Here is a 57,671-nt window from a genome sequence, read left to right as displayed (position 1 = left end):
GTTCCATCACGTCGGCGTACTGGCTGTCGGCTTCCATCTCCAGCATCCGGCGCGCAAACATCATCAGGCCAATCGATGCGCAGCTTTCGGCATAAACCGTATCATTCGGCAGATCGTAATCGCTGCTGAAGGCTTCGCCGCTGCTCTGGGAGCCAATCCCGCCGGTGATATAGAGCTGACGCTGCACCATGTTGTTCCACAGACGCAGGCAGTCCTGACGTTTGCTTTCGTCATTGCTGAGCCGCGCAAGGTGCGCCACGCCGGTCATCAGATAGACAAAGCGCACCGCGTGGCCGATGGCGGTTTGCTGCTCAGTGAGCGGCTGATGCGCCTGGCTGTAGGCTTTATCTTTGACCATCCAGGCCGGGCCGTAGTTATGCCAGTGCGAGGTTTTGCCGCGTTTTTCATATTCGATATCGTAAAAATGTGGCTGCGCACCGCGCTCTTCGACGAAATACTTCACCAGCGTCAGATAGCGTGACTCCTGCGTGACGTCATAAAGGCGCATCAATGCCAGCTCGATTTCGGGATGGCCTGGATAACCGTGTAGCTGATTTTCACCCGCGCCAAATACGCTGTCGATATGATCCGCCAACTTGCACACCACGTCTAACAACGCGCGTTTCCCGGTGCCCTGGAAATATGCGACGCCTGCTTCAATCATATGCCCGGCGCAGTAGAGTTCATGGCATTCGGCGAGGTTAGTCCAGCGTTCCCCCGGCGCTTTCACCGTGAAGTACGTATTCAGATAGCCATCGTCGCATTGGGCGGCGGCCACCAGGTCAATCACGTCGTCAGCGGTTTTTTCAAGCTCAGGATCGGGTTTCTGACACAGGGACCACGCCACGGCTTCGAGCCACTTAGCGACATCACTGTCCTGGAAAACCATGCCGTAAAACTCTCCGTGCTCCAGTCCAGCTGCGATACGAAAGTTGGTGATGGCGTGGCTCGGTTCTGCTTCGGCAATGCGATCGTTGAGCGCATCCCACTGATAGGGAATGACCACATTACGCACCAGCTGTTGATACTGGCCGAGAAACGGATCGTTAATTTTGAGCTTATGCAGGTCGGGTTCCATGATCGACATATTGTTCTCCTCAGGATTGCACGTGACGCTGACGCAGGTCGGTGGAAATGCGCGACATCATTGGATTATTGAGTCTGCACCAGCGAATCGAGATGGCCAGCAGCAGATGGAAAAGGGCAGGCAGCAGCGTTTCCATAGTGGTGATGCCTGAAAGCGAAGCCGGTGTCTGATTGTCCGCGCCGGGCTGATAGGCGACATAAATAAACACCATGCTGATGATTCCGGCGCTGGAGGCCCAGGCTAACTTGATGAAAAACAGATTAAAGGCGAAGTTCATCCCAGATGAGCGCACGCCGTTTTTCCATTCGCCGTAGTCGTCGGCAAAGGCCATTAAGGAAAAGTGCAGTGGTAGCGTAAAGCCGAGGATCACCCCGTTGCCCAAAATCGTCACCAGCCATAAGGTTTGATAGGCCGGGCCGGTCGGCAGGAACCACATGGCTAACGCCAATGCGGCCAGCACCAGATTGGTGATGTAATAAAGCTTCACCGTATCAATACGACGCGTAAGCGGGCTGACGATTACCGCGCCGAGAATGGCGGCAAAGGTCACCATCGTGAAGAACAGCGAGGTATATGCAGTGCTGCCTTGCAGTACGTAGGTGATGAAGTACATGTACCCGCCGCCACGGATGTTAAAGACGTTGATCAGCAGGAAAGACATCACCAGCATCAATAAAAGCTGATCGTTATTACGCAACCCGGCCAGATGTTCGCGCAGGGTAAAGCGGCCCATCAATGCCAGCGGCACGCGTTCGCGCACCCAGAAGAAGCAGCACAGAAACATCACTACGGCGACAGCGCACAACACACCGACGCCCAGTTGATAGCCCTGCGCCACATTCCCTTGTCCCAGCGCCGCAACCAGCCACGGCAGGCCGACGGAGACCAAAAAGCCCGCCACGCCGCACAGTACAAAGCGCCAGGATTGGCAGGAAATCACTTCACTGTGGCGGGTGGTCATGGTGTTGATCAGCGCGCAATAAGGTACGTTGATCGCGGTATAACCGACGGAAAGCAGCAGATAGGTTCCGAACGCCCAGGCGATTTTGACTCCCATACTGGCGTCGGGCACGGTGAAGGTGAGTACGCCGATAATGCCGATCGGCAATGCTATCCAAAGCTGCCAGGGGCGGAATCGCCCCCAACGGCTCTGCGTGCGGTCGGCGATCACGCCCATTATCGGGTCGGAAACCGCGTCAAATACGCGTAAGGCAATAAACAACGTGCCGACCAGAGCGGGCGTCAGACCAAACACATCGGTGTAGAAAAAGGTGAGAAAGTTCATGATAAGGCAGGTGATTACTGTCCCGCCTGCATCACCCAGGCCGTAGCCTATCTTCTCGCGTACCGACAGGCGGTCGTCAACGGCCTGCTGTACGACATCGGATTGTGTAATCGGAGTGGAAGTCATTCGATAACTCCTCGTGAATTGGATTTTATTATGTTCTGTAAGGTACCCGATTAATTCTGCACTGAAAGTCAGCGCCAACAAGGGAAGGGGAAAGTATAAAAAGAGGACAATTCCGACCTGTTCGTAGAATTGTGATTTCGATCGGGCGATGTTTCAATTATTCATTAATAATCAATGCTAAAAGGCAATTTCCAGGTTATTTAAAGTGAGAAAGTGAATGCCGACGCTCGAATTATCCATAGCACTTCCGATTAAAGTTCAAAACGGCGGATTATTTATTTCCCGTGGCGTTGGCCGTCACCCGGCTCGCAAATTAACCTCGTGGGAAATTATCTTTGTTGAAAAAGGAACATTAACGATTCAGGAGGAGAATTCGATTTTTGAAGTGCGCGCAGGTGAAAGCCTCCTGCTGTGGCCGAACCGCCGTCACGTAGGAACGGAGGATTTCCCTGCCGATCTGCGGTTTTACTGGCTCCATTTTGAACTAGAAACCGAACAGCTTGAACAAGCCGGAATAGCGCAGATTGGGCTTGAGCAATATTGCCGCGTCCAGGATGCATCTTATGTGGTATCGCTATTTCGCCAGTTTCTGACCGAGCAGGAAAAATTACAGCGAAGCGTTGCGTTGGAATTAATACTCCTGCTGATTTTGCAGCAAATTTCGCTCTCGAACGGGAGTGAGGAACATCAGGATGAAGCGGGCACGTCGATTGCGTGGAGGGCCAAACAAATTATCCGCACACAATTTCATTGCCCGCTTTCCACGTCGCAGCTGGCAAAAGAGCTGCACTGTAATGCGGATTATCTCGGGCGTGTTTTTCGCCGCACCTTCCATTTGACGTTGACCGAGGCGATTCAGCGCCAGCGTGTGCGCTCAGCGGAGAAACTGCTGCTCACCGATACCTCCTCACTCACTGAAGTAGCAAGCCGCTGCGGTTTTAATGATGTCGGTTACTTCCGCCAGATATTTCGCAAACATACCGGGCTGACGCCCGCCGTCTGGAAACGGCGGTACTGTAAGGAACACATCAATTCCGGCTGATTACTGGCCGTAATACGCATTCGCCCCGTGCTTGCGCAGATAATGTTTATCCAGCAATTCCTGCTGCATGGTTGGCAACTGCGGTGCGAGCTGGTGCGAGAACAGGCCCATATAGGCGCACTCTTCCAGCACTACGGCATTGTGGACCGCATCGGCAGCGTCTTTGCCCCAGGCGAAAGGACCATGAGAATTGACCAGCACGGCGGGGATCTGCATCGGGCTTAGGTCGCGCTCCTCGAAGGTTTTGATGATCACTTCCCCGGTCTGATACTCGTACTCCCCGGCTATTTCTGCGTGGGTCATTAGCCGCGTGCAGGGAATGTCACCATAGAAATAGTCGGCGTGCGTCGTGCCCCACGCCGGTAAATCCAGCCCGGCCTGTGACCAGATGGTCGCGTGACGAGAGTGAGTGTGGACGATGCCGCCAATCTCCGGATAGCGGCGATACAGCGCCAGATGGGTAGGCGTATCGGAGGACGGTTTTTTCGCGCCTTCGACCACTGTGCCGGTGGCAATTTCCACCACCACCATATCTTCAGCGGTCATTACGTCATACTCCACGCCGGACGGTTTGATGACCATCAGACCGCTTTCGCGATCCACCGCGCTGACGTTGCCCCAGGTAAATGTCACAAGCTGGTGGGCGGGAAGGGCCAGGTTTGCTGCCAGGACCTCCGCTTTGAGTTGCTCTAGCATGTCATGCCTCCTTCCTGCATACGGGCTTCAATCCAGCGCCGCGCTTCGATAATTTCCAGTACCGGCTCTTTGGCTTTTTCGGTCCACATTTCAATGAGAAATGCGCCACGATAGTTGAGCTGATTCAGTGCTTTAAACACGCCGACAAAATCGACGCAGCCTTCGCCGAACGGCACGTCACGAAATTGCCCTGGGCTTTGTTCGGTCACTGGTTGGGTGTCTTTCAGGTGGATAGCGGCGATCCGGTCGATGCCCAGCGTCAGTTCGGCGGTGACGTCGTTGCCCCACGCGCTCAGGTTGCCGACGTCTGGATAGACGCTAAACCAGGGTGACGCGAGCATGTCGTCCCACTTTTTCCATTTGCTGATCGAGTTCATGAACGCGGTATCCATGATCTCCACAGCCAGCATCACCTGCGCGGCGGCGGCCTGCTCCACCGCCCATGCCAGTCCTTCGGCAAAGCGTTGCTGAGTGCCCGCGTCATGCTCTTCGTAATAGACGTCGTAACCCGCCAGTTGGATGGTGCGAATGCCCAAATCGCGCGCCAGTTTGATCGCCTTGGTCATGATTTCGCGCGCGCGTTCGCGCACGGATTCATCGCGGCTGCCAAACGGAAAACGTCGGTGTGCTGACAGGCACATAGAGGGAATGGCGACGCCCGTTTCCAGCATCGCTTCGACTAGCGACGCGCGCTGCGTGGTACTCCACTCCAGCCTGGATAAGCGCTCGTCGGTTTCGTCCACCGACATTTCGACGAAATCAAAACCGCAGCTTTTGGCTAACACCAGGCGCTCCGGCCAGGAGAGATCTTTCGACAGCGCTTTTTCGTAAATCCCTAACGGATGCTGACGCATGGTTATTCTCCCCAGATTTCGCGGATTTGCGTGTGGAACTCATGGGCGACCTGCGGCGGATTGGCAGCGCCTGCCAGCGCCCGTCCGGCGATAAAGGCTTTGACGTTAATCTCGCGGAACAACGGTAAATCCGCCGGGGTGATGCCGCCGGTGATCGACAACTGCAGGCCGATGTCAGACAGAGCTTTCATTCTGGCGAGATCCACTTCCCCCCACTGCTGGCCGCTGGCCTGCGCGTCACGGCCACGATGATAAATCGCCTGTTTCACGCCTGCGCGATGCCACGCGCGGGCATCGTCCAGCGTCCAGTTACCGAACAGTTCCATCTGGATTTCGCACCCGCGCGCGGCGGCGACCGCGTGGCCTTTCTCAACCGTGGCGAGCGGTGCAGCGCAAATAATCGTCATCCAGTTAGCGCCTGCATCAAAGGCCTGCTGTGCCAGCGTTTCGCCTGCATCGGCCACTTTCCAGTCGGCAACAATGATTTTGTCTGGGCACTGCTGGCGCAAAGCGCGCACTGCCGAAAGGCCTTCGGTGAGGCACAGAATGGTGCCCGCTTCGACGATATCGACGCTTTCCTGCAACAGCGCCACATCGCGCTGCGCGGCCTGAAGAGAGGTATGGTCGAGCGCCAGCTGTAGTAATGGTCGGCTCATAGGTCGTACTCCTTAATGCGGGCGTGAAAACCCTGCAATGCTGAAATCAGTATCTGGTAGCGGTGATATTTGCGCTGGTAGGCGGCGTGCGCCTGCATATCGGGCTCAATGACGCGAATATCATGTTTGAGGTTTTGCTGTGCGGTGTGAAAGTCGGGGAAGATCCCGGTGCCGACAAGGGCAGCCAGCGCCGCGCCGGAGCAGCCGGTTTCTTCGACCTGCGGCAGTTCGATAGCCAGCCCACTGACGTCTGCCAGCATCTGCATCCACACCCTGGAATGGGTCGGGCCGCCGGTGACGCGCAGGGCGTGGACATCGGTAAAGCGCTCCAGCATGCGGTTGAGATGGGTCATGTGGCTGAACACCACCCCTTCATAAACGGCTTGCAACAGATGGGCACGGGTGTGCAGCGCCTGCATGCCGTAGAAGCCGCTCGTCATCTCCAGCCCGGCGTTGCTGCCGTAGAGAAACGGCAGGAAGAACACGCCGCTTTCCGCTTTGGGCAGGCTGGCAACGGCTTGGTTGATCTCGTCAAAAGAGATTTCACCCCACTGTGACGTGAGCCACTCAAGATTCCCGGAGGATGTCGGGCTAGCTTCGTGAACGATGTACTGCTGCGGATGAACGTAGCGGCCATAAACGTACGGGAAGGGTTCGTTATTGCCAATGCCGTTGGCAATCCCGCTGGTGACGGCCCAGGTTCCCATCACTGCGTTAAGCGTATGCTCGTCGTGCAGTCCGGCGCAGATCGCGGTGGAAACCACATCAAACAAGCCACCCACGACGGGCGTACCCGCCGCAAGACCGGTCAAGGTGGCTGCCTGAGCGGTGATTTCCCCGCAAATTTCTGCTGAACCGACGATGGGCGGCAAAGCGCTGTCGATTTCGCTGATGCCCAGCCAGCGCGTCAGCTGCGGGTCGTAGTCGCCCGTGTTCATGTTGTAGAGATTGGACTCGGAAATGTTGCTCTCTTCGCAGCCCTTTTTGCCCGTTAAACACCAGCGCAGATAGTCATGGGCCATCATCACGCAGCCGATCTGCTGGTAGCGCGGGTGGTCGTGCTCTTTGACCCAGCGCAACAGCGAAGCGGGATGCCCGGTCCACAGGGTTTGTCGCGTATGGGGGCAGAGTTTTTCTGGGATCTCGTCCTGCTGCCAGCGCTGGACGATTTCCAGCGCCCGGCGGTCGGAAGAGAGGATGGCGTTGCCTAAAGGGCGATCCTGTTTATCCAGCAGGAATAGACCTTTGCCCTGGGCGGAAATGCCGATACCTTTGATTTGGGAGCCACTAATGCCGGTATGTTTGAGCAGCGCGGCGACCGTCTCGTGGCAGCGCTGCCAGAGCAAATGCATGTCGCGCTCGGCATAGCCCGGACGCGGGCTGAGCGTCGTAACTGCGCAGCGTTCGATGCTGTGTTCTTTACCCTGGCTGTTGTACAGACCGGCTTTCAGATAAGTACCGCCACAATCGATACCCAGCCAGAAGGGTTCTTTTTCACTCATCTTTGCGATTCTCGGTTCGGTGGTTGCTGTTGCCGGGTGGCGCTTCGCTTACCCGGCCTACGTTCGTGGTTGTTGTTGCCGGGTGGCGCTGTGCTGACCCGGCCTACGGTGTCTCTTTTCACCCTCTCCCTGTGGGAGAGGGCTGGGGTGAGGGCATCAGGCCGCACGCTTGTGCGAATTCACCGACGGATTGGGCTGTGCACCTGCGTCGCATTTCGCGGGCAACAGCAGCGCCAACAGCGAAGCCAGTGCCAGGGAGATCGCCAGGCAGTACACCCCCGCATCTTTGCTGTACAACGTAATCAGCACGCCCACTGCATAAGGGCCGCAGAAGCCACCGAGGTTGCCGAGGGCGTTAATCACGCCGCGCGCGCCGCCTGCCATTTCTGCGCTGAACAGACGCGCCGGAATGGTCCAGAACACGCCCGCCGCCGACTGCAGGAAGAAGCCGCAGCCGACCAGCGCGGCATACGCCAGCCAGATGTTTTCCTTTAATGCAACGGAGAGGAACATGCACAGCGCAAAGCCGATCAGCGGCAGAGAGACGAACAGTTTGCGTTTGCCGGTACGGTCAGAGAGGGAAGAGAACAGGAACATTCCGGCAATTGCGCCAACATAGGGCAGAATGGCGAGCATCCCGACCTGTCCCATCGTGGAGTGCGTCAGTTCTTTCAAAATGGTCGGCAGCCACAGGGTGTAACCGTAAATCCCGGTCTGATAGAAGAAGTTCAGGGCGATCAGCTGCCACATGGTTTTGTCCGACAGCACCGCGCTCAGGGAGGCATTTTTCACCTCTTTGCCCGCGATGGCGCGTTGCTCGGCGGCTAACGTCTCAACCAGATACTTTTTCTCGGCGTCGGAAATCCATTTCGCCTCCTGCGGTCGGTCGTAGATGGTCTGCGTCCACAGCACCAGCACCACCAGCGACAGCAGCCCTTCGATGATAAACAGCCAGCGCCAGTCGAGGGCGGTAATAATCCAGCCGGAAAGAGGCGCAGTGATAATCCCGGCAATTGGCACGAACATGATCACTATTGCGTTAGCGCGACCGCGCTCGGCGTCCGGGAACCAGTTGCTGATCATGGTGAGCACCACTGGCAGCATTCCGCCTTCTGCCACGCCAAGTAAAAAGCGCAGGGCCAGCAGCTGATACTGATTAGTGACAACCCCCGTCAGAACGGAGATTACCGCCCAGGCGACTAGCGACCAGCCGATGAATTTTTTACCGCTGCCGTGTACGGCGATTTTGCCGCCGGGAACTTGCAGAAACAGATAACCGATAAAGAATATCCCGCCCGCTAAACCCGCCATCGTGGCGGTGATGCCTAACTCTTCATCCATACCGCCTGGCATCGCGAAGGCGATATTCACGCGGTCCATATAAGAAATAATGCAGGCGATAAGAATAGGGGGGATTATTCTCAACCAGCGTTGGCGCGGAATATCCGCCTGTAGAGCATGAGAAGAAATAGTCATAATTAATGTCTCATTAAGGTAATCGGCTCGGTAATAAGGTTTTTTATTTTTATTGTGCTGCTTTTTTTAGAACGCTAATACCGTCGCGCAAAATAGCGATGCGATGGCTGACGTCAGCATTAGCATTTATTTCCAGTAATTTGATACCGGAGAATTTCAATGTTGCAGCGCTTGCCGCAGTAAATAATTCATTAACATGTTCAGACGACATTAAACTTTCGGCGCAGAACGAAGAAAACGGCGCGTGAAGATCCTGCCAGTCGCCATACTCGCCCGTCGCCGTGGTGCCTGAAAACATCAGTGCGCCGAGCTTGCCCGCCTTCAATGCGGCCTGTACATGCGCAAGTGGCAGGCTGGTATTGCGCCCTTCAATGGCTGAGCGCGCCCAGTTGATACATACGCTGATATCAGTCCCGCGCAGCACGTCCAGAACGTTTTCGAGCGGTAAAAAACCTTTGCGCGGCGCGGTTCCGGTCATGGCGTCACAGTGTTCGAGCACCAGATCGCACGGCCAGTCCCAGTTGGCAATTTCGGCGATTGAGCGGGAAAAGGCGTCGGTGGCCTGTTCCACAGAGCCATTACCGGACTGCGGTGCGGCCTGCATTTCCAGGGCGGTTACTTTGCCGGGGAAGCGCGCGTTGACCGCGACAATCTTCTCTAACAGATGACGATAAAACGCCACGCTTTCGCGACGCTGCGTTTCGTCGGCAGACGCGAGGCCGAATCCGCCGTTGACGCCGCGACGACGCATGGTTTCCATCACTGCCGTGACCACGATTTCCCAGTCGCCCGGCGTATGGCGGAACAGCCACGCGTCCCCGAGCGGGTGCAGGTTTTCCAGACAGGGTTGTTCAAGGCCGCGAATGTCCGGCGTATCAGCAAGCTGACGCCAGAATTCACGCTCTTCCATTTCCCCTTTCTGATGAAACGAGGGTGCGCAGGGGTACGCACCAATAATAAAACCGGTGTTTGTCATTTCGCTTTCCTGTTTAATTCAAATAATTAAATCAATTCGCTGACAGCCACTTTAACGACAATTTTCCGAATGGCCGATTCCTTGTGCTGATGACATTGCGGGCGATGCACATCCTGCGGGAAAAAAATGGCGTAAATGCCCGGGATCATTTCAATAAACGATTCGTTTTCCATCTGGTGATAAAAAACAATGTCTCTTTGTTCCAGTAATGATTCACTTATTTCATTATTTCCAGTGTCGATCGCAAAACCTATTTTCTCTTCACCCCACGCCAGAAATTGAATATCCAGATAGCGGCGATGTACTTCCGGGCGGTTTTCGTGGTGCTCTTTGGTGGTGAGATCGAGGATCTGCGCGAAGATATTACGCCCGTCGATCTCCACCACTCCGGGTTCCAGCGCCGTGAAATCAGTGGTACGTAGAAATTCGAGCGCCCGTTCAATCGCCTGCGGCAAACGGCACGGGTTTGGCTGCGAAATATGTCCGAATATCATACGTCACTCCTTACAGCGACTGGATCTTCGCCCACACGCTGTCATCAATGGTGATGCCATTGCGACGGTTCTCTTCCAGCAAGCGGGTGAATTCATGCCCCGGCAGGCGCACGGCGACATCCTCGTCTGAACGTTCGGCAGTGGTGATGAAATCCATGATGCGCTGCAACTTGGCATCTCGGGTTGGGCCGTCGATCAGCTTGTCCACTTCGATGGCAATAAAGATCTGCGACACACCGTACTCGTCGCTGTTGTCCTGAGTGACTTCCGCCACGGACGATCCGTTGGAAAGGAGAGTGGCAATCATGTCGAGCACGATAGACAGGCCGGAACCTTTCCAGTAGCCCATCGGTAAAATGCGGCGGTTTTTCTCGATAACGCCCGGCTCTTTGGTCAGATTGCCTTCATCGTCAAACCCGCCATCGACCGGCAATTCGCGCCCGGCGAGGCGGTTCACTTCGAGCATGCCGTAAGAGAACATCGACATCGACATATCCACCATTGTGATAGGTGTGGAAGGAATGGCGACGATCAGCGGGTTGGTGCCGATGCGGCACTCCTTTGCGCCCCACGGTGGCATCACGGCGATGGAGTTGGTCCAGCAAATTCCGATATAGCCTTTCTCGGCGGCCTGCCAGCCGTAGCTCCCGCCGCGCATCCAGTGGTTGGCGTTGCGCAGCGCCACTAACCCAATCCCGTGATCCGAGGCCAGCTCGGTGGCGCGATCCATCATCTTTTTGGCGGTCAGGTTGCCGATGGAGCGCTGGGCGTCCCACTGCTCAATGGCACCCAGCGTGGTGGTGCGCTTCGGCTGCGCGTCGGGGATGATATCCCCGTTATCTAGCTGCTGAATGAAACGTGGGAAACGGTTCACGCCGTGTGAATAGACGCCGGATTCGGTGGTCCGCGCAAACATCTCTGCGCAGGCATCGGCGGTGTCGGCCTTAATGCCACGGTTGAGCAGTACCCGATTGAAGGCTGCTTTCAACTCGTCAAAGGTCACTTTCATCCCTGTTCTCCTGTTCGTGTGAGGGGCGCTTGTGAGTGCTTTTTTATCTCTAAATTCCACATTGCGAAATCTGATTTCAAATATAGCGATCAAAATTTGTTAGATCAACGACATTCATGTTTTTCAAAAACGAGTAAAATCAATGGATTGTGTTTTTTATGCTGAGATCGTGAACTGAACCACACTTTGCGCTACCATCAGGACGCGATTAACGGAGAGCCATTTGATGAGCATGAAAGAGAGCGAAATGACGCCAGAAAAAGAGAGGCCAGCAGGCAGCCAGAGTTTGTTTCGCGGCCTGATGCTGATTGAAATTCTGAGTAACTATCCGAATGGGTGTCCGCTGGCGCATTTATCGGAACTTGCCGGACTCAATAAAAGCACCGTGCATCGGTTGTTGCAGGGTTTGCAGTCGTGCGGGTACGTCACTCCCGCGCCAGCGGCGGGCAGTTATCGCCTGACCACTAAATTTATCGCCGTTGGGCAAAAAGCCCTGTCGTCGCTGAACATCATCCACGTGGCGGCGCCACATCTTGAAAATCTGAATATCGTGACGGGTGAGACGGTGAATTTCTCCAGCCGGGAAGATGACCACGCGATCCTGATCTACAAGCTGGAACCGACAACCGGCATGCTGCGCACACGCGCTTATATCGGCCAGCACATGCCGCTCTACTGTTCTGCGATGGGTAAGATTTACATGGCGTTTGGCCATCAGGATTACGTGGCGAGCTACTGGCAGAGTCATCAGGAGCAGATTCAGCCCCTGACCCGCAACACGATTACTGAGCTGAGTGCCATGTATGACGAGCTGGCGGAGATCCGTACCCGCAGCATGGCGATGGACAAAGAAGAGAACGAGCTGGGCGTGTCTTGCATCGCGGTGCCGGTATTTGATATTCACGGGCGCGTGCCGTATGCCATCTCCATTTCCCTGTCGACGTCGCGCATGAAGCAGGTGGGCGAAAAGAACCTGCTGAAACCGTTGCGTGAAACAGCAGAGGCGATTTCCCAGGAGCTGGGCTTTACCGTTCGCGGCTAAGTTCTGAAAAAAAAGGCCAGATGTCAAAATCTGGCCTTTTTCGTTACCCTGCCGGTGAGCCGTTAGCGGCTGCCTTCACTCCATGCCAGTTCAATCTCTTCGGCCAAAATTTTCACTCCGGCTTCGATTTTCTCTGGCTCCGGCACATAGTTCATGCGCATGCACTGATGCGTATGCGGCCACGGCTTATCCAGCCCTGGGAAGAAGTAATCTCCCGGCACCATCAGCACGCCGCGTTTTTTCAGGCGCTGATAGAGCAGCTCGGTAGTGATCGGCAAGTCTTTAAACCACAGCCACAGGAAAATCGCCCCTTCAGGTTTATGAATCAGGCAGCGATCTTCGGGTAAATAGCGGCGAATGGTGGCGATCGTTTCTTGCACACGCTGAAAGTAAAACGGCTTTATCACCTCATTCGACAGGCGCAGCAGATCGTTGCGCTTAATCATTTCGCTCATCATCGCTGGGCCGATTCCGCCAGGCGCAAGGCTGATTATGCCGTTCATATTGGTGATGGCACTGATGATTTTTTCGTTGGCGATAATAATGCCGCAGCGGCTGCCCGGCAGGCCGAGCTTCGAGAGGCTCATGCACAGGACGATATTTGGGTTCCACAGCGGGCGGGCTTCGCTAAAGATAATGCCGGGGAACGGCACGCCGTAGGCGTTATCGATAACCAGCGGAATACCGTGTTGATTGGCCAGGGCGTCTAATTTCAGCAGCTCTTCGTCGGTGATGACGTTACCCGTCGGGTTGGTTGGCCGCGAGACGCAAATCATGCCGGTCTCTTCGCCGACGTGCAGATGTTCAAAATCGACGTGATATTTGAACTGGCCTTCTGGCAGCAACTCAATGTTTGGCCGCGCCGAGACAAACAGGTCCTCTTCCAGCCCGGAGTCAGCGTAACCGATGTATTCTGGTGTCAGCGGGAACAGCACCTTTTTGGTGGTGCCATCGGCGCTGCGCCCTGCAAACAGGTTAAACAAGTAGAAAAATGCGCTCTGGCTGCCGTTTGTCAGTGCAATATTCTGTGGCTCGATATCCCAACCCAGTTCATCGCGCAGCATATCGGCCAGCAGTGCCAGCAGCTCGGTTTTGCCCTGCGGGCCGTCGTAATTGCACAGCGCATCAGTGGCTTTGCCGTTTTGCAGCATCTCCGCCAGCAGGTTGTGGAAGTAGTCGTTCATGGCCGGGATTTGGGCCGGATTCCCCCCGCCGAGCATGATGGCGCCCGGTGTGCGCAGCCCATCGTTGAGATCCTCCATCAGGCGGGTGATGCCTGAATGGCGGGTGAATTTGTCGCCGAAAAGTGAAAAAGTCATAGCAGGTGATCTGGCATTCTTATAATGAAAGTGGGTAACCATAACGCTAGCATCGTGCGGGTGCAAATCGAGGGAAGAGGGCTGGATCGTGGTTTTGTTTCGCTGATTTGTATTTGTGTGGTGAATTATTCTGATAAAAGCGGTCCTCGTCGGATTGACGGAGACCACGCGGAGATTACCGATTTCCGGCCCAGACCACCATCACGCTATCGCCCTGATGCTGGCGCACGAAACCGTAGCCTTGCTTGAGGGAAAGCGTGGTTTGCGTGCCTTCGCCAATGGCCGGATGGCGCGCCCGGAACTGTCCGAGAATTTGCCAGTGCTTAACGGTCGCCGCCTGATTGCCTGCGACATCCTGCCAGTTCATATCCGAGCGTGTTCCCTGGAGCGGATCGGAGCCGGTTGGGCCGAATGGGCGTTCAGATTCATCGCCGTAATAAATCTGCACTGAACCGGGGGAGAGCAACAGGAGTTCCGCCGCACGCGGGCCACCGTCGCGGAACAGGCGCGTGTCGTGGGAGGAGAGATAGCTCAGGACGTTGAATCCCTGTAATTTTTCTGCCATTTGCTGCCAGGTCATATCCATATCGGCCAGGCAATCCACCGCTTTGGCGGCCTGCTCCTGATAGTCAAAGTTGATCATCGCGTCGAATCCGTGGCGGTAGTACTCGCTTTGCATCACGCCATGCCCCCAGGATTCTCCCGTCATCCAGAACGGAGTGTCATCGAGTGTTTTATCCGGGTTAGCCTGTTTCCACTCTTTGAGCGCCTGCGTCGATTGCGCCTTCAGCGCTTGCCAGGCGGGTAGCTCGACGTGTTTGGCGGTATCGACGCGGAAACCGTCGATGCCGTAGTCGCGTACCCATTGGCTGAGCCAGTGGGTGAGATAATCACGCGGTGTATATCCGGCGATTTCTTTGGCGTGGGTGTCCGGTTTATGGCGATAGAAATTGGGCAAACCGGATGGCGTGGTGGATTCGGTTTTGAGATCCGGTAAAAAGGCCAGTGACATGGTCAGATCGTCGAAGCCGGGGTTGTCGTAATCGCCAATATCGGTGCGGACCCAGTTTTTGCCCCACCACTTTTCCCACCCGGCTTTGTCGCTGAAATTGATGTAGTCGTTAAAGCTGTGCCAGCTCTGCCCGGCGGCAGGTTTCCAGTCGGTCCAGCGTTCGCCCAGCGTCTTTTTCAGCTCGTCACCCTGCAAATACAGCGCGCCGAACTGGAACTCCTGCATATCAGCAAGCGTAGCGTAGCCAGTGTGGTTCATCACGACGTCAAAGAGAATGCGTATGCCGCGTTTGTGTGCCTCATCGACCAGATGGCGCAGATCGTCTTCGTTGCCCATATTGGCGTCGAGTTTAGTCCAGTCCTGCGTGTAGTAGCCGTGATAGGCGTAGTGCGGGAAATCGCCTTTCGTGCCGCCGCCAACCCAACCGTGAATTTGCTCCAGCGGTGAGCTTATCCACAGCGCGTTAACGCCAAGTTGTTGCAGGTAATCAAGCTTGCTGGCGAGCCCTTTGAGATCGCCGCCGTGGAAGGTGCCAATCTCCTGCATGCCGTCTTTATGGCGGCCATAGCTGTTATCGTTTGAGGGATCGCCGTTTACGAAGCGGTCCGTCAGCACAAAGTAGACGGTGGCGTTTTGCCAGCTGAATGGCGCGGCTTTGTCGGTTTCTGCACGCTCAAGCAGCAGCAGACCGTTACTGTTCGCGGCGGGTTGCAGGGTGATTTTCCCTTGTTGCACCGTGGCCGTCTGCTGACTGTAGAAATCCCGGACGACGGAGCCTTCCGGGAAAGTGTCTTTAACCTCGATAGTGAGCGGTTTTCCGTCCCATCTCGGGCACTGGCGAGTGATATCCGCAACAGGTTTTTCTGCGGCGCTTTGCACTGTCAGCATGAGCGTCGGCGTGCCTGAGCGCGTATCAATGCGCATCTGATAATCGCCCTCGCGGAACAAACGCCACTGTGGCGGCGTTCCTTCACAAGGTTTTAGCGACATCATCTCATTGAGTTTAATCGGGTTTGTCGGCTGCCAGCACACGTTGTCAAAACTCAACGTCAGCGGGCGAGTACCCTTCGCAAACTTCGCGTGGCTGGTGAATACCCCAGCCGCCTCGGCATTGAACGCGGAGAAGCCAGGAGATGACCAGTCTGCATTTGCCATCGCGGGTAAAAGCAAAAGGGCTAAAGCTGAGCGTTTCATTCCATTTTCCTGTCGCGGCAATTTTAACCAGTGTGCCATCAGGATTATAGCGAGGACTCCTCCCTCTGAGCTTTATGCCAGGAGGAGCCGAAAGGGTGAGTGATCTCGCGCAAAATTAGGCGGTTATCTGCGATATCGCACACATATTTGCAGAAATGATGGTTAAGTGAGCAAGTTTCAGGTGACATAGTTTCGGAATTGGACTATTTCTTTGGATGCTCTGGAAGACTATTTTTGATATGATTTGAGATTCCGCTCTCAATTTTGTGAAAAAAATAAGGTGTTGGAATGTTTATATCCGACCAGGAGACCTAATGATATCGACTCCCATACGACGATTTGGGGCTACGATACTCATGTTGCTCACCGTGATATTTTCAGGTGAGGTGCTTGCGAAGACGCACACGGATACAACGAGTAAAAAAGCCCACGTCATAAAGACGACCAGCAGTAGCAGTAAGATTAAGGTTAGCAGTAAACAAGAGTATTCTCGCAATAGTGTAAAGAGCAGTTCACTTCCTGATTTGCGAAAATACCCTTCCGGGACACCAAGGAAAAAAGCGTTTCTCCGGACGGTAATGCCTTATATTACAAGCCAAAATTCTGCGATTACCGCAGACCGTAACTGGCTGGTTTCAAAACAGTACGAAAGCCGCTGGTCACCAAGCGAACGCGCACGTCTGAAAGACATCGCGGCGCGCTACAAAGTGAGCTGGAACGGTAATACCCGCCGCGTGCCGTGGAACTCACTGCTTGAGCGCGTGGATATTATCCCGGGCAGCATGGTCGCGACAATGGCGGCTGCAGAGAGTGGTTGGGGCACGTCAAAACTGGCGCGTAACAACAACAATCTCTTCGGCATGAAATGCGCCAAAGGCCGTTGTAACAATGTGCCTGGCAAAGTGAAAGGCTATTCGCAGTTTGAATCGGTGAAAGATTCGGTGAATGCCTACGTCGTGAACCTGAACACGCATCCGGCGTATTCTTCGTTCCGTAAGTCACGCGCCCAACTGCGTAAAGCAGACCAGGAAGTGACCGCGAGCACCATGATTCACAAGCTGAAAGGTTATTCGACGCAGGGTCAGAGCTACAACAACTACCTGTTTGCGATGTACCAGGATAACCAGCGCTTAATTGCCGCCCACATGTAACACTCTCCAAAAAAACGCCTTCCACTGGAAGGCGTTTTTCGTTGTCACATCAATGCTATATCAGCACTTCGCTGTACCGCTCCCGATACTCTTTCGGCGTAGTGTCATAATCTTTTTTAAACACAGAATAGAAATACTGCAGTGACGGATAGCCGCACATCTGCGAAATTTCATTGATCGACAGTGACGTTGAGATCAGCAAACTGCGGGCTTTCTCCAGCTTCTCGGCATGAATAACCGCGTGGATTGTTTCTCCGACTTCTTCCTTAAAGCGTTTTTCCAGATTCGAGCGCGAAATCCCCACTGCATCCAGTACCTGATCGACCTTAATGCCTTTACAGGCGTGATTGCGAATGTAGTGCATAGCCTGAATAACCGCAGGGTCGTTCAGTGAGCGATAGTCCGTCGAGCGGCGTTCCACCACGCGAACGGGGGGAACGAGCAAGCGTTGCAGAGGAAGGGTTTCGTTATCCAGCAGGCGATGGAGTAACTTTGCCGCCTGATATCCCATCTGCCGCGTACCCTGTGCTACCGACGACAGCGCTACGCGTGACAGATAACGCGTCAGCTCTTCGTTATCAATGCCAATGACGCACAGCTTTTCAGGAACCGGAATGTGCAAATGATCGCAAACCTGCAAAACGTGGCGTGCGCGGGCATCGGTCACGGCAATAATGCCCGTTTGTGGCGGCAGCGTTTGCAGCCAGTCAGCCAGCCGGTTTTGCGCGTGCTGCCAGTTTTCAGGAGCAGTTTCCAGCCCCTGATAGACCACGCCACGGTATTTCTCATGGGCGACAATCTCGCTGAAAGCATATTCGCGCTCCATCGCCCAGCCTTTGCCGCTGGAGGCTGGAAGGCCGTAAAAAGCAAAGCGGTGAACGCCTTTTTCTTTTAAATGCAAGAATGCGCTCTCGACCAGGGCGTGATTATCGGTCGCGATATAATGGACCGGAGGATATTTTTCTGGCGAGTGGTACGAGCCGCCGACACCCACAATTGGAACGTCGACGTCGGTGAGCAACTGCTCGATCACTGGATCGTCATAATCGGCGATAACGCCATCGCCCAGCCAGTCTTTGATGTTTTCAATGCGGGTGCGGAAGTCTTCTTCAATGAAAATATCCCACTCCGATTGCGACGCCTGCAAATATTCACCCACGCCCTCGACAACCTGACGGTCATAGGCTTTGTTGGCGTTGAATAACAACGTAATGCGGTGACGCTTCTCAAACATGGCTTATCTTTCCCAAATCAGTGACAACGGGGCTTATGCCCGTCGTTTGGTCGCGGAGTCCATCCAGACTGCCAGCAATAAAATGGCGCCTTTAACGATATACTGCCAGAAGGTCGGTACGTCCATCATACTCATTCCGTTATCCAGCGACGCCATAATAAATGCACCCATCACGGCCCCTGCAACACTGCCAATGCCGCCTGCGAGGCTGGTTCCACCGATGACACACGCAGCGATAGCATCCAGCTCGGCAATATTCCCGGCGGAAGGTGAACCCGCGCCCAGTCGCGAGCTCAAAATCAGCCCGGCGATCGCCACCATCAGGCCATTTATCGCGAAAACAGCAAGCTTGGTGCGCTCTACATTAATACCCGACAGTCGTGCGGCTTCGATGTTGCCGCCGATGGCGTAAATACGCCGACCAAAGGCGGTGCGGGTCGCCATAAACATGCCTGCCAGCAGCAGTAGTGTCAGAAGCAACACGGGCGTTGGTACGCCACGGTAGTCATTCAGCAGCCAAATCGCACCTAGCACAATAACGGCGGTCAGCGCCTGACGTCCAACCATAGACGTAGAGGGAGTTGCAGCCAGCCCCAGCGCCTCACGGCGCATTCTGGCGCGCCATTGCCAGGCAATAAACGCCATTAGGCCAATCGCGCCAAAGGTAAAACCGACACCATCAGAGAGATAGCTTTGACCAATTTGCGACATTGATGCGCTGGTCGGTGAAACGGTAGTGCCATTGGTGATGCCGATCAGGATGCCGCGAAAGGCGAGCATCCCCGCGAGGGTGACGATAAACGAGGGCACTTTGCGATACGCCACCCACCAGCCGTTCCAGGTGCCGAGCAGCAGGCCGAGCACCAGCGTGACCGCGACAGTCAATGGCAGCGGCCAGCCGAGCCAGACGTCGAAAATCGCAGCGACACCGCCGAGTAACCCCATCATCGAGCCGACCGACAGGTCGATTTCCGCCGAAATAATCACGAACACCATTCCGACGGCCAGAATGCCGGTGATAGCTGTCTGGCGCAGAAGATTAGAGATGTTACGCGCGCTCAAATAGGAGCCGTCGGTCATCCAGGTGAAGAACAGCATGATGACGATAATGGCGGCGATCATGACGAAAACCTGCAGGTTTAACGCTTTAAATCCCGAGAACAGACCTGGCACAGACGCAGGGGCTTTGATTTCAGACGGGTTACTTTTCGACATGGCGTTCGCTCCTCAGGGCAGCTTCCATCACCTGTTCCTGGGTCAGGTTTTGGTTTTTCAGATTAGCTTTCAGTTTGCCTTCGTGCATCACCAGGACGCGATCGCTCAGGCCGAGTACTTCGGGCAGTTCAGATGAGATAACAATGACGGCGATACCCTGCTGCACCAGCTGGTTTATGAGTTTGTAGATTTCATATTTTGCGCCGATGTCGATCCCGCGCGTTGGCTCATCCAGGATCAGAATGCGCGGATTGAGAAGCAGGCAGCGCGCCAGAATGGCCTTCTGCTGATTGCCGCCGCTCAGCCGTCCGATAGCCAGCTCCGGTGAGGAGGTTTTGACTTTCAGGCGCGCTAAAGACTGGAGAATGCACTGTTGTTCTGCAGCATCGTCCAGGCTGCTCAGCGCACCTGAAAACTGGTCGAGTGCAGCCAGGGTGATGTTTTTACCCACCGCCATGACCGGCACAATTCCGTCTTTTTTTCGGTCTTCAGGGACCATAGCAATACCCTGCGCGATCGCCTGCTGACAGCTGCGGATTTGCACAGGTCGCCCGTCGATAGAGATGTTGCCTTCCCAGCGCCCAGGCCAAACGCCAAACAGACACTGAACGGCTTCGGTTCGCCCTGCACCGACTAAGCCCGCAATACCGAGGATTTCCCCGCGTTTAAGCGAGAAGGAGATATTGTTGACGCGTTTGATATGGCGGTTAACCGGATGCCAGGCGGTTAGATTCTCGACACGGAGGATTTCGTCCCCGGTGGCGTGCGGTTCGCTCGGGTAGAGCGCGGTCAGTTCGCGGCCCACCATCATGGTGATGATGTCGTCTTCACTCATCCCGGCGGCTTCTCGTGTGCCAATATGCTGCCCGTCGCGGATCACGCAGATGGTGTCTGAAATCGCCTTCACTTCGTTGAGTTTGTGAGAAATATAAATGCAGGCGATACCGTGATGCTGTAGGTCGCGGATGATATCCAGCAAGACCGCTGTTTCTTGCTCCGTCAGGGATGCAGTGGGTTCGTCGAGGATTAGCAACCGCACCTGTTTGTTCAGCGCTTTGGCAATTTCGACCAGTTGTTGCTGGCCTAAGCCCAAATCACCGACGCGCGTGTTCGGTGAGATGTTAAGACTCACCTGAGCGAGCAACTTCTCACAGCGCAGGGTCATGGTGTCGTAGTCCAACACGCCGAAATTCGAGATCTCCGCGCCGAGAAAAATATTCTCCAGCACGGTGAGATGCTTCACCAGCGCCAGCTCCTGGTGAATGATGGCGATACCTTTGCGCTCCGTATCGCGAATATGCGTGGCTTGCAGCGTTTCCCCGGCAAAGACGATTTCACCGTCGTAACTGCCGTGAGGGTAGATGCCGCACAGCACTTTCATCAGCGTAGATTTACCTGAGCCATTTTCGCCGCAAAGAGAGACTATCTCGCCGGGGTTTAATCTTAGGCTCACGTTGTCGACAGCTTTCACCGCGCCAAAGGCTTTGGTGATACTTTTCATTTCAAGTAAATAAGGCATAACTGCTCCACATAATCCGAAGGAATACCCGGACAAATCGACGAGCCCCTGCACGCAGGGGCGATGCGGGATTACAGTTCGCTCTTCTTGTGGAAACCGTCTTTCACAACGGTGGAGTCAATGTTTTCTTTGGTGACTTCAATTGGCGTCAACAGACGGGCTGGGACATCTTTCAGGCCGTTATTTAATGAGGAATCCGCTTTAGGCTGCTGATCGTTGCCCAATTCAACGGCAATTTCAGCGGCGGTATTGGCGAGTTCAGTGATCGGTTTGTAGACCGTCATGGTCTGCGTGCCGGCAATAATGCGTTTCACACCCGCGAGGTCGGCATCCTGTCCAGAAATTGCCACTTTCCCCGCCAGACCCTGCGCACTCAGTGCCTGAATGGCACCGCCAGCTGTGGCATCGTTTGAGGCGACAACGGCGTCGATTTTGTTATTGTTTGCCGTTAGCGCATTTTCCATAATCTTCAGTGCGTTTTCAGGCAGCCAGCCATCGGCCCATTGATCGCCAACCACTTTAATTTTGCCGTCGTCGATGTAAGGCTTAAGCACTTTCATCTGTCCTTCACGGAATAATTTGGCGTTGTTATCAACCGGGGAACCGCCCATCAGGAAATAATTCCCCTGGGGCACTTTGTCGACGAGGCTCTGTGCCTGTATTTCACCGACTTTTTCATTGTCGAAGGAAATATAAAAATCGATATCGGCGTTATTAATCATACGGTCATAGGCTAAAACTTTAATTCCCTCTTGTTTTGCCTCTTTTATCACATTACTCAGCACCTGACCGTTGTAAGGAATAATGACCAAGACATCTACGCCACGGTTAATCATATTTTCGATTTGCGACATCTGCGTTTCTTCATTGCCATTGGCTGATTGAACAAACACTTTTGCGCCGAGTGATTCTGCTTTATTCACAAAAATATCGCGGTCTTTTTGCCAGCGCTCCAGGCGCAAATCATCAATTGCCATTCCGATTTTGACTTCTTTAGCATGTCCCGCAACGCTTGTTAGCAGTAGCGAAGCACAGAGAGTAAGGCACAGGTTTCTTATCGTCATCATTATTTTACCTTTTTTGTAGGGTGGTAAGGCTTGGACAAAAGAATCTTTTACTGCCAGATACGCAGCAAATTCTTAACGGGGAAAGGGAAACTAGCAATTACAGATTTTTATCTTCTCATTATGATATTTGGTTTATTTGCGAATTTATGACCGCGATCTGATTTTAAAATGCGCAACTTATTAATTACACATGATTCTGGAATAAGCGCCGAAAATTCGTTTGCTTGCGTATTAATTTTGCGAGCCAGCGCACGTTTGTGCATTCTCTCAATACCAGTGTGAAATAACGTAATTGAGCAAGACGCAATGAGTATTCACTATTACTCCATCATCGAATACTCGACGCACCTCTTGATTATGGAGTTCACTATGCAAGCTTATTTCGACCAACTCGACCGCGTTCGCTATGAAGGCCCGAAATCCACCAATCCGTTAGCATTTCGTCACTACAACCCGGACGAGCTGGTGCTGGGTAAGCGCATGGAAGACCATTTGCGTTTCGCCGCCTGCTACTGGCACACCTTCTGCTGGAATGGCGCGGATATGTTCGGTGTCGGCTCGTTCGACCGTCCGTGGCAGCAGCCTGGCGAAGCACTAGAACTGGCGAAACGCAAAGCCGATGTGGCATTCGAGTTTTTCCACAAACTGAACGTTCCGTATTACTGCTTCCACGATGTTGACGTCTCTCCGGAAGGCGCGACGCTTAAAGAGTATCTGAATAACTTTGCTCAGATGGTGGATTATCTGGGTGAAAAACAGCAGCAAAGCGGCGTGAAGCTGCTGTGGGGCACGGCAAACTGCTTCACCAACCCTCGCTACGGCGCGGGTGCGGCAACCAACCCAGACCCTGAAGTGTTCAGCTGGGCCGCTACTCAGGTCGTGACCGCAATGAATGCCACGCATAAGCTGGGTGGTGAGAATTACGTCCTGTGGGGCGGTCGCGAAGGCTACGAAACGCTGCTCAACACTGACCTGCGTCAGGAACGTGAGCAGATTGGCCGCTTCATGCAGATGGTGGTCGATCACAAACACAAAATCGGTTTCCGCGGTACCTTGCTGATTGAACCGAAACCGCAGGAGCCCACCAAACACCAGTACGATTACGACGTCGCGACGGTGTACGGTTTCCTCAAGCAATTTGGTCTGGAAAAAGAGATCAAAGTGAATATCGAGGCCAACCACGCGACCCTGGCAGGGCACTCTTTCCATCATGAAATTGCTTCTGCGATTGCCCTGGGTATCTTCGGTTCTGTCGATGCAAACCGTGGTGACCCGCAGCTCGGATGGGATACCGACCAGTTCCCAATCAGCGTTGAAGAGAATGCGCTGGTGATGTACGAAATCATCAAAGCAGGCGGCTTCACGACGGGCGGCCTGAACTTTGACGCCAAAGTGCGTCGTCAGAGCACCGATAAATACGATCTGTTCTACGGCCATATTGGCGCGATGGACACTATGGCGCTGGCGCTGAAAGTGGCGGCCCGCATGATTGAAGACGGCGAGCTGGATAAACGCGTGGCGAAGCGCTATTCCGGCTGGAACAGTGAGCTTGGCCAGCAAATTTTGAAAGGCCAGTTATCCCTTGCTGAGATAGCGAAGTACGCTGAACAGCATAGTCTGGCGCCGAGCCATCAGAGCGGTCACCAGGAGCTGTTGGAAAACCTGGTGAATCACTACCTGTTTGATAAGTGATCGATAATGCCGGGCGGAGCTTTGTTTGCCCGGCCTACAATCTACGGTCAATGTAGGCCCGGTAAGCTTCGCGCCACCGGGCGTTTCTGTTAAAGGAGTCACCACTATGTATATCGGGATTGATCTTGGCACATCGGGTGTGAAAGCCATTCTGTTAAACGAGCAAGGCGACGTGCTGGCCTCGCACACTGAAAAGCTGCACGTCTCGCGCCCGCACCCGTTATGGTCAGAGCAGGACCCGGAAGCGTGGTGGCAGGCGACAGATCGCGTGATAAGAGCATTGGGCCAACAGCACAGTTTGCGTGAGGTCAATGCGCTGGGGATTGCCGGACAAATGCACGGTGCAACCTTGCTGGACAGTGAACACCGCATACTGCGCCCAGCGATTTTGTGGAATGACGGACGTTGCGCCGAAGAGTGTGCGCTCCTCGAAGAACGGGTGCCGACGTCACGCCAAATCACCGGTAACCTGATGATGCCAGGCTTTACCGCGCCTAAGCTACTGTGGGTGCAACGCCACGAGCCGGACATTTTTAAGCAGGTAGCGAAAGTCTTGCTACCAAAAGATTATCTGCGTTTTCGTATGACCGGTGATTTCGCCAGCGACATGTCGGACGCGGCAGGAACGATGTGGCTTGATGTTGCTAAACGCGACTGGAGCGAGGCGATGCTCGATGCCTGCCAGTTGACCCGTGATCACATGCCTGCGCTCTTCGAGGGCAGCGAAATCACCGGTGTGCTCAATCCGTCGATTGCGGATAGCTGGGATATGCCTGCCGTGCCGGTGGTGGCGGGCGGGGGCGATAACGCGGCGGGTGCCGTAGGCGTTGGGATGGTTGATGCAGGACAGGCGATGCTGTCGCTCGGTACCTCAGGCGTCTACTTTGCGGTGAGTGATGGTTATCGCAGCAATCCGGAGAGCGCGGTGCACAGCTTCTGCCACGCGTTGCCGGGGAAATGGCATTTGATGTCGGTGATGTTAAGCGCCGCGTCGTGTCTGGACTGGGCGGCAAACCTGACAGGGCTTAAAGATGTTCCCGCGCTCATTTCGGCGGCACAGCAGGCCAATGAAGAAGCGGGTGCCGTGTGGTTCTTGCCGTATCTTTCAGGTGAGCGCACGCCGCACAATAATCCAGAGGCGAAAGGTGTCTTCTTCGGCTTAACGCATCAGCATGGCCCGGCCGAACTGGCGCGTGCGGTGCTCGAAGGCGTTGGTTATGCACTGGCAGATGGCATGGATGTAGTTCATGACTGCGGGCTAAAACCGACCAGCATTACCCTGATCGGTGGAGGCGCGAGAAGCAGCTACTGGCGGCAGATGCTGGCAGATATCAGCGGTTTGCAGCTTGATTACCGCACCGGCGGCGACGTGGGGCCGGCTCTGGGCGCGGCGCGTCTGGCGCAGATTGCCGTCAACCCTGACAAACCCCTGGCGCAGCTTCTACCGCAGCTTACGCTGGAACAGGAACACAAACCGGACGCGGTGCGCCATGCACGTTACGCCGAACGCCGCGAAGTGTTCCGTAAAATCTATCAACAGCTTCTGCCGTTAATGTCGTAAAGATAGGTTGTCCCGAAGCGACGTGAGGATGTCCTTTTTTGGCCTTCTCGTGAAACGCTCTCCTCGTCAGTATAGAGATACACCCACTGGCGAGGAGCATCACCATGTCGCGCACCGCACTCATTAACATCGATACTCAGCAGTCGTTCCATCATCGCGAATACTGGCAGGAAGAGGGATTTCAGGCGTTTCAGCAGGCCATTCTTGGGCTGATTGAAGGCTGTGAATCGCGCGATATCCCTGTCGTTGATATCTTCCACGTCGATGATACGGGCCCATTCTCCCTGCAAAGTGGTTTTGTAACGCCGATGTCCTTTTTGCGCCATCAGCCTGCCGTCGTATTCCACAAGCATGTGCATAATGCCTTTACGGATACGGGCCTTGACCACTGGCTACGCGAGCGTGATATTAACCATCTTGTTATTTGTGGCCTGCGCACGGAACAGTGCTGCGAAACCACCGCGCGAGTCGCGTCAGATTTGGGCTATACGGTAACATTTGTCAGCGAAGCCACCCTGACGTTCCCGATGACCTGGAAGGGCGTGACGCTCAATACCGACGACCTGCGCCATCGCACGGAAACGGTGCTGGCCGGGCGTTTTGCTGAAATCAAAACTGTGGCGGAGACGCTGGAGTCACTCTGATGAGTATTGACATCTGGTTTGTGATGTTGCCGGGAGTGCTGGCGCTGGATATGTCTGGCCCGGCAGAAACTTTTGTGCTGGCGGGCGACGCGTTTCGCCTGCACTACATCGGCCCACAGCCGGAAGTCCCCACCTCGATTGGCCTGACGATGGGCGGTATTGCGCCTTTACCTGACTCACTGCCCGATGGCAGTTTGCTGGTATTACCGGGCGTGAGCGATTCTCGTCACCAATTCTCAACGCCTCAGGCTCAATGCGTACAGCACTGGCTGATGCGCATGCAGCCTGACATCCATCGCCAGGCTATCACCGTGATGTGCGTCTGCTCCGGTGCGCTGCTGGCGGCCAAATCAGGTTTACTCACCGGGAAGCAGTGCACGACCCATCACGATGTGATCGTCCGTCTTCGCGACGCCGCGCCAGGGGCGGTTATCAAAGAGAATCGTATTTTTGTGCAGGACGGGAATATCTGGACCAGTGCCGGGATCACCTCAGGTATCGATCTTGCGCTGCACCTGATGAACCGCCTGTGTGGGCCGGAAAAGGCGCTGGCTGTCGCGCGGGAAATGGTTGTGTGGTTTCGGCGTTCGGGTGACGATCCGCAGCTTTCACCCTGGCTGCGCTATCGCAACCATCTGCATCCGGCCATCCACCGCGCGCAGGATGCGCTCACCGCTGAGCCGCAAAAAGGCTGGCAGCTGGCGGACATTGCTGCCCTGGCGCACGTCAGTCCCCGACATTTAACGCGCCTGTTTCAGGAGCATCTGGGCATCAGCGTGCGCGACTATCTGGAACAGCTGCGGCTGGCGATGGCCCAACAGTGGCTGTTACAGGGGCGCGGCGTGGAGCAGGCGTCTATCGCCGCCGGGTTTTCATCCCCACGCCAGTTTCACCGGGCAAAACAGCGGGCGATCAGCTGACAAATCGACGCGTGTCCACGCGCTGTAGCAGCATCGACAGCAGCAGGCTGATAAACAATGTCGCGGTGAAAATCCACACCATATCCAGAACCGGCCAGCTTTTTAGCTCGAATCCACGTGTGCGTAGAGCGTGGATCACCAGCGCGTGAAAGCCGTAAATACCGAGCGAGTGACGAGAGATAAGCGCCAGAACGGGAAGTGGGCGCGTATTAAGGGTGTTTTTGACGAGCGTCAGCAGACAAATGGCGCAGATAAAGACCATCGGGCCGCAGTAGACATACCAGGTATCGGCAAAATTCCCTCGCCACTGTAGTTCATGCAATGTCCCACGAGAGATAACAACGACCGCCGCGATAAACAGCGCACAGCATAGCCACGTCAGCCAGGATTTACGCGTATCCAGCATCCCGATCGCCCGGCCCAGCATTCCATAAATCACGTAGTAAAACGTATCGCCATTGATATAGAGGTTGATCGGCAGCCACTCAAAGCCGCCAATTTTCTGCGAAACGGTATTGGGATTGGCGAGCAGACCAATCACCACCATCAGCGCCAGCAGCATCTTTCCGCCGACGTTTTTTACCTGAATCAGAGGGGAAACCAGATAAATCACAATGATGGCGAAGAAAAACCACAGGTGATAGAAAACAGGTTTTTGCAGCAGATATCGCAGCGACAGCTCACCGTTGATCGAGGTAAACAGGAAGATATAGAGCAGGGCTACGGCGCTGTAAAACAGCAGGCACAAACCGATACGCAGGAAGTGGCGCGGCTGCGCGCTGCGCTCGCCGAAAAAAAGATAACCGGAAATCATGAAAAACAGCGGGACGCTGACGCGTGATGCCGAGTTGAGGATATTGGCAATATCCCAGTTCATCGGGCTGATGCTGTGCGCATTGGTGATATACCAGGTTGTGGTGTGAATCATCACGACCATCAAGCACGCAATCCCTCGCAAATTATCAATCCAGCTAATTTTTGACTGCATCAGTTCCTCTGTTCTGGTGGCAAATACGGTCTGACTGTCATTGTGTGCTAGCCTCTCACTGGATAATTCTGAGTTTGTCCAGGCGGGCTTGAACGAAAGTCGCGAGATTCGCAGAATGCCGGACCATAATCTATAAAGTTTTAATACTAAAAATAACAGCCAGAAAACACGGCGGTAATAAAAATGATGATCACGCGCGCTGCGTCACTGATTCTGCTCGTTTTGCTTGCAGGGTGCAGTTCACAGGAAGACGCTCCGGTACAACGAGCGCAGAAAAGCAAAGTCAGCCCGGAACGCTCGCTCAATATGGAGCAACTGTGCAAGGATCAGGCGGCTCATCGCTATAACACCGGCACGCAGAAGATTGACGTGACCGGCTTTGAGCAATTCCAGGGCAGCTACGAGATGCGTGGGTATACGGCGCGTAAAGAGGGCTTTACCTGCTCTTTTGACGCAGACGGGCAGTTTTTGCATCTCTCCATGCGCTAAGAGCCTTATTTCCCCAATTTTCCCTAAACAAACCCGTTTCGTACTGTATATCTTGCAGTCAGCGGGTATACTGATCCCTTCCATTTAAACCACACGTATCCAGCACGAAATACTATGCAAAAGTTTGATACCAAGACCTTTCAGGGCCTGATCCTGACGTTACAGGATTACTGGGCTCGCCAGGGCTGCACCATTGTTCAACCTTTGGACATGGAAGTTGGCGCCGGCACTTCACACCCGATGACTAGCCTGCGTGCGCTGGGGCCTGAACCTATGGCAACCGCGTATGTGCAACCCTCCCGTCGTCCGACCGATGGGCGCTATGGTGAAAACCCGAACCGCTTACAGCACTATTATCAGTTCCAGGTGGTGATTAAGCCGTCTCCGGATAATATTCAGGAGCTGTACCTCGGTTCTCTGAAAGAGCTGGGCGTGGACCCGACCATTCATGACATCCGCTTCGTGGAAGATAACTGGGAAAACCCAACGCTGGGTGCCTGGGGTCTGGGCTGGGAAGTGTGGCTGAACGGCATGGAAGTGACGCAGTTCACTTACTTCCAGCAGGTTGGCGGTCTTGAGTGTAAGCCGATCACCGGTGAAATCACCTACGGTCTGGAACGTTTGGCTATGTACATTCAGGGCGTAGACAGCGTTTACGACCTGGTCTGGAGCGACGGCCCGCTGGGTAAAACCACTTACGGCGACGTGTTCCATCAGAACGAAGTGGAGCAATCCACCTATAACTTCGAATACGCGGATGTAGACTTCCTGTTCACCTGCTTTGAGCAGTACGAGAAAGAAGCGCAGCAGCTGCTGGCGCTGGAATCTCCGCTGCCGCTGCCAGCCTACGAGCGTATTCTGAAGGCCGCCCATAGCTTTAACCTGCTCGACGCCCGTAAAGCAATCTCCGTGACTGAACGTCAGCGCTATATTCTGCGTATCCGCACGCTGACCAAAGCCGTTGCAGAAGCTTACTACGCGTCCCGTGAAGCCCTTGGCTTCCCGATGTGCAACCGAAATAAATAAGAGGCGGCCATGTCTGAGAATACTTTCCTGGTGGAAATCGGCACCGAAGAGCTGCCACCAAAAGCCCTGCGCAGCCTGGCGGAATCCTTTGCTGCGAACTTTACGGCTGAGCTGGATAACGCTGGCCTGGCACACGGTAACGTCGAATGGTTTGCGGCTCCGCGTCGTCTGGCGCTGAAAGTCGCTGGCCTGGCGGCATCGCAGGCGGATCGTGAAGTTGAAAAACGCGGCCCGGCCATTGCCCAGGCGTTTGATGCCGAAGGTAAACCGAGCAAAGCCGCAGAAGGCTGGGCACGTGGCTGCGGTATCACCGTTGACCAGGCTGAGCGTCTAACCACCGATAAAGGTGAGTGGCTGCTGTATCGCGCTCATGTGAAAGGTGAAAGTGCAGAAACGCTGCTGCCAAACATGATCGCCACCTCACTTGCCAAACTGCCAATCCCAAAACTGATGCGCTGGGGTGCGAGCGACGTGCACTTTGTGCGTCCGGTTCACACCGTGACCCTGCTGTTGGACGATAAAGTCGTTCCGGCCACCATTCTGGGCATCAAATCCGATCGCGTGATTCGCGGCCATCGCTTCATGGGCGAGCCAGAATTCACCATCGACAACGCCGATCAGTATCCGCAGATCCTGCTGGAGCGCGGCAAAGTCATCGCTGATTACGAACAGCGTAAAGCCAAAATCAAAGCGGACGCGGAAGAAGCAGCACGCAAAATTGGTGGCAACGCCGATCTGAGCGAAAGCCTGCTGGAAGAAGTGACCTCGCTGGTGGAATGGCCAGTGGTACTGACCGCGAAGTTCGAAGAGAAATTCCTCGCCGTCCCGGCGGAAGCGCTGGTCTACACCATGAAAGGTGACCAGAAATACTTCCCGGTTTACGCGGCGGACGGCAAACTGCTGCCGAACTTTATCTTCGTGGCGAACATCGAATCAAAAGATCCGATGCAGATTATCTCCGGTAACGAGAAAGTGGTTCGTCCACGTCTGGCGGATGCTGAGTTCTTCTTTAACAGCGACCGTAAAAAACGTCTTGAAGATCACCTGCCACGCCTGCAAACCGTCCTGTTCCAGCAACAGCTCGGCACGCTGCGTGACAAAACCGATCGTATCGCAGAGCTGTCCGGCTGGATCGCTCGCGAGATTGGCGCTGACGTAAACCACGCGACCCGCGCAGGCCTGCTGTCTAAATGCGACCTGATGACCAACATGGTGTTCGAATTTACCGACACCCAGGGCGTAATGGGCATGCACTACGCGCGTCACGATGGCGAAGCGGAAGATGTCGCCGTTGCGCTGAACGAGCAGTATCAGCCGCGCTTTGCGGGTGACGATCTGCCGTCTAACCCGGTGGCTTGTGCTGTGGCGATTGCCGATAAGATGGATACCCTCGCGGGGATCTTCGGTATCGGTCAGCATCCGAAAGGCGACAAAGATCCGTTTGCACTGCGTCGTGCGGCGCTGGGCGTGCTGCGTATCATCGTTGAAAAGAACCTGAATCTGGATCTGCAGACGCTGACCGAAGAAGCAGTGCGTCTGTACGGCGACAAGCTGACCAACGCCAAAGTGGTAGATGACGTTATCGACTTTATGCTTGGCCGTTTCCGCGCCTGGTATCAGGACGAAGGTTACACCGTCGACACCATTCAGGCGGTTCTGGCGCGTCGTCCGACCCGTCCGGCAGATTTTGATGCTCGCATGAAGGCGGTTTCCCACTTCCGTACTCTGGAAGCGGCGTCCGCGCTGGCTGCGGCCAACAAGCGTGTTTCCAATATCCTGGCGAAATCCGACGAGAAGCTGACCGAGCGTGTGAACGCCGCGACGTTGAAAGAGCCGGAAGAGATCGCGCTGGCAATGCAAGTTGTGGTACTGCGCGACAAGCTGGAGCCATTCTTTGCTGAAGGCCGCTATCAGGAAGCGCTGGTCGAACTGGCTGAACTGCGTGAAGTGATCGACGCCTTCTTCGAGAAAGTAATGGTTAACGTTGAGGATAAAGAGCTGCGCATTAACCGCCTCTCTATGCTCGAAAAACTGCGTGAACTGTTCCTGCGCGTTGCAGATATTTCGCTCCTGCAGTAACGTCCCTTTTGCCCGGCGGCGCTACGCTTGCACGGGCCTACCGGTTATGAAACCCGCTGCGGCGGGTTTTTTTATGCTTAAAAAATCACCTTGAAATCACCAGGCTGATGCCGCTATCCTAACCGCGTTAATTTTTCCTCTCTGGAGCGCTTACCGAAAATGAACAAACACGACTGATGAATTTCGATCCTTGCTAAACGCTTTTGCGTCGGCAGGGGATGTTTTGATTTCATTCAGGAGTGCTTATGGCTCATTTTGCGCAATCCCCTTCTTTTATTTTGCATCAGGTCACCTGTCAGTTTGCGACGGGCGATACCCTTTTTGGTCCGCTGAATTTCTCGCTCGAGCCGTCGCTCTGTGCGCTGGTTGGACGTAATGGCAGCGGCAAAACACGTCTTTTACGCCTGCTGGCCGCGCTGGATTCACCGGCGAGTGGTCATATCGAGCGTCTGGGATCGCATGTGTATGTCGCTCAACAGCATGATATTTCTGCCCATACTACGCTTGCTGAACTGCTGGGCTACGCTGAGATTTTTGCGGCCCGTCAGCGCATCGACAGCGGCGATTACCAGCCGGAAGATCTCGAACGTCTCGACGGTTACTGGGACTTAGCAGAACGATTAACCTCGGCATTTCTCGCGGCACATCTTCCTCATTTTGATCCCGATAAACTCGCTTCTGAACTGAGTGGCGGAGAGCGCGTGCGCGCCTTGCTATGTGGAGCTTTTACCGCCGATGCCGATTATTTGCTGCTGGATGAGCCAACCAATCACCTCGACAGAGAGGGTCGTGAATGGTTTTACGACCAGCTGACGTGCCGGGTGGGTGGTGTGATGGTGGCTTCACACGATCGTGAGTTACTGGCGCAGGTGCCGCGCATTCTGGAACTCAGTGGTGCAGGCCTGCGTGTTTATGGCGGCAACTATGCCGACTACCAACGCCAGAGGGATGCCGAACAGCAGGCGGCGCGCGCGGCGCTGGAGCATGCGGCCACCGAACGTAAACGCACCCGTGCCCGAATGCATAAAGAACATGACGCCAGCCAGCGGCGCTCGGCGCAAACCTTGCGTACGGTTGATACGCTCAATATCGCTTCATTTGAACGCATCAAATATAAAATGGCGGCGAAAGAGCGGCCTGGGACGTGGCGTAAGCAGCATCATGAGCAAAATGATGCCCTGAATGCTGCCGTCAGCCAGGCGCGGGAACGCGTTGAGGACGACAGTCCGGTGATGTTTACTCTGCCGGGTAGCCGTATCGCCGAGGGCAAGCAGGCGGTGGTGCTGGAAGATTTGGTCCTGCCGTACGTGGCTATGCCACCGGTTAACTGGCGCATCGACGGGCCAATGCGTGTAGCGCTACGCGGGCCGAACGGCTGCGGGAAATCAACGCTGCTAAAGGTCATTCTGAGGGAACTGGAACCTGTTTCCGGCTCATGCAGCGTGTCGGTGAAAACGGCGTATCTCGATCAACATTTGTCGCAGCTCGATCTCACTCAGTCGGTGATGACGCATCTCAATCTGCACGACACGCCGCTGGATGAGGGCGTGCTGCGCAGCCGTCTGGCGCAGCTTCAACTGGGCGCGGATAAAGTCTCCCTGCCGCTGGGCGAGCTGAGCGGCGGCGAGCGTCTAAAAGCTGCGCTGGCCTGTGTACTGTGGCGGGAAGAGGCTGCGCAATTGCTGCTTCTGGATGAGCCGACTAACCATCTGGATTTGGCTTCTATGCGGGCGATTGAAGCGGCGTTGGCCGATTTTCCCGGCGCGTTGCTGGTGGTTTCACACGATCTGGCTTTCCTCGATGGGCTAAAGCTGACGCATGAGCTGGTATGGACGGAGAAAGGGTGGCGCTGTGAAAGGCTCTAAAAATACAAACCCCCGCAATTGCGGGGGCGGTAACGTTAACAAATCAATTCACTGCGTACTCATTGTTGAAGCAACCTGAATCATGCGCATCAGTTTAAGCTCGGTCACGGAGGGTTTTACACGTTTTGATTCCCACTCATGCACCGTTGCCACGCTGACGCCCATCTCTCGGGCGAAATCATCGATTTTTAGCCCTGTCCCTTTGCGTAATCGCTCAAATTCTGTAAAAGGATTCGACTTTTGGGACGGGGTGACTGTCTGCGATAAATCTTTAAAAACAATTTGTTCCAGGCTGCTTAACAGCTCAAGCATAGGATCTTTAGATTCCATTAAGAACTCCTCTTAAATCACACAGCGGGATCGTGAACATCAGAGAGCCAATTAAGAATAGCCTGCAAAAGAAGCAAAAGATCGTCACGTCTGTGACTAATTGTGCGGTAACGATCGCCTTATTCGTTTCAGCAGAACGGTCACTGACGGTAATTGCCTGATTATTCAAAAACAGGCTTTGCCTGGTATTTTTTTGTAAATCGTAAGAAAAAAAACGGCAATAGCCGTTTTGCATGAAAATAGTATCTTGCCAGCCTGACCTGGACTATCCTTGTGAGCGTCGGGCACGCGTGTGTCGGTGTGCGTTTTTTGGGTGAAAGGAGTATTAAAATGGCGACAGGAAAGTCCTGCTCTCGCTGGTTTGCGCCTATTGCGGCGATATTGATGGTAGTTAGCCTGAGCGGGTGTTTCGATAAAGAAGGCGATCAGCGTAAAGCGTTTATCGATTTTCTACAGAATACCGTGATGCGCAGTGGCGAGCATTTGCCGACGCTGACTGCGGATCAGAAAAAACAGTTTGGTCCCTTCGTTTCCGATTACGCCATCCTTTATGGTTATTCACAGCAGGTGAATCAGGCGATGGATTCCGGTCTTCGTCCGGTTGTGGACAGCGTGAATGCGATTCGCGTTCCACAGGACTATATGACCCAGCGTGAACCTCTGCGCCAGTCTAACGGTGCGCTTGGTGTATTAAGCCAGCAGCTGCAGAATGCAAAAATGCAGGCTGATGCTGCGCGTTCCGCACTGAAACAGGGTGAAGATCTGAAGCCCGTATTCGATCAGGTATACGAGAAAGTCGTGACCAAACCTTCGGATGCAATGCAGCCGCTGATTCCAGCCGCGCAGATCTTTAGCCAGCAGCTGGTGCAGGTGGGCGATTTTATCTCCCAGCAGGGTACTCAGGTGAGCTTTGTCTCTAACGGCATTCAGTTCCCTACGTCCCAGCAAGCCAGCCAGTACAATACGCTGATTGGGCCTCTGGCCTCTCAGCACCAGGCCTTTACCCAGGCGTGGGGCGCGGCAGTCACCGCGACGGAATAAGATAAAAAACCCCGCATCGAGCGGGGTTTTTTATAGATTGATAAAAATAATGCTTGTCATTCATCTACCACATAGGTATAAATATCCCCGTCGGTTTGTTACACAGACCTAAAGCAGTTTAGTTAAGTAGTCCAGATGAGTTATCCAAAGATACCTTCGTAGTGACCCTTCCTTCATCGCTTAAAAATCTGTAACACATGCCATCATCGCGCCGGAAGGCAAAACGTATTTTAAAAAGGTAATTTCTATGTCTGGTAAAATGACTGGTCTGGTAAAATGGTTCAACGCTGATAAAGGCTTCGGCTTCATCACTCCTGACGATGGCTCTAAAGATGTATTCGTACACTTCTCTGCTATCCAGAACGAAGGCTACAAATCTTTGGACGAAGGTCAGAAAGTTTCCTTCACCATCGAAAGCGGCGCTAAAGGCCCAGCAGCTGGTAACGTTGTAAGCCTGTAAGCTTCCAACTCAGCAGCACAAGAATTTAAAAACCCGCCTCTGGCGGGTTTTTTTCGTTTAAAGCTTTTTGATTATTTGACCTGCGGGTTCACGCAGTTCTTCTCTACTTTCCCGTTAAGCGCATCGATCAGGTTGTCCACCGCAGTGGATGCCATGCTGTAGCGCGTCTCATGCGTAGCCGAGCCGATATGCGGCAGGGCCACCACGTTTGGCAACGTCAGCAGCGGGGAATCGACCGGCAGCGGCTCTTGCTCAAAGACATCCAGGCCGGCGGCGTGAATCTCACCGTTTTGCAATGCGGCAATCAAAGCTTTTTCATCCACCACTGGCCCACGGCCAGCGTTGATAAAAATGGCGGATTTTTTCATTTTCGCAAACTCTGCTTTGCCGATCAGATGATGGGTCTCGTCGGTCAGAGGCAGGATTAGACAGACATAATCCGCTTCCTGTAGCAGTGTATCCAGATCGCAGTAACGGCCATTGAAACGTTCTTCGGCTTCTTTGTGCTGACGGCGCGCGTTGTACAGAATCGGCATGTTAAACCCGAAATGTGCGCGCTGGGCCAGCGCCAGCCCGATACGCCCCATGCCGACAATCCCCAGCGTTTTGCCGTGGACATCCACACCAAACCAGTCGGGACCGATACTCTTGGTCCATTCGCCCGCTTTCACCCGTTCGGCCACTTCGACCACACGACGCGCGGTGCTGAGTACCAGCGCCATCAGCGTATCTGCGACCGTCTCCGTGAGTGCAGTCGGCGTGTGCATCAATAGAACCTTGCGTGCGTTGAGCGCCTCGACATCAAAGTTGTCGTAGCCGACGGATATGGTTGAGGTGGCACGAAGCTTCGGCATTTTTTCCAGCAATGCGCTATCCACTTTTTCGCTTGAACCCAGCAGCCCTTCGGCACGGGCAAAGGCGTCTGCGTGCTGCGCCACGGTATCCGGGCTAAGATTCTTTACCTGGGTGACGGTAAAGTGTTCCTCAAGACGCTTCTGTAGATCGTCGGGCAGTGCTTTATACAAAATGACGGACGGCTTCATGCTAATCTCCGTTGATTTTAAAGGATTCAGGCGTGGCGTGCGCCAGCAGGGATTTGTTGATTATTAGCAGGCTTAACAATCAAAGTAAGCCATACTGAAGCGAAAAGTGCCACCCCCATAAATATGTACGAGGCCGACGGGCTGCCGGTTGTACCGTTCAGGTAGCCGACAAACCACGAGCCGAAGAACGATCCTAGCGCGCCCATGCTGTTGATCAGCGCCATCGCGCCACCGGCGACATTACGCGGCAACATCTCCGGGATGATGGCAAAGAACGGACCGTAAGGCGCATACATCGCCGCACCGGCGATCACCAGCAGCGTGTAAGACACCCAGAAATGGTTCGCACCGACCGCCCAGGAACCGATAAACGCGAAAGCGGCAATCAGCAGCAGCGGCCAGACGAAAAGCTTACGGTTTTGCAGTTTATCCGACGCCCACGACACCACTATCATCGCGATGGTCGCAGCCAGATATGGCACCGATGACAGCCAGCCTACTTCCACCATACCGAGATTTTCACCGCCGCTGCGAATAATCGATGGCAGCCACAGGACGAAACCGTAGACGCCAATGCTCCAGGCGAAATACTGCATGCAAAGCAGAATCACGTTGCGTGAGCGGAATGCCTCACCGTAGTTGCGTACCGCTTTCAGCCCCTGCTGTTCTTTATCCAGTTCAGCCTGCAGCGCGGCTTTTTCACTGGCGGAAAGCCAGGTCGCTTGTGTGGGTTTGTCTTTTACCAGTACCCACCAGCAGAATGCCCAGATGATGGCCGGGAATCCTTCGATGATGAACATGTGACGCCAGCCGAACGATTGAATCAGGTATCCCGATACCACGGACATCCACAGAACGGTCACCGGGTTGCCAAGGATCAGGAAGGTATTGGCGCGTGATCGTTCGGATTTGGTAAACCAGTTGCTGATATAGATAAGCATGGCGGGCATCACGGCAGCTTCAACCACACCGAGGACAAAACGAATGGCCGCCAGCGCCGGGATGTTATTGACCATACCGGTGAGCGACGCGCAGGCTCCCCATAAAATCAGGCACACAAAAATCAGTTTGCGCACGCTGCGGCGTTCGGCGTAAATCGCGCCGGGGATCTGGAAGAAGAAATAGCCCAGGAAGAACAGGGCACCTAACAGGGAGGAGACGCCTTTGGTGATCCCCAGATCTTCGGTGATCCCTGCGGCGGAGGCGAAACTAAAATTCGCGCGATCGAGATACGCCAGGCTGTACGTGATAAACACGATCGGCATGATGTACCACCAGCGTTTGACTGCATTGGTCGATTTGTTCATGGGCTTGCCTCTGTTGTTGAGGTTTATACCGCCGTTGTCTGTAGGGTACACGGTGGCTAATTATGGTTACTCGGAAAGTTGTGCGCGGGTCGGCAATCCTTCGCTGTCGCCTTGTACCTGAATGGCGAGCGAACCGATCTTGTTCCCGCGAACTAAGGCCTGTTGCAGCGTTTTGCCTTCCAGCAGGGCGCTGATCACTCCCACGGCGAATCCATCTCCTGCGCCGACGGTGTCGACAACGTTTTCGACTTTCACCGCAGCTATCGCGCCTTTTTCTCCGGCGGCAGTTTTGAACCATGCGCCGTCGGCACCGGTTTTCAGCACGACTGCGTTCACGCCCTGATTGAGATAAAAATCAGCAATTCCTTCCGGTGTGTTCTGTCCGGTCAGGATCATGCCCTCTTTCAGACCAGGCAGAACCCAGTCGGCCTGAAACGCCAGATGATTAAGCTTTTCAACCATTTCCGCTTCGCTTTTCCACAGCACCGGGCGCAGGTTTGGATCGAAAGAGATTGTCTTGCCCAGGGCTTTCATGGCGCTGGCCGCGTGATCGAGTAGGGCATACGAGCTCTCGGAGAGTGCAGCCGCGACGCCGCTCAAATGCAAATGCCGCGCGGAGGCAAAGTAAGCGGGATGATAATCCTGCGTTGAGAGATGGCTCGCTGCAGATCCTTTGCGGAAATATTCCACAATGGGATCGGTTCCATTGTCGACTTTAGATTTGAGCTGAAAACCTGTGGTGAAGCGGCTATCGAGCGTCACACCTTCGGCGTTGATACCCTCTTTTTTCAGTGAGTCCAGGATAAACTGACCAAAGCTGTCGTCGCCCACGCGGCTGACCCAGCCGACGTTGAGCCCCAGGCGTGCCAGACCGGTTGCCACGTTCAGTTCTGCGCCCGCAACGCGTTTGATAAAGTGTTCGACCGAGCGCAGTTCGCCCGTTTCGGTGGCCACAAACATGGCCATCGCTTCGCCAATGGTGATGACGTCCAGAGAACTAGGCATGACGCGACTCCTCACGCAGCAGATTGACATAATGGCGGGTGACCGCTGCTAAATCAGGGCCTTCAAGCGGAAACTCAATGCCGCGCGGGGCGTCTGCTGGAAGCTGGTCCAGCAAATCCATCCAGCGAGGATCGGCGTTGTCAGGTGCCACGGCGCGGTAGTGTTGATGATGTGGAACAGCGGCTTTGACGTGGATGTAGCTCACCGCCGGGGCCAGATGGCGCGCCGCTTCTTCCGGTGATTCACCAACCCACAGCCAGTTCCCGGTATCGAACGTCAGGGTGACGGGCAACTCCATGACCCGGCAGGCCGCCTTGAAACGCTGCATTGGCGCGAGCTGGCCGCAGTCGGTCTGATCGTTTTCCACCACCAGCGTCATGCCGCTCGCAAGGAGCAATTCACGTAATTCTTCAAGCGGCTGCTTATCGCGGAAATGGCCCAGCGAGACTTTCAACCACAGGGCATTGAGCGTACTGGCTTCCGCGAGAAAGCGCGGCAGGTCCGGGTTGAGTGTGCCGTCAGGCATCAGTAGCGCAGCAGGGGCGGAGTAACAGGCGAACAAACCAAGCAGTTCGATAGACTGCGCCAGCGTCGGCAGGGACTGTAGCTCTTCGTCGCTGAACAATTCCCGGCGGATCTCGACGCCATCGGCACCGCCCGATGCGATAACCGGTAGTATGGCCCGCTGGCCGCCTGCCTCGCGGACTTGATCTGCGCCATACGCGGCGGTAACGACGATTATTTTCCTGCCCATTGGCTGACTCCCATTCGTATCTGATACTTAATACGCTAGATGGAACCGGTTCCAAAGAAAAGGTCAGGATGTTGAATTTATGATCGCTATCACGAAGGGGGTTATCGGGACGTGGAACCTCGAACGATCAGCTCGCCGGAGAATACCTGTTCGCGCACGGTGTCGGTGATGCCTTCAATGCGGCGCACCACCTGCTCGACGGCGGCGTAGCCAATCTGCCAGGTCGGCTGTTTGAGGGTGGTGATCCCGACGCCCGCCAGCTCGGCCCATTCGAGTTCATCGAAACCGAGCAGGCCAATATCGCTGCCCCAGTTCAGACCAATGCGCTTGAGTGACCGGGCGACCTGGAGCGTAAGTGCACCGTTGGCGGAAATCACCGCTTTGCGCATTCCGCGATGACGGGTATGGAACTGGCGCAGGGTGTTGTCCATTTGAGCTGCTTCATGCAGCGGCATTTCGGCATTTTCGGCGATCACGCCAGGATAACGGGCCAGCGTGGCGCGAAATGCGCTGAGACGATCGCGGCGAGTATTGACCATACCCAGCGGTTCGCTCATAAACAGAATCGCTTCGAAACCTTGTTCGATCAGATGTTCTGTCGCGGTCGTCGCGGCCTGAGTGTTATCCAGCCCAACGACATCGCAGGCGAATTCCGGGATTTTGCGATCGATGAGCACCATCGGCAGGGCGGACTGTTGCAGGCGGTTGAGTCCTTCTTCGCGCATCCCGACGGCATTGACCACGATCCCTTCCACCTGATAGCTGCGCAACAGATCGAGATAGTGCAGTTCCTGGTCCAGCTCGTTATTGGTATTACACACCAGCGGGGTAAAGCCTTTTTCGCGACACGCGGCTTCGATACCGCTTAGCACGTTGACGGAGTAGGGGTTGGTGATATCGGCGATGATCAGGCCGATCAGGCGGGTACGACCGTGTTTCAGGCCGCGAGCCATCAGGCTAGGCCGATAATCGAGTTCGGCGATGGCCTGCTCAATACGGGCCAGTAGCGCGTCGGAAAGCAGATGTTTCTCGCCATTGAGATAGCGCGAAATACTGGTTTTACCGGTTTTGGCGGCTTTCGCCACGTCGCTGATGGTGGGCCGTGCTGATTTGCTCATCGCTGATTCCCTCGATTTAGTGAGAACACCTTAGCGGGAAAATCAACGATGGCAAGCGCTTCATGCCGGATGGTATGTGCGGTCTGGTGCCCTCACCCCGGCCCTCTCCCACGGGAGAGGGAGAAAACACTAAAAACGACAACAGGCGTTGCCGTTTTGCGTTTATCACGGAGCCGCCATCCGGCAATGTACTTATTGAATAGGGCTTAACGTTATCTCAACGCGGCGGTTCTGTGCTTTGCCTTCTGCCGTGCTGTTGCTGGCGATTGGATTCGCCGGGCCCATGCCGTTGGTGCGGATACGGGTTGCTGCAACGCCTTGCGTTATCAGCGAGCTGGCGACGGAATCCGCGCGCTGCTGGGACAGGCGCATGTTCAGATCCTGGCTTCCGGTGCTGTCGGTGTAGCCCGTCACATTAACGGCGGTTTTGCTGTACTCTTTGAGCACCATCGCCACGCCGGTCAGAGTATTTGCACCCGCCGGTTTCAGCGTCGCGCTGCTGCTGTCAAAGGTTACGTTGTTCGGCATGTTCAGGATGATATTGTCGCCACTTCGCGTCACGCTCACACCCGTTCCCTGCATTTTGTCGCGTAGTTTCGCTTCCTGCACATCCATGTAATATCCCACGCCGCCGCCCAGGGCTGCGCCCGCTGCGGCACCAATCAGCGCACCTTTACCGCGATCTTTCTTCGAAGAAGAGAGTGCGCCAACGCCTGCGCCAACCAGCGAGCCGATGCCCGCGCCAATGCCCGATTTGCCCGCTTCACGTTCGCCGGTGTAAGGGTTGGTTGTGCAGCCCGAAACCGCCAGCGCGCCGCTGACCAGAGCTGCAATGACAAGTACGCGTTTATTCATCTTATTTCCTTAATCCTTTTTATTCTTTGCCACGAAGCGCGTGGCGGTTGATTATGACGCCCAGAGACGCAGAAAATTCCAGGGCTAACTCTGAAATTTGTGTCCAAATCTTTAATAGCCTCAAAGAAGGCCGTCACACCTGCAACAGACAAATCAGGAGCGCACGCTTGACCACTTCAACAAAAACCGTTCTGACCGCTGCCCACTGGGGCCCTATATTGGTGGAAACCGATGGCGAGAACGTGTTGTCCTCGCGCGGGGCACTGCCAACGCAGCACCCGAATTCGTTACAAACGGTGGTACGCGATCAAGTGCACAGTAAAACGCGTGTGCGTTGGCCGATGGTGCGTAAAGGTTTTCTGGCGTCGCCGGATAAGCCACAGGGCACGCGCGGGCAGGATGAATTTGTGCGGGTGAGCTGGAACGATGCGCTGTCGCTTATCCACACGCAGCACAAACGTATCCGTGAGACTCACGGTCCGGCGTCTATTTTCGCGGGTTCTTATGGCTGGCGATCGAACGGCGTGCTGCACAAAGCGGCGACGCTCCTGCAACGCTACATGAGTCTGGCGGGCGGCTATACCGGACATCTCGGCGACTACTCGACCGGCGCGGCGCAGGCGATTATGCCGTACGTTGTCGGCGGTAATGAGGTCTACCAGCAGCAAACCAGCTGGCCGCTGGTGCTGGAACATACGGACGTGGTGGTGCTGTGGAGCGCCAACCCGCTTAATACGCTCAAGATTGCGTGGAATGCCAGCGACGAGCAGGGTATTCCTTATTTTGATGCGCTGCGAAAAAGCGGCAAGCGTTTAATTTGTATCGATCCGATGCGCTCTGAAACCGTTGATTTCCTCGGCGACAGCGTCGAATGGTTGGCCCCGCATATGGGTACCGACGTGGCGATGATGCTGGGGATCGCCTATACCCTAGTCGAAAACGGCTGGCATGACAGTGATTTCCTTGCCCGTTGTACAGAGGGTTTTGAAAAATTCGCCGACTACCTGACGGGGAAAAGCGATGGAATTGCCAAAAGCGCCGAATGGGCGGCAGAGATTTGCGGCATCGATGCAGAGAAAATCCGTGAACTGGCGGCTCTTTTCCACGAAAACACCACCATGCTGATGTCCGGCTGGGGAATGCAACGCCAGCAATTCGGCGAGCAAAAACACTGGATGCTGGTAACGCTGGCGGCGATGCTCGGGCAGATTGGTACGCCGGGCGGCGGCTTTGGCTTGTCTTATCATTTTGCCAATGGGGGTAACCCAACGCGTCGCGCGGCGGTATTGGCCTCGATGCAGGGTTCCGTCAAGGACGGCATTGATGCCGTGGATAAAATCCCGGTGGCGCGCATCGTAGAAGCGCTGGAAAACCCCGGCGGTTTTTACCAGCATAACGGGCTGGACAGGAATTTCCCGGATATTCGTTTTGTCTGGTGGGCGGGTGGCGCGAACTTTACCCACCATCAGGATACTAACCGCCTAATCCGCGCCTGGCAAAAGCCGGAGCTGGTAGTTATCTCCGAATGCTTCTGGACCGCGGCGGCCAAACACGCCGATATCGTTCTGCCTGCAACGACGTCGTTTGAGCGTAACGATCTGACCATGACCGGCGACTACAGTAACCAGCATATGGTGCCGATGAAGCGTGTGGTCCCACCGCGCGATGAGGCGCGTGACGATCTTGAGGTGTTTGCGGATCTGAGTGAGCGCTGGGAAGAGGGCGGTCGCGAGCGGTTCACTGAAGGTAAATCCGATCTCGACTGGCTGGAGACGTTTTATCAGATTGCCGGACAGCGCGGCGAGTCTCAGGGCGTGACACTCCCGCCGTTTAAAGCGTTCTGGGAAGCGAATGAAATCTTCGAAATGCCGGAGAGCGAGCAGAATGCGCAGTTTGTCCGCTTCGCGGATTTCCGCCGCGACCCGCAAAATCATCCGTTGAAAACTGAAAGCGGCAAGATTGAGATCTTCTCAAAGCGTATCGCCAGCTTTAATTATGCCGACTGCCCGCCGCATCCAATGTGGCTGGAGCCGGACGAGTGGCACGGCAATGCGCAGCCAAAACAGCTGCAGGTCCTCTCTGCTCATCCGGCGCACCGTCTGCACAGCCAGCTTAACTATTCATCGTTGCGTGAATCTTATGCCGTGGCCGGGCGCGAGCCGATCACCTTGCATAAAGACGATGCGAAAGCGCGCGGAATTGTTGATGGCGACGTGGTGCGGGTCTGGAATTCACGCGGGCAGGTGCTGGCCGGTGCGGTAGTCAGCGAGGGGATTAAGCCCGGTGTTATCTGTATTCATCAGGGGGCGTGGCCGGATTTGGATCTCTCGGAAGGCGGGATCTGTAAAAACGGCGCGGTGAACGTGCTGACCAAAGATCTCCCCAGCTCGAAGCTGGGGAACGGATGTGCGGGGAACACGGCGCTGGCCTGGGTCGAGAAGTATCAAGGGCCAGAGCTGACGCTTACGGCGTTTGATCCGCCTGCCAGCTCATGATCCACGTCGGGTGTTGAGTCTCTTCCTGCCAGGCGCTGTCTTCAATGCGAAAACCCTGAGCATGGTAGAAATTCACCGCCCGACTGTTTTTCTGGTAAACCTCAAGGCTCAGAGACGGGTAATTCTGCTGTACGTGTTGAATTAACGCGTGGCCGATCCCTTTTCCAAGGTGCGCGGTAGCGACAAACAACGCGCCGATAAACTGCGTTTGCATCACGCTGATAAATCCACGCACTTCGCCTTCCTCTTCCCACACCCAGGTTTCGGCGGAGGGCAGATAGGCGTCGCGCACCAGCGCTTCGCTCTCTATCCAGTATTGCGGGTCGATAAACGGGTGCGCATCGGTGGTGCTTTCAAGCCATAAACTGAGCAGTGGCGCGGTGTTTTCACTTTGCCATTTGCGGATCATGTTGGCCTCCAGGGTGGCAGAAACAGCCCGTAATGTGATCATTTACCAGACCGCAGGCTTGCAGGAAAGAGTAGCAAATGGTGGTGCCAACGAATTTGAAGCCGCGTTTTTTCAATGCTTTAGACAAGGCATCGGAAGCGGGCGTGGAGGTGGGGATCTCTGCCATCGTTGCGGCCTGAGTCACCTGCGGCGTGTTGTCGACAAACGACCACACAAAATCGGAGAAAGGCTCGCCGTTTTCGGCCATAGCGAGATAAGCGCGAGCGTTGCCGATAATCGCCTGAATTTTACCGCGATGACGAATGATTCCGGCGTCCAGTACCAGCCGTTCCACATCCTCTTCGGTCATGGCCGCCACCGCGACGGGGTCAAAATGGTGGAAGGCTTTACGGTAATTTTCCCGCTTTTTTAGAACCGTAATCCACGATAAGCCCGCCTGCTGACCTTCGAGGCAGATCATCTCAAAGAGTTTTTTACCGTCGGTTTCCGGTACGCCCCATTCTTTATCGTGATAGTCGATATAGAGCTGATCCTGGCTTACCCATCCGCATCGTTGCATCGGTTTTCTTCCTTAATGATATGAACCCATAAAAAAATCAACCAACCTGGCTTGACGTGTGTCTTAAAAAGACAATATTTAATTAAGGGCTTTGCCCTCATACCTCTTTCTAACAACGACAAATATCGCCGAATTCGGCTCTTTCTGGAGTCGCTTTGATGATGATAAAAATAATCAGTGGTCGCCATGCTGTTACTGGCCTGGCGGGTGTGTCCGTCTGTTTGTTTTTTTGTAGCACAGCTTACGCCTGGCAACAGGAATATATCGTTTCGGATGCGCAAAATAATACGACTGAACGCTATACATGGGACGCCGATCACCAACCGCGTTATGACGATATTCTCGCGGAGCGTATCCGTTCTTCCCAGAATGTTCCGGGGCTGGCGTTGAATATGCCAGAAAATTATCCTGCCGAATCCGCCAGCACTATGAGCGTGGGCTTAAATATACCGGTGACGCGTAATGTGACCACCGGGCCTGTCGCGGCATGGCATTATGATGGTTCTTCACCAATGATTTATAACGAATTTGGTGATAACGGCAGTAAATCGTTAACCGATCCACTTTGGCACGCCAGCGTCAGCACGCTCGGCTGGCGGGTTGATACGCGCTTGGGCGGTCTCAGACCTTGGGCGCAGATCAGCTATAACCAGCAGTTTGGTGATAATCAGTGGAAATCGCAGTCCGGCATGAGTCGCCTGCCAGCCTCGATGCAATACGATAACTGGATGGATGTGACCGTGGGGGCTGACGTGCTGCTTTACCCGCACATGGCGGCCTATGCCTCATTATCTCAGGCGGATAGCGCGATGACCGGGGCTGATTATCTCTACACCTTAGGAGTGAGCGCGAGATTTTGAGATTGTTATTAAAATCAACCTGACGATAACATCTTAAATACAATAATGGCCGGGCTTGTAGCGATAGCAGTTACTAACAAAATGCGTTTCGCGCTTCCCGGCAAGGTCATTCATTCCCGATTCCAGGCATTTCATTCCGTCTCCACTGCATTTCATGCCGTTTTCCCCCAAGCCATATGAGGTTTTGTTTATCGTTGTCTGCAGCGAATTCCCTTAATTTCTCTTGCAGGACAACTGCCATGAACACATCAACATACAACCGCACTCGTTGGCTGACCTTATTTGGCACTATTGTGACGCAATTTGCGCTGGGATCGGTTTATACCTGGAGCCTGTTCAACAGCGCGCTTTCCGATAAACTCGGCGCCCCGGTGAGCCAGGTCGCGTTCTCCTTCGGCCTGCTGAGCCTGGGACTGGCGTTGTCTTCGTCGATCGCCGGTAAATTGCAGGAGCGTTTTGGTGTGAAACGCGTGACCATGGCTTCGGGCATTCTGTTAGGCGTGGGGTTCTTCCTGACGGCGCATTCCAGCAACCTGATGATGCTGTGGTTGAGCGCCGGTGTGCTGGTTGGCCTGGCGGACGGCGCGGGTTATCTGCTGACGCTGTCGAACTGCGTGAAATGGTTCCCGGAGCGTAAAGGGTTAATTTCGGCGTTTTCCATTGGCTCTTATGGCCTGGGCAGCCTCGGCTTCAAGTTTATTGACTCACATCTGCTGACCTCCGTTGGTCTGGAAAAGACCTTCATGATCTGGGGCGCTATCGTGCTGGTAATGATTCTGTTCGGCGCGACGTTGATGAAAGACGCGCCTCAGCAGGAAGTCAAAACCGTTAACGGCGTGGTCGAGAATGATTTCACTCTGGCTCAGTCCATGCGCCAACCGCAGTACTGGATGCTGGCGGTGATGTTCCTGACGGCGTGCATGAGTGGGTTGTATGTGATTGGCGTAGCCAAGGATATTGCGCAGGGCATGGTGAAACTGGATGCGTTGACGGCGGCGAATGCGGTGACGGTTATCTCTATCGCTAACCTGTCCGGTCGTCTGATACTGGGTATTCTGTCCGACAAAATTGCCCGCATTCGTGTGATTACTCTGGGGCAGGTGGTTTCACTGGTGGGTATGGCGGCCCTGCTATTTGCCCCGCTGAATGAGTTGACTTTCTTCGCGGCGATCGCCTGCGTGGCCTTTAACTTTGGCGGCACCATTACCGTATTCCCGTCGCTGGTCAGCGAGTTCTTTGGCCTGAACAATCTGGCGAAGAATTATGGGGTGATTTATTTAGGTTTTGGTATCGGCAGTATTTGCGGATCGCTTATTGCGTCTCTGTTCGGCGGCTTCTACGTTACCTTCTGCGTTATCTTCGCTCTGCTGATTATTTCTCTGGCGCTTTCCACTACGATTCGTCAGCCGCAGCGCCAGGTATTTAACGAAGCGCATGCCTGATGACTGACTGAAAAGGCTGGGGTTTCCGGCCTTTTCTTTTTCTTCCTAAGTGCCCGATTTTTAACCCACTCTGCTATCGAACTTGATTTTTTGTAAATATCTACTGCAATCACACACTCTGCTGCCACTTTTCCCTTCTGCTGTGGTCTACTTAGCACGCTTTAGACGTTTCTGATAACGATCCCCTGAGCGAATATCGACGCGATTCACTTTTACTGTCAAAAGTGAAGCGCGTGACTGTCCCTTTTTCCGGGTAGCCTGCATGAAATACATTAAATCGATGACGCAACAAAAGCTGAGCTTTTTGCTGGCGTTGTACATCGGCCTGTTTATGAATGGTGCGGTTTTTTTCCGTCGGTTTGACGGATTCGCACAAGATTTTACTGTATGGAAAGGAATCGCTGCGGTTGTGGAGCTGGCTGGTACTGTTCTGGTCACCTTCTTCTTATTACGTTTACTCTCGCTTTTTGGACGCCGTATCTGGCGCGTTCTGGCTTCACTGGTGGTGCTGTGTTCGGCGGGCGCCAGCTATTACATGACATTTATGAACGTGGTTATTGGCTACGGCATTATTGCCTCAGTCATGACGACGGATATCGATCTCTCGAAAGAGGTGGTTGGCCTGCATTTCGTTCTGTGGCTGCTGGGCGTGAGTGCGCTACCGCTGCTGCTGATCTGGAGCAACCGCTGCCGCTACACTCTGCTGCGCCAAATGCGCACGCCGGGACAGCGCGTCAGAAGCGTCGCGGTGGTGCTGCTGGCTGGCCTGATGGTTTGGGGGCCGATTCGCTTGCTTGAGGTGAAGCAGAAGAATGATGAGCGCACCTCTGGCGTAGATTTGCCAAGCTACGGCGGGGTGGTGGCGAACTCCTATCTGCCCTCTAACTGGATTTCTGCGCTGGGGTTATACGCCTGGGCGCAGGTGGATGAGTCCTCTGATAATAAATCACTGAAGAATCCAGCAAAACTGTTCACCTACGACGCGCCGAAAGACATCGATGATACCTATGTGGTCTTTATCATCGGTGAAACGACGCGCTGGGATCACATGGGGATTCTCGGTTACGACCGTGACACCACGCCGAAATTGGCGCAGGAGAAGAACCTGGTTGCCTATCGTGGTTACTCTTGTGATACCGCGACGAAGCTCTCACTGCGCTGTATGTTTGTGCGCGAGGGTGGGGCAGACGACAACCCGCAACGTACTCTGAAAGAACAAAACGTCTTCTCGGTGCTGCATCAGCTTGGATTCAGTTCCGATCTGTATGCGATGCAGAGCGAGATGTGGTTCTACAGCAATACGATGGCGCAGAACATCGCCTATCGCGAGCAGATTGGCGCCGAGCCGCGTAACCGTGGCAAGAGCGTTGACGATATGCTGCTGATCGACGAGATGAAAGGCTCCCTGAGCAACAATCAGGATGGCAAGCATATGATCATCCTGCATACCAAGGGTTCGCACTTCAACTACACCCAGCGTTACCCGCGCAGCTTTGCCAAGTGGACACCGGAGTGTGTGGGCGTGGACAAGGATTGCACCAAAGAGCAGCTCATCAACTCTTACGATAATTCGGTGATGTATGTGGATCACTTTATCGAGAGCGTGATTGACCAGGTGCGCGACAAGAAAGCGATTGTTTTCTATGCCGCTGACCACGGTGAATCGATTAATGAGTATGAGCATCTGCACGGTACGCCGCGCAAGATGGCTCCGCCAGAGCAGTTCCGCGTGCCTATGATGGTCTGGATGTCGGATAAATATCTGGAGAACCCGGATAAAGAGAAGATGTTCCAGCATCTGAAAAAAGAAGCCGAAATGAAAGTGCCTCGCCGCCACGTCGAGCTGTACGACACCATTATGGGCTGCCTCGGCTATACCTCACCTAACGGCGGTATTAACGAGAATAACAACTGGTGCCATATCCCTGATGGCGCTGCGAAAGCCGCGAAGTAAACGGACTGGCGAGAAACTCGCCAGTCGAACGGTTTTTTAATGATAAGGGATTGACGGGCGCATACCCCAGCAGTAATATGCGCTCCGCATTCGGCGAGTAGCGCAGCTTGGTAGCGCAACTGGTTTGGGACCAGTGGGTCGGAGGTTCGAATCCTCTCTCGCCGACCACATTCGAAACCCTGCTCATAGAGCAGGTTTTTTTGCTTCATGAAGTTCATGAGGATGAGAATCTCCGGGGAAGGAGGTTCGACCCGAGCGAAGCGAGGGAACGTTGCTTTAGCAACGGCCCGCAGGGTGAGTCACGAAGTGGCGAGTCATCCTCTCTCGCCGACCACATTTAAAAAAGGGCTAACCGTAAGGTTGGCCCTTTTTGCATTATGGACTTACCTGTGCCAACTGGCCAAAACAGTCCCTATCCCCGCTTTACCCTGCCTGTTAACGATTTTGTGACATAATCCATTGTATTTTTTTATATATAGATTGATCTTTTTTCGCGTTGCTTATAGATAACCTCAGCATTTTCCGCTGTGCGTTTTAACGTTCGTGGCATTTACTGCTCAGATAATCACCATTCTGTAAGAAAGTTTACGCGATCTGAATAAATGTTAATCACTGATTGTTGCGAAATATGAAGAGAATTGTGCTGGAAGATAACGAGTAGCATAAATTTCCCTGCTGAAAATAGACGCCTAAAGTTTTTTTAATCTTTGTTTGCCGTTTCTCACCCTCAACGTAAATCCCCGTCACCTGTATTGACGTTTTCACATTCTGTTGACAGATTGTAGGGCACGAGGGGCATTTCAGGGAGGATCTGCGCTGCAACTCTGTCGCTCTTCTGAAAGGAATCTCCATCCCTTATCACGCCTTCGGGCATCACCGACCGGACCGGGTAAATAATAAATAAAGGTCAGGCGGCGTAACACAACAAAGCAAAACATCACATTGGAGCAGAATAATGAGTATTTCCTTGAAGAAGTCAGGGATGCTGAAGCTTGGTCTGAGCCTGGTTGCTCTGACCGTCGCGGCAAGCGTACAGGCAAAAACCCTGGTTTATTGTTCTGAAGGTTCGCCGGAAGGCTTTAACCCACAGCTGTTCACCTCTGGTACGACGTACGACGCAAGCTCCGTACCTATCTATAACCGTCTGGTTGAATTCAAAACCGGCACCACGGAAGTTATTCCGGGCCTGGCTGAGAAGTGGGAAATCAGCGAAGACGGCAAGACTTATACCTTCCACCTCCGTCAGGGCGTGAAGTGGCAGGACAATAAAGATTTCAAACCGACGCGCGAACTGACTGCGGACGACGTCGTGTTCTCCTTCGATCGCCAGAAAAACGCTCAGAACCCGTACCACAAAGTTTCTGGCGGCAGCTATGAATACTTCGAAGGGATGGGTCTGCCGGACCTGATCACCGAAGTGAAAAAAGTGGACGACAAAACCGTTCAGTTCGTTCTGAGCCGTCCAGAAGCCCCATTCCTGGCTGACCTGGCTATGGACTTCGCTTCTATTCTGTCAAAAGAATATGCGGACAATATGCTGAAAGCGGGTACCCCGGAAAAAGTGGATCTGAACCCAATCGGTACCGGTCCATTCCAGCTGCAGCAGTACCAGAAAGACTCCCGTATTCTGTACAAAGCGTTTGAAGGTTACTGGGGCACTAAGCCGCAGATTGACCGTCTGGTCTTCTCCATCACGCCTGACGCTTCTGTGCGTTACGCAAAACTGCAGAAAAACGAGTGCCAGGTTATGCCGTACCCTAATCCGGCTGATATCGCTCGTATGAAGCAGGATAAAAACATCAATCTGCTGGAGCAGGCTGGCCTGAACGTGGGTTATCTGTCCTTCAACACCGAGAAGAAACCGTTTGATGACGTGAAAGTGCGTCAGGCGCTGACTTATGCGGTGAACAAAGAAGCGATCATCAAAGCCGTTTACCAGGGTGCTGGTGTGGCCGCGAAGAACCTGATTCCACCGACCATGTGGGGCTATAACGACGACGTTAAAGACTACAGCTACGATCCTGAGAAAGCGAAAGCGCTGCTGAAAGAAGCAGGCCAGGACAAAGGCTTTACCGTTGAGCTGTGGGCGATGCCTGTTCAGCGTCCATACAACCCGAACGCTCGCCGTATGGCCGAGATGGTTCAGGCTGACTGGGCTAAGGTCGGCGTTCAGGCCAAGATCGTCACTTACGAGTGGGGCGAGTATCTGAAACGTGCTAAAGCAGGCGAGCACCAGGCTGTGATGATGGGCTGGACCGGGGACAATGGGGATCCGGACAACTTCTTCGCCACCCTGTTCAGCTGCGCGGCGGCGAAAGACGGTTCCAACTACTCTCGCTGGTGTTACAAGCCGTTTGAAGATCTGATTCAGCCGGCGCGTGCAACTGACGACCACAACAAGCGTGTTGAACTGTACAAACAGGCTCAGGTAGTGATGCATGACCAGGCTCCGGCGCTGATCGTGGCTCACTCCACCGTTTACGAGCCAGTGCGTAAAGAAGTCAAAGGCTATGTGGTTGATCCGTTGGGCAAACACCACTTCGAAAACGTCTCAATCGAATAATTAAAAAGCACGACGCTTTATCCCCTCTCCCCTGGGAGAGGGGGAAAGAATTTGAGCAATACAGACGTCACGGCCTTCGGGCAGTACGTCATTAGAGAGAATCCGGGATATGTTGCAGTTCATCCTCCGACGTCTGGGACTTGTCATCCCCACGTTTATCGGTATCACCCTTCTCACTTTTGCCTTCGTCCATATGATTCCCGGCGACCCGGTAATGATTATGGCAGGTGAGCGTGGTATCTCCCCTGAACGTCATGCGCAGCTGCTGGCCGAACTTGGCCTCGATAAGCCGATGTGGCAGCAGTACCTCCACTACATCTGGGGCGTGTTGCACGGTGATTTAGGGATGTCGCTGAAAAGCCGTCTTCCGGTGTGGGAAGAGTTCGTGCCGCGTTTTAAAGCGACGCTGGAACTCGGTGTCTGCGCCATGATTTTTGCCGTTTCCGTCGGTATCCCCGTCGGTGTCCTGGCTGCGGTTAAGCGCGGCTCTATCTTCGATCACACCGCTGTTGGCCTGGCGCTGACCGGTTACTCCATGCCTATATTCTGGTGGGGCATGATGCTGATCATGCTGGTCTCGGTGCAATGGAACCTGACGCCAGTCTCTGGTCGTGTCAGCGATATGGTGTTCCTTGATGACTCCAATCCGCTCACCGGCTTTATGCTGATTGATACGGCTATCTGGGGCGAAGAGGGTAACTTCATTGATGCGTTGGCGCATATGATCCTACCTGCGATGGTGCTCGGGACGATTCCCCTGGCGGTTATCGTGCGTATGACCCGCTCGTCGATGCTGGAAGTGCTGGGCGAGGATTACATCCGTACCGCTCGCGCTAAAGGTCTGACCCGTATGCGCGTCATTATCGTTCACGCTCTGCGTAATGCGATGCTGCCAGTAGTGACCGTTATCGGGTTGCAGGTGGGAACGTTGCTGGCCGGTGCGATTCTGACTGAAACCATCTTCTCCTGGCCGGGTCTGGGACGCTGGCTGATTGATGCGTTGCAACGTCGTGACTATCCGGTGGTGCAGGGTGGCGTGTTGCTGGTGGCGACGATGATTATCCTCGTCAACCTGCTGGTCGATTTGCTGTACGGCGTGGTGAACCCGCGTATTCGTCATAAGAAGTAAGGGGCCATCATGTCACAAGTTACTCAAAATAAAGCTGTTGCTGCCCCGGTGCCAATGACACCGTTGCAGGAGTTCTGGCATTACTTCAAACGCAATAAAGGTGCGGTTGTTGGGTTGGTGTATGTCACCATCATGATCATTATCGCCGTATTTGCGAACTACCTCGCGCCTTTCAACCCGGCGGACCAGTTCCGCGACGTGCTGCTTGCACCGCCAGCCTGGCAGGATGGTGGGACTATCACCCATTTGCTCGGCACGGATGATGTGGGTCGTGATGTGTTATCTCGTCTGATGTACGGTGCGCGTCTGTCTCTGCTGGTGGGCTGTCTGGTGGTGGTGCTGTCGTTGATCCTCGGGGTTATCCTGGGCTTAGTGGCGGGCTATTTCGGCGGTCTGGTCGATAACATCATTATGCGTATCGTCGACATCATGCTGGCGCTGCCTAGCCTGCTGTTGGCTCTGGTGCTGGTGGCGGTGTTTGGCCCATCGATCGGTAACGCTGCACTTGCGCTGACCTTCGTCGCACTTCCTCACTACGTGCGATTAACGCGTGCGGCGGTGCTGGTGGAAGTGAACCGCGATTACGTCACCGCGTCGCGCGTGGCGGGTGCGGGTGCGATGCGTCAGATGTTCGTCAATATTCTCCCGAACTGCCTTGCGCCGCTGATCGTTCAGGCGTCGCTCGGTTTCTCTAACGCCATTCTCGATATGGCTGCTCTTGGCTTCCTGGGCATGGGTGCGCAACCGCCAACACCGGAGTGGGGCACGATGCTCGCCGATGTGTTGCAGTTCGCACAAAGCGCGTGGTGGGTCGTGACCTTCCCTGGTCTGGCGATCCTCCTGACGGTGCTGGCATTTAACCTGATGGGTGATGGTCTGCGTGATGCACTTGATCCCAAACTGAAGCAGTAAGAGGCACGAGATGGCGTTATTAAATGTAGATAAATTATCGGTGCACTTCGGTGACGTAGGCTCCGAGTTTCGTGCCGTAGACCGTATCAGCTACAGCGTGAATCAGGGTGAAGTGGTCGGTATCGTGGGCGAGTCTGGCTCCGGTAAATCCGTCAGTTCACTGGCTATCATGGGCCTGATTGATTATCCGGGCCGCGTGATGGCGGAAAGCCTGGAGTTTAACGGCCAGGATCTGAAGCGCATCTCCGAGAAGCAGCGCCGCCAACTGGTGGGCGCTGAAGTGGCGATGATCTTCCAGGACCCGATGACCAGCCTTAACCCGTGCTACACCGTTGGTTTCCAGATTATGGAAGCAATTAAGGTACATCAGGGCGGCAACAAGAAAACTCGTCGCCAGCGTGCGATAGACCTGTTAACGCAGGTGGGGATTCCTGATCCAGGGTCGCGTCTGGACGTGTATCCGCACCAGCTTTCCGGTGGGATGAGCCAGCGTGTGATGATCGCCATGGCGATTGCCTGTCGGCCAAAGTTGCTGATTGCCGATGAGCCGACCACGGCGCTGGACGTCACCATTCAGGCGCAGATCATCGAACTGCTGCTGGAATTGCAGCAGAAAGAAAACATGGCGTTAGTGTTGATTACCCACGATCTGGCGCTAGTGGCTGAAGCCGCGCACAAAATCATCGTGATGTATGCCGGACAAGTGGTGGAGGCCGGGAGCTCGCACGATATCTTCCGTGCGCCGCGTCACCCGTATACCCAGGCGCTGCTGCGTGCCCTGCCGGAGTTTGCGCAGGATAAAGCGCGTCTGGCGTCATTGCCGGGTGTGGTTCCGGGTAAATATGACCGCCCGACAGGCTGTCTGCTGAACCCGCGCTGCCCGTATGCCACAGATAAGTGCCGTGCTGAGGAGCCAGAACTGAACACCCTCCATGATGGCCGTCAGTCGAAATGTCACTACCCACTTGATGATGCCGGGAGGCCAACACTATGAGTACGCAAGAGGCCACCAAACACCAACACCTGTTACAGGCCATCGATCTGAAAAAACACTACCCGGTTAAGAAGGGGATTTTTGCCCCGGAGCGCCTGGTGAAAGCGCTGGACGGAGTGTCGTTTACCCTTGAACGCGGTAAAACGCTGGCAGTAGTCGGTGAATCCGGCTGCGGGAAATCCACGCTGGGCCGCCTGCTGACGATGATCGAAACGCCAACCGGCGGCGAGCTGTATTATCAGGGCCAGGATCTGCTCAAGCACGATCCGCTGGCGCAAAAATTGCGTCGGCAGAAAATCCAGATAGTGTTCCAGAATCCGTACGGTTCTCTGAACCCGCGTAAAAAAGTGGGACAGATTCTGGAAGAGCCGCTGCAAATTAACAGCGATCTGAATAAAGAGCAGCGTCGTGAAAAAGCGCTGGCGATGATGGCGAAAGTCGGTCTGAAAACCGAGCACTACGATCGCTATCCGCACATGTTCTCAGGCGGTCAGCGTCAGCGTATCGCGATAGCCCGTGGTCTGATGCTCGACCCGGACGTGGTGATTGCCGATGAACCGGTTTCTGCACTCGACGTTTCCGTGCGTGCGCAGGTGCTGAACCTGATGATGGATTTGCAGCAGGATCTGGGGCTGTCGTATGTGTTTATCTCCCACGACCTGTCAGTGGTGGAGCACATTGCCGATGAAGTGATGGTGATGTATCTGGGGCGCTGCGTGGAGAAGGGGACCAAAGACCAGATCTTTAATAACCCTCGCCATCCGTATACCCAGGCGCTGCTCTCTGCCACACCGCGTCTGAACCCGGACGATCGCCGCGAGCGTATTAAGCTGACTGGCGAGCTGCCGAGTCCGCTGAATCCGCCTCCGGGCTGTGCGTTCAATGCGCGCTGCCGTCGCCGCTTTGGTCCTTGTACTCAGCTTCAGCCGCAGTTGAAAGACTACGGCGGTCAACTGGTGGCCTGCTTTGCGGTCGATCAGGATGAAAACGGTGAGAAACCGCACGCATAGGGCGTAAACAAAAAAACCGGCGATGTTCGCCGGTTTTTTTATGTCTGCTGATTCGCTATTTGCGCAGGCGAATCTGGTCGACGGCGTGATTCTCACTCTTGGTGAGGATCAGGCTCGCGCGTTCGCGCGTCGGCAGAATATTTTCCTTCAGGTTTACGTAGTTGATCTCATTCCACAGCGACGTCGCCACATTGACCGCTTCCTCTTCTGAAAGCTGGGCGTAGTTATGGAAGTAAGAATCAGGATCGGTAAACGCGCCTTCGCGGAACTTCAGGAATCGATTGATATACCAGTTTTGCAGCAAGTCCTCTGGCGCATCGACATAGATAGAGAAGTCAACGAAGTCAGAGACAAACACATGATGCGGGTCATGTGGGTAATCCATGCCGCTTTGCAGCACGTTCAGCCCTTCGAGGATCAGGATATCCGGCTGGGCTACTGTTTTATCGCCATCCGGAATGCGATCGTAGATGAGATGGGAATAGACCGGTGCGGTCACGTTAGGCGCGCCAGATTTCAGATCCGATACGAATTTCACCAGACGGTGCATATCATACGAAAGCGGGAAGCCTTTCTTCTTCATTAATCCGCGTTCTTTCAATACCTCGTTCGGGTGCAGAAAACCATCTGTGGTAATCAATTCAACGCTGCGATGTTCAGGCCAGCGGCTCAGCAGCGCCTGCAGGACACGTGCTGTGGTGCTTTTACCGACCGCCACGCTGCCCGCAATGCTGATGATATAAGGAATACGCTGGCCGTTAGTGCCGAGAAACTGCTCCAGAACGGCCTGACGGCGAAGGTTGGAGCTTATATAGAAGTTAAGCAAGCGAGACAGCGGCAGATAAATCTCTGCAACCTCCTCCAGCGACAGGTCTTCGTTGATCCCTTTTAACCGCGCTATTTCCCCTTCCGTTAATGTCATGGGGACGGAGTCACGCAAAGCGGCCCACTGGCTGCGGTTAAAGTGTAGATAGGGTGTCATTAACGATTGCTCTTTTTTGCTCATAAGCGTGTTTCAGTGAACCCTTTACCTACGCGAATAGAGAACGTGAGGGCAGTAGCTCATCACTTAGTAGTTAAATTTGGACAATGGGCAGGAGGTTAACACCAGATGACGGGAATAATAAGAAAAAATATTGACCAGTGATGCATTACGCGCAGGCCATCACGATACGCTATAGAAGCGTTTTAAGGGGCGTAATGCTGATTATTTGAACTGCAATGAGTGAAATTGCAGCGTTTTTTGCTGTCGGCGCACAAAATCTGAGCGAAAGAACATTTTATGCAATTTTTTAGTTGCATGACTGCTCATGCCCCCATAGAATGCGCGCTACTTGATGCCGACTTAGCTCAGTAGGTAGAGCAACTGACTTGTAATCAGTAGGTCACCAGTTCGATTCCGGTAGTCGGCACCATCAAGTCCGGTGGGGTTCCCGAGCGGCCAAAGGGAGCAGACTGTAAATCTGCCGTCACAGACTTCGAAGGTTCGAATCCTTCCCCCACCACCACTTTCTGGCAGCGTTATCGCCGCCTGAGCTGGCTAGAAAATTAATCAGCTCAAAACATAAAAAGAGAGAAATCTCTTTTTTGTTACAGAAAGAACTGGGTAGCCGAGTTTCAGGATGCGGGCATCGTATAATGGCTATTACCTCAGCCTTCCAAGCTGATGATGCGGGTTCGATTCCCGCTGCCCGCTCCAAGACGTGCTGATATGGCTCAGTTGGTAGAGCGCACCCTTGGTAAGGGTGAGGTCCCCAGTTCGACTCTGGGTATCAGCACCACTTCACTTCTCCCTCCCTTTTCTCTCTGTTTAAATTAAAAGCATTCAACAGTTCAGGCATTTCGCCTGGTTGATGTGGTGATATCACCGATTTATCCGTGTCTTAGAGGGACAATCGATGTCTAAAGAAAAGTTTGAACGTACAAAACCGCACGTTAACGTCGGTACTATCGGCCACGTTGACCATGGTAAAACAACGCTGACCGCTGCAATCACTACCGTTCTGGCTAAAACCTACGGTGGTTCTGCTCGTGCATTCGACCAGATCGATAACGCACCAGAAGAAAAAGCTCGTGGTATCACCATCAACACTTCCCACGTTGAATATGACACCCCGACTCGCCACTACGCACACGTAGACTGCCCAGGCCACGCCGACTATGTTAAAAACATGATCACCGGTGCTGCTCAGATGGATGGCGCAATCCTGG

The 57,671-nt window shown here is 54.4% G+C and carries 50 protein-coding genes, 5 tRNA genes and 1 other RNA gene (1 of these 56 running past the window's edge); 29 read left to right on the top strand and 27 right to left on the bottom strand.

The window, feature by feature from the left end; genetic code table 11:
- Together C3708_RS22260 and C3708_RS22255 are read right to left on the bottom strand one after the other, a co-directional pair.
- Positions 1-1,087, bottom strand: partial view of a glycoside hydrolase family 127 protein gene (locus C3708_RS22260; protein ID WP_103950315.1) — the 5' portion only. The gene continues 869 nt to the left of window position 1, outside the view; only the first 1,087 of its 1,956 coding nucleotides appear in the window; its start codon is at positions 1,085-1,087; its stop codon lies off the left edge, out of view.
- 10 nt (positions 1,088-1,097) lie between these two features.
- A complete protein-coding gene (locus C3708_RS22255) occupies positions 1,098-2,498 on the bottom strand; it encodes an MFS transporter (RefSeq protein ID WP_103947732.1) in 1,401 nt (466 codons plus the stop codon).
- A gap of 217 nt (positions 2,499-2,715) precedes the next feature.
- On the opposite strand from C3708_RS22255, the gene C3708_RS22250 reads away from it, so the two are divergent.
- Entirely contained in the window at positions 2,716-3,540 is an 825-nt protein-coding gene (locus tag C3708_RS22250) for an AraC family transcriptional regulator (protein WP_095280231.1), read from the top strand.
- Here the strand turns inward: C3708_RS22250 and araD are convergent, their stop codons facing one another.
- The 8 genes from araD to yiaK all read right to left on the bottom strand — a co-directional run bounded on the left by araD (position 3,541) and on the right by yiaK (position 11,203).
- Positions 3,541-4,236: an L-ribulose-5-phosphate 4-epimerase gene (araD, locus tag C3708_RS22245; RefSeq protein WP_103950314.1), complete on the bottom strand. Its 696-nt coding sequence runs from the start codon at positions 4,234-4,236 to the stop codon at positions 3,541-3,543.
- Complete coding sequence (locus tag C3708_RS22240) at positions 4,230-5,090, bottom strand: L-ribulose-5-phosphate 3-epimerase (RefSeq protein WP_095280233.1); 861 nt, start codon at positions 5,088-5,090, stop codon at positions 4,230-4,232. Before C3708_RS22240 ends, araD begins: the two co-directional genes overlap by 7 nt.
- 2 nt (positions 5,091-5,092) lie before the next feature.
- Positions 5,093-5,746, bottom strand: a complete 654-nt coding sequence (gene ulaD, locus C3708_RS22235; protein WP_095280234.1) for a 3-keto-L-gulonate-6-phosphate decarboxylase UlaD — start codon at positions 5,744-5,746, stop codon at positions 5,093-5,095.
- A complete protein-coding gene (locus tag C3708_RS22230) occupies positions 5,743-7,248 on the bottom strand; it encodes an FGGY-family carbohydrate kinase (protein ID WP_103950313.1) in 1,506 nt (501 codons plus the stop codon). The genes ulaD and C3708_RS22230 overlap by 4 nt, the downstream gene beginning before the upstream one ends.
- 156 nt (positions 7,249-7,404) lie before the next feature.
- Positions 7,405-8,724, bottom strand: coding sequence for an MFS transporter (locus tag C3708_RS22225; RefSeq protein WP_103950312.1), 1,320 nt, complete (start codon positions 8,722-8,724; stop codon positions 7,405-7,407).
- A 49-nt stretch (positions 8,725-8,773) separates the two neighbouring features.
- Positions 8,774-9,700, bottom strand: a complete 927-nt coding sequence (locus C3708_RS22220; protein ID WP_103950311.1) for a DUF4862 family protein — start codon at positions 9,698-9,700, stop codon at positions 8,774-8,776.
- A 26-nt stretch (positions 9,701-9,726) separates the two neighbouring features.
- On the bottom strand, positions 9,727-10,194 hold the full coding sequence (locus C3708_RS22215; protein ID WP_103950310.1) for a YhcH/YjgK/YiaL family protein: 468 nt from the start codon (positions 10,192-10,194) through the stop codon (positions 9,727-9,729).
- A gap of 10 nt (positions 10,195-10,204) precedes the next feature.
- Positions 10,205-11,203 carry a 3-dehydro-L-gulonate 2-dehydrogenase gene (yiaK, locus tag C3708_RS22210; RefSeq protein ID WP_095280239.1) on the bottom strand — a complete coding sequence of 333 codons (999 nt, stop codon included), beginning with the start codon at positions 11,201-11,203 and terminating at the stop codon, positions 10,205-10,207.
- A gap of 226 nt (positions 11,204-11,429) precedes the next feature.
- Here yiaK and yiaJ point away from each other — a divergent pair, with 226 nt between their 5' ends.
- Positions 11,430-12,245 (top strand): IclR family transcriptional regulator YiaJ, encoded by an 816-nt coding sequence (gene yiaJ / locus C3708_RS22205; protein WP_103947739.1) that lies wholly within the window; start codon positions 11,430-11,432, stop codon positions 12,243-12,245.
- A gap of 62 nt (positions 12,246-12,307) precedes the next feature.
- Here the strand turns inward: yiaJ and avtA are convergent, their stop codons facing one another.
- Positions 12,308-13,564, bottom strand: a complete 1,257-nt coding sequence (gene avtA, locus C3708_RS22200) for a valine--pyruvate transaminase (RefSeq protein ID WP_370446909.1) — start codon at positions 13,562-13,564, stop codon at positions 12,308-12,310.
- Positions 13,565-13,739: 175 nt separating this feature from the next.
- Positions 13,740-15,770 (bottom strand): alpha-amylase, encoded by a 2,031-nt coding sequence (locus tag C3708_RS22195; RefSeq protein WP_103950308.1) that lies wholly within the window; start codon positions 15,768-15,770, stop codon positions 13,740-13,742.
- A 314-nt stretch (positions 15,771-16,084) separates the two neighbouring features.
- Here C3708_RS22195 and C3708_RS22190 point away from each other — a divergent pair, with 314 nt between their 5' ends.
- Positions 16,085-16,921 carry a protein bax gene (locus tag C3708_RS22190; RefSeq protein ID WP_103950307.1) on the top strand — a complete coding sequence of 279 codons (837 nt, stop codon included), beginning with the start codon at positions 16,085-16,087 and terminating at the stop codon, positions 16,919-16,921.
- 55 nt (positions 16,922-16,976) lie between these two features.
- Here the strand turns inward: C3708_RS22190 and xylR are convergent, their stop codons facing one another.
- From xylR to xylF, 4 genes are all read right to left on the bottom strand, one after another.
- Entirely contained in the window at positions 16,977-18,155 is a 1,179-nt protein-coding gene (gene xylR / locus C3708_RS22185) for a D-xylose utilization transcriptional activator XylR (protein WP_095280244.1), read from the bottom strand.
- Between the two features lie 33 nt (positions 18,156-18,188).
- Complete coding sequence (gene xylH / locus C3708_RS22180; protein ID WP_103950306.1) at positions 18,189-19,370, bottom strand: xylose ABC transporter permease XylH; 1,182 nt, start codon at positions 19,368-19,370, stop codon at positions 18,189-18,191.
- On the bottom strand, positions 19,357-20,889 hold the full coding sequence (locus C3708_RS22175; protein ID WP_095280246.1) for a xylose ABC transporter ATP-binding protein: 1,533 nt from the start codon (positions 20,887-20,889) through the stop codon (positions 19,357-19,359). The genes xylH and C3708_RS22175 overlap by 14 nt, the downstream gene beginning before the upstream one ends.
- A gap of 71 nt (positions 20,890-20,960) precedes the next feature.
- Entirely contained in the window at positions 20,961-21,953 is a 993-nt protein-coding gene (gene xylF / locus C3708_RS22170; RefSeq protein ID WP_095284144.1) for a D-xylose ABC transporter substrate-binding protein, read from the bottom strand.
- Between the two features lie 372 nt (positions 21,954-22,325).
- Here xylF and xylA point away from each other — a divergent pair, with 372 nt between their 5' ends.
- The 4 genes from xylA (at position 22,326) to C3708_RS22145 (ending at position 26,773) form a co-directional block, all read left to right on the top strand.
- Positions 22,326-23,648: a xylose isomerase gene (gene xylA, locus C3708_RS22160; RefSeq protein ID WP_095280247.1), complete on the top strand. Its 1,323-nt coding sequence runs from the start codon at positions 22,326-22,328 to the stop codon at positions 23,646-23,648.
- 106 nt (positions 23,649-23,754) lie between these two features.
- Positions 23,755-25,209 carry a xylulokinase gene (xylB, locus tag C3708_RS22155; protein WP_095280248.1) on the top strand — a complete coding sequence of 485 codons (1,455 nt, stop codon included), beginning with the start codon at positions 23,755-23,757 and terminating at the stop codon, positions 25,207-25,209.
- Between the two features lie 104 nt (positions 25,210-25,313).
- On the top strand, positions 25,314-25,853 hold the full coding sequence (locus C3708_RS22150) for an isochorismatase family protein (RefSeq protein WP_103950305.1): 540 nt from the start codon (positions 25,314-25,316) through the stop codon (positions 25,851-25,853).
- Entirely contained in the window at positions 25,853-26,773 is a 921-nt protein-coding gene (locus C3708_RS22145) for a GlxA family transcriptional regulator (protein ID WP_103950304.1), read from the top strand. The genes C3708_RS22150 and C3708_RS22145 overlap by 1 nt, the downstream gene beginning before the upstream one ends.
- Here the strand turns inward: C3708_RS22145 and C3708_RS22140 are convergent.
- Positions 26,766-27,761 carry an acyltransferase gene (locus C3708_RS22140; protein ID WP_103947745.1) on the bottom strand — a complete coding sequence of 332 codons (996 nt, stop codon included), beginning with the start codon at positions 27,759-27,761 and terminating at the stop codon, positions 26,766-26,768. The genes C3708_RS22145 and C3708_RS22140 overlap by 8 nt on opposite strands.
- Positions 27,762-27,944: 183 nt before the next feature.
- Here C3708_RS22140 and C3708_RS22135 point away from each other — a divergent pair, with 183 nt between their 5' ends.
- The 4 genes from C3708_RS22135 to C3708_RS22120 all read left to right on the top strand — a co-directional run bounded on the left by C3708_RS22135 (position 27,945) and on the right by C3708_RS22120 (position 33,220).
- On the top strand, positions 27,945-28,250 hold the full coding sequence (locus C3708_RS22135; RefSeq protein WP_095280252.1) for a YsaB family lipoprotein: 306 nt from the start codon (positions 27,945-27,947) through the stop codon (positions 28,248-28,250).
- A gap of 114 nt (positions 28,251-28,364) precedes the next feature.
- Positions 28,365-29,276 (top strand): glycine--tRNA ligase subunit alpha, encoded by a 912-nt coding sequence (gene glyQ / locus C3708_RS22130; protein WP_095280253.1) that lies wholly within the window; start codon positions 28,365-28,367, stop codon positions 29,274-29,276.
- Between the two features lie 9 nt (positions 29,277-29,285).
- Positions 29,286-31,355: a glycine--tRNA ligase subunit beta gene (gene glyS / locus C3708_RS22125; protein ID WP_103950303.1), complete on the top strand. Its 2,070-nt coding sequence runs from the start codon at positions 29,286-29,288 to the stop codon at positions 31,353-31,355.
- Between the two features lie 245 nt (positions 31,356-31,600).
- Positions 31,601-33,220: an ABC-F family ATP-binding cassette domain-containing protein gene (locus tag C3708_RS22120; protein WP_103950302.1), complete on the top strand. Its 1,620-nt coding sequence runs from the start codon at positions 31,601-31,603 to the stop codon at positions 33,218-33,220.
- A gap of 48 nt (positions 33,221-33,268) precedes the next feature.
- Here C3708_RS22120 and C3708_RS22115 read toward each other — a convergent pair whose 3' ends face one another.
- On the bottom strand, positions 33,269-33,550 hold the full coding sequence (locus C3708_RS22115; RefSeq protein WP_095280256.1) for an HTH-type transcriptional regulator: 282 nt from the start codon (positions 33,548-33,550) through the stop codon (positions 33,269-33,271).
- 330 nt (positions 33,551-33,880) lie between these two features.
- Here C3708_RS22115 and C3708_RS22105 point away from each other — a divergent pair, with 330 nt between their 5' ends.
- Both C3708_RS22105 and cspA read left to right on the top strand, forming a co-directional pair.
- A complete protein-coding gene (locus C3708_RS22105) occupies positions 33,881-34,591 on the top strand; it encodes a DUF3053 domain-containing protein (protein ID WP_095280258.1) in 711 nt (236 codons plus the stop codon).
- Between the two features lie 247 nt (positions 34,592-34,838).
- Complete coding sequence (cspA, locus tag C3708_RS22100) at positions 34,839-35,051, top strand: RNA chaperone/antiterminator CspA (RefSeq protein ID WP_006177792.1); 213 nt, start codon at positions 34,839-34,841, stop codon at positions 35,049-35,051.
- 71 nt (positions 35,052-35,122) lie between these two features.
- Here the strand turns inward: cspA and ghrB are convergent, their stop codons facing one another.
- The 6 genes from ghrB to C3708_RS22070 form a co-directional block, all read right to left on the bottom strand.
- Positions 35,123-36,094, bottom strand: coding sequence for a glyoxylate/hydroxypyruvate reductase GhrB (gene ghrB / locus C3708_RS22095; protein ID WP_103950301.1), 972 nt, complete (start codon positions 36,092-36,094; stop codon positions 35,123-35,125).
- 26 nt (positions 36,095-36,120) lie between these two features.
- On the bottom strand, positions 36,121-37,401 hold the full coding sequence (locus C3708_RS22090; RefSeq protein ID WP_095280260.1) for an MFS transporter: 1,281 nt from the start codon (positions 37,399-37,401) through the stop codon (positions 36,121-36,123).
- A 66-nt stretch (positions 37,402-37,467) separates the two neighbouring features.
- Positions 37,468-38,406: a sugar kinase gene (locus C3708_RS22085; RefSeq protein WP_103950300.1), complete on the bottom strand. Its 939-nt coding sequence runs from the start codon at positions 38,404-38,406 to the stop codon at positions 37,468-37,470.
- A complete protein-coding gene (locus C3708_RS22080) occupies positions 38,399-39,160 on the bottom strand; it encodes a sugar phosphate isomerase/epimerase (protein ID WP_103950299.1) in 762 nt (253 codons plus the stop codon). The genes C3708_RS22085 and C3708_RS22080 overlap by 8 nt, the downstream gene beginning before the upstream one ends.
- Positions 39,161-39,261: 101 nt before the next feature.
- Positions 39,262-40,278 (bottom strand): LacI family DNA-binding transcriptional regulator, encoded by a 1,017-nt coding sequence (locus C3708_RS22075; protein ID WP_095280263.1) that lies wholly within the window; start codon positions 40,276-40,278, stop codon positions 39,262-39,264.
- Between the two features lie 192 nt (positions 40,279-40,470).
- Positions 40,471-41,133 (bottom strand): OmpA family lipoprotein, encoded by a 663-nt coding sequence (locus tag C3708_RS22070; protein WP_103950298.1) that lies wholly within the window; start codon positions 41,131-41,133, stop codon positions 40,471-40,473.
- Between the two features lie 167 nt (positions 41,134-41,300).
- Here C3708_RS22070 and C3708_RS22065 point away from each other — a divergent pair, with 167 nt between their 5' ends.
- The gene (locus C3708_RS22065; RefSeq protein ID WP_103950297.1) at positions 41,301-43,628 is read left to right on the top strand and encodes a molybdopterin guanine dinucleotide-containing S/N-oxide reductase; all 2,328 of its coding nucleotides are present in this window, start codon (positions 41,301-41,303) and stop codon (positions 43,626-43,628) included.
- Here the strand turns inward: C3708_RS22065 and C3708_RS22060 are convergent.
- Both C3708_RS22060 and tag read right to left on the bottom strand, forming a co-directional pair.
- Complete coding sequence (locus tag C3708_RS22060; RefSeq protein ID WP_095280266.1) at positions 43,597-44,037, bottom strand: N-acetyltransferase; 441 nt, start codon at positions 44,035-44,037, stop codon at positions 43,597-43,599. The two genes, C3708_RS22065 and C3708_RS22060, sit on opposite strands and share 32 nt — an antisense overlap.
- Positions 44,015-44,596 carry a DNA-3-methyladenine glycosylase I gene (gene tag / locus C3708_RS22055; protein WP_095280267.1) on the bottom strand — a complete coding sequence of 194 codons (582 nt, stop codon included), beginning with the start codon at positions 44,594-44,596 and terminating at the stop codon, positions 44,015-44,017. The genes C3708_RS22060 and tag overlap by 23 nt, the downstream gene beginning before the upstream one ends.
- Before the next feature lie 158 nt (positions 44,597-44,754).
- Here tag and C3708_RS22050 point away from each other — a divergent pair, with 158 nt between their 5' ends.
- From C3708_RS22050 to dppF, 10 genes are all read left to right on the top strand, one after another.
- A complete protein-coding gene (locus C3708_RS22050) occupies positions 44,755-45,456 on the top strand; it encodes an autotransporter domain-containing protein (protein WP_103950296.1) in 702 nt (233 codons plus the stop codon).
- Positions 45,457-45,695: 239 nt separating this feature from the next.
- The gene (locus C3708_RS22045) at positions 45,696-46,898 is read left to right on the top strand and encodes an MFS transporter (protein WP_103950295.1); all 1,203 of its coding nucleotides are present in this window, start codon (positions 45,696-45,698) and stop codon (positions 46,896-46,898) included.
- A gap of 262 nt (positions 46,899-47,160) precedes the next feature.
- The gene (gene eptB / locus C3708_RS22040; RefSeq protein ID WP_103950294.1) at positions 47,161-48,852 is read left to right on the top strand and encodes a kdo(2)-lipid A phosphoethanolamine 7''-transferase; all 1,692 of its coding nucleotides are present in this window, start codon (positions 47,161-47,163) and stop codon (positions 48,850-48,852) included.
- Between the two features lie 91 nt (positions 48,853-48,943).
- Positions 48,944-49,020: transfer RNA gene (locus C3708_RS22035), tRNA-Pro, on the top strand.
- Positions 49,021-49,054: 34 nt separating this feature from the next.
- Positions 49,055-49,186: non-coding RNA, RtT sRNA (locus C3708_RS22030), on the top strand.
- Between the two features lie 621 nt (positions 49,187-49,807).
- On the top strand, positions 49,808-51,415 hold the full coding sequence (gene dppA / locus C3708_RS22020) for a dipeptide ABC transporter periplasmic-binding protein DppA (protein WP_095280272.1): 1,608 nt from the start codon (positions 49,808-49,810) through the stop codon (positions 51,413-51,415).
- A gap of 109 nt (positions 51,416-51,524) precedes the next feature.
- Complete coding sequence (gene dppB, locus C3708_RS22015; protein ID WP_095280273.1) at positions 51,525-52,544, top strand: dipeptide ABC transporter permease DppB; 1,020 nt, start codon at positions 51,525-51,527, stop codon at positions 52,542-52,544.
- Between the two features lie 9 nt (positions 52,545-52,553).
- On the top strand, positions 52,554-53,456 hold the full coding sequence (gene dppC / locus C3708_RS22010; RefSeq protein ID WP_095280274.1) for a dipeptide ABC transporter permease DppC: 903 nt from the start codon (positions 52,554-52,556) through the stop codon (positions 53,454-53,456).
- A gap of 10 nt (positions 53,457-53,466) precedes the next feature.
- On the top strand, positions 53,467-54,450 hold the full coding sequence (gene dppD / locus C3708_RS22005; RefSeq protein ID WP_095280275.1) for a dipeptide ABC transporter ATP-binding protein: 984 nt from the start codon (positions 53,467-53,469) through the stop codon (positions 54,448-54,450).
- A complete protein-coding gene (gene dppF / locus C3708_RS22000; protein ID WP_095280276.1) occupies positions 54,447-55,460 on the top strand; it encodes a dipeptide ABC transporter ATP-binding subunit DppF in 1,014 nt (337 codons plus the stop codon). Before dppD ends, dppF begins: the two co-directional genes overlap by 4 nt.
- A gap of 55 nt (positions 55,461-55,515) precedes the next feature.
- On the opposite strand, the gene coaA is transcribed toward dppF, so the two are convergent.
- Positions 55,516-56,466, bottom strand: a complete 951-nt coding sequence (gene coaA, locus C3708_RS21995; RefSeq protein ID WP_095280277.1) for a type I pantothenate kinase — start codon at positions 56,464-56,466, stop codon at positions 55,516-55,518.
- A gap of 333 nt (positions 56,467-56,799) precedes the next feature.
- Between coaA and C3708_RS21990 the strand changes: the two genes are divergently transcribed.
- From C3708_RS21990 to C3708_RS21970, 5 genes are all read left to right on the top strand, one after another.
- A tRNA-Thr gene (locus C3708_RS21990) sits at positions 56,800-56,875 on the top strand.
- Positions 56,876-56,883: 8 nt separating this feature from the next.
- A tRNA-Tyr gene (locus C3708_RS21985) sits at positions 56,884-56,968 on the top strand.
- Positions 56,969-57,084: 116 nt separating this feature from the next.
- Positions 57,085-57,159 (top strand) — tRNA-Gly (locus C3708_RS21980).
- A 6-nt stretch (positions 57,160-57,165) separates the two neighbouring features.
- Positions 57,166-57,241, top strand: a tRNA-Thr gene (locus tag C3708_RS21975).
- A 117-nt stretch (positions 57,242-57,358) separates the two neighbouring features.
- The coding region (locus C3708_RS21970; RefSeq protein ID WP_020686859.1) for a GTP-binding protein at positions 57,359-57,671 on the top strand (313 nt) is incomplete at its 3' end.

The organism is Lelliottia sp. 7254-16 (assembly GCF_002922995.1).
Lineage (GTDB): Bacteria > Pseudomonadota > Gammaproteobacteria > Enterobacterales > Enterobacteriaceae > Enterobacter > Enterobacter jeotgali.
This window is presented reverse-complemented; position numbering and strand designations above follow the sequence as displayed.

What these genes read in the sequence shown, in the direction of transcription:
- C3708_RS22255 (WP_103947732.1), bottom strand. Translation starts at nt 2,498, where the DNA reads ATGACTTCCACTCCGATTACACAATCCGATGTCGTACAGCAGGCCGTT.
- C3708_RS22250 (WP_095280231.1), top strand. Translation starts at nt 2,716, where the DNA reads ATGCCGACGCTCGAATTATCCATAGCACTTCCGATTAAAGTTCAAAAC.
- araD (WP_103950314.1), bottom strand. Translation starts at nt 4,236, where the DNA reads ATGCTAGAGCAACTCAAAGCGGAGGTCCTGGCAGCAAACCTGGCCCTT.
- C3708_RS22240 (WP_095280233.1), bottom strand. Translation starts at nt 5,090, where the DNA reads ATGCGTCAGCATCCGTTAGGGATTTACGAAAAAGCGCTGTCGAAAGAT.
- ulaD (WP_095280234.1), bottom strand. Translation starts at nt 5,746, where the DNA reads ATGAGCCGACCATTACTACAGCTGGCGCTCGACCATACCTCTCTTCAG.
- C3708_RS22230 (WP_103950313.1), bottom strand. Translation starts at nt 7,248, where the DNA reads ATGAGTGAAAAAGAACCCTTCTGGCTGGGTATCGATTGTGGCGGTACT.
- C3708_RS22225 (WP_103950312.1), bottom strand. Translation starts at nt 8,724, where the DNA reads ATGACTATTTCTTCTCATGCTCTACAGGCGGATATTCCGCGCCAACGC.
- C3708_RS22220 (WP_103950311.1), bottom strand. Translation starts at nt 9,700, where the DNA reads ATGACAAACACCGGTTTTATTATTGGTGCGTACCCCTGCGCACCCTCG.
- C3708_RS22215 (WP_103950310.1), bottom strand. Translation starts at nt 10,194, where the DNA reads ATGATATTCGGACATATTTCGCAGCCAAACCCGTGCCGTTTGCCGCAG.
- yiaK (WP_095280239.1), bottom strand. Translation starts at nt 11,203, where the DNA reads ATGAAAGTGACCTTTGACGAGTTGAAAGCAGCCTTCAATCGGGTACTG.
- yiaJ (WP_103947739.1), top strand. Translation starts at nt 11,430, where the DNA reads ATGAGCATGAAAGAGAGCGAAATGACGCCAGAAAAAGAGAGGCCAGCA.
- avtA (WP_370446909.1), bottom strand. Translation starts at nt 13,564, where the DNA reads ATGACTTTTTCACTTTTCGGCGACAAATTCACCCGCCATTCAGGCATC.
- C3708_RS22195 (WP_103950308.1), bottom strand. Translation starts at nt 15,770, where the DNA reads ATGAAACGCTCAGCTTTAGCCCTTTTGCTTTTACCCGCGATGGCAAAT.
- C3708_RS22190 (WP_103950307.1), top strand. Translation starts at nt 16,085, where the DNA reads ATGATATCGACTCCCATACGACGATTTGGGGCTACGATACTCATGTTG.
- xylR (WP_095280244.1), bottom strand. Translation starts at nt 18,155, where the DNA reads ATGTTTGAGAAGCGTCACCGCATTACGTTGTTATTCAACGCCAACAAA.
- xylH (WP_103950306.1), bottom strand. Translation starts at nt 19,370, where the DNA reads ATGTCGAAAAGTAACCCGTCTGAAATCAAAGCCCCTGCGTCTGTGCCA.
- C3708_RS22175 (WP_095280246.1), bottom strand. Translation starts at nt 20,889, where the DNA reads ATGCCTTATTTACTTGAAATGAAAAGTATCACCAAAGCCTTTGGCGCG.
- xylF (WP_095284144.1), bottom strand. Translation starts at nt 21,953, where the DNA reads ATGACGATAAGAAACCTGTGCCTTACTCTCTGTGCTTCGCTACTGCTA.
- xylA (WP_095280247.1), top strand. Translation starts at nt 22,326, where the DNA reads ATGCAAGCTTATTTCGACCAACTCGACCGCGTTCGCTATGAAGGCCCG.
- xylB (WP_095280248.1), top strand. Translation starts at nt 23,755, where the DNA reads ATGTATATCGGGATTGATCTTGGCACATCGGGTGTGAAAGCCATTCTG.
- C3708_RS22150 (WP_103950305.1), top strand. Translation starts at nt 25,314, where the DNA reads ATGTCGCGCACCGCACTCATTAACATCGATACTCAGCAGTCGTTCCAT.
- C3708_RS22145 (WP_103950304.1), top strand. Translation starts at nt 25,853, where the DNA reads ATGAGTATTGACATCTGGTTTGTGATGTTGCCGGGAGTGCTGGCGCTG.
- C3708_RS22140 (WP_103947745.1), bottom strand. Translation starts at nt 27,761, where the DNA reads ATGCAGTCAAAAATTAGCTGGATTGATAATTTGCGAGGGATTGCGTGC.
- C3708_RS22135 (WP_095280252.1), top strand. Translation starts at nt 27,945, where the DNA reads ATGATGATCACGCGCGCTGCGTCACTGATTCTGCTCGTTTTGCTTGCA.
- glyQ (WP_095280253.1), top strand. Translation starts at nt 28,365, where the DNA reads ATGCAAAAGTTTGATACCAAGACCTTTCAGGGCCTGATCCTGACGTTA.
- glyS (WP_103950303.1), top strand. Translation starts at nt 29,286, where the DNA reads ATGTCTGAGAATACTTTCCTGGTGGAAATCGGCACCGAAGAGCTGCCA.
- C3708_RS22120 (WP_103950302.1), top strand. Translation starts at nt 31,601, where the DNA reads ATGGCTCATTTTGCGCAATCCCCTTCTTTTATTTTGCATCAGGTCACC.
- C3708_RS22115 (WP_095280256.1), bottom strand. Translation starts at nt 33,550, where the DNA reads ATGGAATCTAAAGATCCTATGCTTGAGCTGTTAAGCAGCCTGGAACAA.
- C3708_RS22105 (WP_095280258.1), top strand. Translation starts at nt 33,881, where the DNA reads ATGGCGACAGGAAAGTCCTGCTCTCGCTGGTTTGCGCCTATTGCGGCG.
- cspA (WP_006177792.1), top strand. Translation starts at nt 34,839, where the DNA reads ATGTCTGGTAAAATGACTGGTCTGGTAAAATGGTTCAACGCTGATAAA.
- ghrB (WP_103950301.1), bottom strand. Translation starts at nt 36,094, where the DNA reads ATGAAGCCGTCCGTCATTTTGTATAAAGCACTGCCCGACGATCTACAG.
- C3708_RS22090 (WP_095280260.1), bottom strand. Translation starts at nt 37,401, where the DNA reads ATGAACAAATCGACCAATGCAGTCAAACGCTGGTGGTACATCATGCCG.
- C3708_RS22085 (WP_103950300.1), bottom strand. Translation starts at nt 38,406, where the DNA reads ATGCCTAGTTCTCTGGACGTCATCACCATTGGCGAAGCGATGGCCATG.
- C3708_RS22080 (WP_103950299.1), bottom strand. Translation starts at nt 39,160, where the DNA reads ATGGGCAGGAAAATAATCGTCGTTACCGCCGCGTATGGCGCAGATCAA.
- C3708_RS22075 (WP_095280263.1), bottom strand. Translation starts at nt 40,278, where the DNA reads ATGAGCAAATCAGCACGGCCCACCATCAGCGACGTGGCGAAAGCCGCC.
- C3708_RS22070 (WP_103950298.1), bottom strand. Translation starts at nt 41,133, where the DNA reads ATGAATAAACGCGTACTTGTCATTGCAGCTCTGGTCAGCGGCGCGCTG.
- C3708_RS22060 (WP_095280266.1), bottom strand. Translation starts at nt 44,037, where the DNA reads ATGATCCGCAAATGGCAAAGTGAAAACACCGCGCCACTGCTCAGTTTA.
- tag (WP_095280267.1), bottom strand. Translation starts at nt 44,596, where the DNA reads ATGCAACGATGCGGATGGGTAAGCCAGGATCAGCTCTATATCGACTAT.
- C3708_RS22050 (WP_103950296.1), top strand. Translation starts at nt 44,755, where the DNA reads ATGATGATAAAAATAATCAGTGGTCGCCATGCTGTTACTGGCCTGGCG.
- C3708_RS22045 (WP_103950295.1), top strand. Translation starts at nt 45,696, where the DNA reads ATGAACACATCAACATACAACCGCACTCGTTGGCTGACCTTATTTGGC.
- eptB (WP_103950294.1), top strand. Translation starts at nt 47,161, where the DNA reads ATGAAATACATTAAATCGATGACGCAACAAAAGCTGAGCTTTTTGCTG.
- dppA (WP_095280272.1), top strand. Translation starts at nt 49,808, where the DNA reads ATGAGTATTTCCTTGAAGAAGTCAGGGATGCTGAAGCTTGGTCTGAGC.
- dppB (WP_095280273.1), top strand. Translation starts at nt 51,525, where the DNA reads ATGTTGCAGTTCATCCTCCGACGTCTGGGACTTGTCATCCCCACGTTT.
- dppC (WP_095280274.1), top strand. Translation starts at nt 52,554, where the DNA reads ATGTCACAAGTTACTCAAAATAAAGCTGTTGCTGCCCCGGTGCCAATG.
- dppD (WP_095280275.1), top strand. Translation starts at nt 53,467, where the DNA reads ATGGCGTTATTAAATGTAGATAAATTATCGGTGCACTTCGGTGACGTA.
- dppF (WP_095280276.1), top strand. Translation starts at nt 54,447, where the DNA reads ATGAGTACGCAAGAGGCCACCAAACACCAACACCTGTTACAGGCCATC.
- coaA (WP_095280277.1), bottom strand. Translation starts at nt 56,466, where the DNA reads ATGAGCAAAAAAGAGCAATCGTTAATGACACCCTATCTACACTTTAAC.